Origin of the sequence: Hyphomicrobium nitrativorans NL23, assembly GCF_000503895.1 — a bacterium.
GTDB lineage: Bacteria > Pseudomonadota > Alphaproteobacteria > Rhizobiales > Hyphomicrobiaceae > Hyphomicrobium_C > Hyphomicrobium_C nitrativorans.
This window is the reverse complement of the sequence record NC_022997.1, coordinates 115,344-171,690: the sequence shown is the minus strand read 5'-3', so window position 1 is coordinate 171,690 and position 56,347 is coordinate 115,344. Positions and strand designations below refer to the sequence as shown.

At 65.2% G+C, this 56,347-nt stretch carries 50 protein-coding genes, 2 tRNA genes and 2 pseudogenes (1 of these 54 running past the window's edge); 31 read left to right on the top strand and 23 right to left on the bottom strand.

Annotated features, from left to right (window positions below):
- Window positions 1-501: 501 nt before the first annotated feature.
- The 4 genes from W911_RS00750 to W911_RS00735 all read left to right on the top strand — a co-directional run bounded on the left by W911_RS00750 (window position 502) and on the right by W911_RS00735 (window position 4,152).
- Window positions 502-1,668 carry an aspartate aminotransferase family protein gene (locus tag W911_RS00750; protein WP_041316866.1) on the top strand — a complete coding sequence of 389 codons (1,167 nt, stop codon included), beginning with the start codon at window positions 502-504 and terminating at the stop codon, window positions 1,666-1,668.
- A gap of 37 nt (window positions 1,669-1,705) precedes the next feature.
- Complete coding sequence (gene argF / locus W911_RS00745; protein WP_023785598.1) at window positions 1,706-2,641, top strand: ornithine carbamoyltransferase; 936 nt, start codon at window positions 1,706-1,708, stop codon at window positions 2,639-2,641.
- Between the two features lie 238 nt (window positions 2,642-2,879).
- Window positions 2,880-3,473, top strand: coding sequence for a hypothetical protein (locus W911_RS00740; protein ID WP_023785597.1), 594 nt, complete (start codon window positions 2,880-2,882; stop codon window positions 3,471-3,473).
- Window positions 3,474-3,486: 13 nt separating this feature from the next.
- Window positions 3,487-4,152, top strand: coding sequence for a hypothetical protein (locus W911_RS00735; protein ID WP_023785596.1), 666 nt, complete (start codon window positions 3,487-3,489; stop codon window positions 4,150-4,152).
- Here W911_RS00735 and W911_RS00730 read toward each other — a convergent pair.
- From W911_RS00730 to W911_RS00710, 5 genes are all read right to left on the bottom strand, one after another.
- Window positions 4,115-4,903, bottom strand: a complete 789-nt coding sequence (locus W911_RS00730; RefSeq protein WP_023785595.1) for an enoyl-CoA hydratase — start codon at window positions 4,901-4,903, stop codon at window positions 4,115-4,117. The genes W911_RS00735 and W911_RS00730 overlap by 38 nt on opposite strands.
- Window positions 4,904-5,027: 124 nt before the next feature.
- Window positions 5,028-5,915, bottom strand: a complete 888-nt coding sequence (gene mutM, locus W911_RS00725) for a bifunctional DNA-formamidopyrimidine glycosylase/DNA-(apurinic or apyrimidinic site) lyase (RefSeq protein WP_023785594.1) — start codon at window positions 5,913-5,915, stop codon at window positions 5,028-5,030.
- A 15-nt stretch (window positions 5,916-5,930) separates the two neighbouring features.
- Window positions 5,931-6,662 carry a TerC family protein gene (locus W911_RS00720; protein WP_023785593.1) on the bottom strand — a complete coding sequence of 244 codons (732 nt, stop codon included), beginning with the start codon at window positions 6,660-6,662 and terminating at the stop codon, window positions 5,931-5,933.
- Window positions 6,663-6,856: 194 nt separating this feature from the next.
- Window positions 6,857-7,723 (bottom strand): universal stress protein, encoded by an 867-nt coding sequence (locus W911_RS00715; RefSeq protein ID WP_023785592.1) that lies wholly within the window; start codon window positions 7,721-7,723, stop codon window positions 6,857-6,859.
- Window positions 7,720-10,173 (bottom strand): AAA family ATPase, encoded by a 2,454-nt coding sequence (locus W911_RS00710; protein WP_023785591.1) that lies wholly within the window; start codon window positions 10,171-10,173, stop codon window positions 7,720-7,722. The genes W911_RS00715 and W911_RS00710 overlap by 4 nt, the downstream gene beginning before the upstream one ends.
- 182 nt (window positions 10,174-10,355) lie before the next feature.
- On the opposite strand from W911_RS00710, the gene W911_RS00705 reads away from it, so the two are divergent.
- On the top strand, window positions 10,356-10,877 hold the full coding sequence (locus W911_RS00705) for an MmcB family DNA repair protein (RefSeq protein WP_023785590.1): 522 nt from the start codon (window positions 10,356-10,358) through the stop codon (window positions 10,875-10,877).
- A gap of 30 nt (window positions 10,878-10,907) precedes the next feature.
- Here W911_RS00705 and W911_RS00700 read toward each other — a convergent pair whose 3' ends face one another.
- Complete coding sequence (locus W911_RS00700; protein ID WP_023785589.1) at window positions 10,908-11,474, bottom strand: ActR/PrrA/RegA family redox response regulator transcription factor; 567 nt, start codon at window positions 11,472-11,474, stop codon at window positions 10,908-10,910.
- Between the two features lie 160 nt (window positions 11,475-11,634).
- Window positions 11,635-13,059 carry an ActS/PrrB/RegB family redox-sensitive histidine kinase gene (locus W911_RS00695; protein WP_023785588.1) on the bottom strand — a complete coding sequence of 475 codons (1,425 nt, stop codon included), beginning with the start codon at window positions 13,057-13,059 and terminating at the stop codon, window positions 11,635-11,637.
- Between the two features lie 350 nt (window positions 13,060-13,409).
- Here W911_RS00695 and W911_RS00690 point away from each other — a divergent pair, with 350 nt between their 5' ends.
- A complete protein-coding gene (locus W911_RS00690) occupies window positions 13,410-14,051 on the top strand; it encodes an SCO family protein (protein ID WP_023785587.1) in 642 nt (213 codons plus the stop codon).
- 196 nt (window positions 14,052-14,247) lie between these two features.
- Complete coding sequence (locus tag W911_RS00685) at window positions 14,248-15,639, top strand: polyhydroxyalkanoate depolymerase (protein ID WP_023785586.1); 1,392 nt, start codon at window positions 14,248-14,250, stop codon at window positions 15,637-15,639.
- A gap of 163 nt (window positions 15,640-15,802) precedes the next feature.
- On the opposite strand, the gene W911_RS00680 is transcribed toward W911_RS00685, so the two are convergent.
- Together W911_RS00680 and W911_RS00675 are read right to left on the bottom strand one after the other, a co-directional pair.
- A complete protein-coding gene (locus W911_RS00680) occupies window positions 15,803-16,741 on the bottom strand; it encodes a 50S ribosomal protein L11 methyltransferase (RefSeq protein WP_023785585.1) in 939 nt (312 codons plus the stop codon).
- A gap of 10 nt (window positions 16,742-16,751) precedes the next feature.
- Complete coding sequence (locus tag W911_RS00675) at window positions 16,752-18,413, bottom strand: GMC family oxidoreductase N-terminal domain-containing protein (RefSeq protein ID WP_023785584.1); 1,662 nt, start codon at window positions 18,411-18,413, stop codon at window positions 16,752-16,754.
- Window positions 18,414-18,693: 280 nt separating this feature from the next.
- Here W911_RS00675 and W911_RS00670 point away from each other — a divergent pair.
- The 4 genes from W911_RS00670 (at window position 18,694) to W911_RS00655 (ending at window position 20,949) form a co-directional block, all read left to right on the top strand.
- Window positions 18,694-18,766, top strand: a tRNA-Ser gene (locus tag W911_RS00670).
- A 5-nt stretch (window positions 18,767-18,771) separates the two neighbouring features.
- A tRNA-Asn gene (locus W911_RS00665) sits at window positions 18,772-18,835 on the top strand.
- A gap of 362 nt (window positions 18,836-19,197) precedes the next feature.
- Window positions 19,198-20,364 (top strand): slipin family protein, encoded by a 1,167-nt coding sequence (locus W911_RS00660; protein WP_023785583.1) that lies wholly within the window; start codon window positions 19,198-19,200, stop codon window positions 20,362-20,364.
- Window positions 20,365-20,514: 150 nt separating this feature from the next.
- A complete protein-coding gene (locus W911_RS00655; protein WP_023785582.1) occupies window positions 20,515-20,949 on the top strand; it encodes a GlcG/HbpS family heme-binding protein in 435 nt (144 codons plus the stop codon).
- Between the two features lie 36 nt (window positions 20,950-20,985).
- On the opposite strand, the gene W911_RS00650 is transcribed toward W911_RS00655, so the two are convergent.
- The gene (locus W911_RS00650; protein WP_023785581.1) at window positions 20,986-22,134 is read right to left on the bottom strand and encodes a saccharopine dehydrogenase family protein; all 1,149 of its coding nucleotides are present in this window, start codon (window positions 22,132-22,134) and stop codon (window positions 20,986-20,988) included.
- 338 nt (window positions 22,135-22,472) lie between these two features.
- Here W911_RS00650 and W911_RS18590 point away from each other — a divergent pair.
- Together W911_RS18590 and W911_RS18585 are read left to right on the top strand one after the other, a co-directional pair.
- A pseudogene (locus tag W911_RS18590) lies at window positions 22,473-23,796 on the top strand (diguanylate cyclase domain-containing protein); the annotation flags it as partial.
- Between the two features lie 87 nt (window positions 23,797-23,883).
- Window positions 23,884-24,675 carry a putative bifunctional diguanylate cyclase/phosphodiesterase gene (locus W911_RS18585; protein WP_425277596.1) on the top strand — a complete coding sequence of 264 codons (792 nt, stop codon included), beginning with the start codon at window positions 23,884-23,886 and terminating at the stop codon, window positions 24,673-24,675.
- A 34-nt stretch (window positions 24,676-24,709) separates the two neighbouring features.
- Here W911_RS18585 and W911_RS00640 read toward each other — a convergent pair whose 3' ends face one another.
- The 7 genes from W911_RS00640 to W911_RS18430 form a co-directional block, all read right to left on the bottom strand.
- Window positions 24,710-25,702 (bottom strand): L,D-transpeptidase family protein, encoded by a 993-nt coding sequence (locus W911_RS00640; protein WP_023785580.1) that lies wholly within the window; start codon window positions 25,700-25,702, stop codon window positions 24,710-24,712.
- Between the two features lie 173 nt (window positions 25,703-25,875).
- Window positions 25,876-26,811, bottom strand: coding sequence for a L,D-transpeptidase family protein (locus tag W911_RS00635; protein WP_023785579.1), 936 nt, complete (start codon window positions 26,809-26,811; stop codon window positions 25,876-25,878).
- Between the two features lie 8 nt (window positions 26,812-26,819).
- On the bottom strand, window positions 26,820-27,836 hold the full coding sequence (locus W911_RS00630; protein WP_023785578.1) for a L,D-transpeptidase family protein: 1,017 nt from the start codon (window positions 27,834-27,836) through the stop codon (window positions 26,820-26,822).
- Between the two features lie 156 nt (window positions 27,837-27,992).
- Window positions 27,993-28,976, bottom strand: coding sequence for an acetyl-CoA carboxylase carboxyltransferase subunit alpha (locus W911_RS00625; protein ID WP_023785577.1), 984 nt, complete (start codon window positions 28,974-28,976; stop codon window positions 27,993-27,995).
- 303 nt (window positions 28,977-29,279) lie between these two features.
- Window positions 29,280-30,248: a site-specific tyrosine recombinase XerD gene (locus tag W911_RS00620; protein ID WP_023785576.1), complete on the bottom strand. Its 969-nt coding sequence runs from the start codon at window positions 30,246-30,248 to the stop codon at window positions 29,280-29,282.
- Between the two features lie 11 nt (window positions 30,249-30,259).
- On the bottom strand, window positions 30,260-32,017 hold the full coding sequence (locus tag W911_RS00615) for a hypothetical protein (RefSeq protein WP_023785575.1): 1,758 nt from the start codon (window positions 32,015-32,017) through the stop codon (window positions 30,260-30,262).
- Window positions 32,014-32,160 carry a hypothetical protein gene (locus W911_RS18430; RefSeq protein ID WP_023785574.1) on the bottom strand — a complete coding sequence of 49 codons (147 nt, stop codon included), beginning with the start codon at window positions 32,158-32,160 and terminating at the stop codon, window positions 32,014-32,016. The genes W911_RS00615 and W911_RS18430 overlap by 4 nt, the downstream gene beginning before the upstream one ends.
- A 259-nt stretch (window positions 32,161-32,419) precedes the next feature.
- Here W911_RS18430 and W911_RS00610 point away from each other — a divergent pair, with 259 nt between their 5' ends.
- From W911_RS00610 to W911_RS00600, 3 genes and pseudogenes are all read left to right on the top strand, one after another.
- Window positions 32,420-33,001 carry a shikimate kinase gene (locus W911_RS00610; protein ID WP_041316089.1) on the top strand — a complete coding sequence of 194 codons (582 nt, stop codon included), beginning with the start codon at window positions 32,420-32,422 and terminating at the stop codon, window positions 32,999-33,001.
- A gap of 52 nt (window positions 33,002-33,053) precedes the next feature.
- Window positions 33,054-34,201 (top strand): annotated as a pseudogene (gene aroB, locus W911_RS00605) (3-dehydroquinate synthase).
- Between the two features lie 53 nt (window positions 34,202-34,254).
- Window positions 34,255-35,568, top strand: a complete 1,314-nt coding sequence (locus W911_RS00600; protein ID WP_023785573.1) for an HlyC/CorC family transporter — start codon at window positions 34,255-34,257, stop codon at window positions 35,566-35,568.
- Between the two features lie 90 nt (window positions 35,569-35,658).
- Here the strand turns inward: W911_RS00600 and W911_RS00595 are convergent, their stop codons facing one another.
- The gene (locus W911_RS00595; RefSeq protein ID WP_023785572.1) at window positions 35,659-35,937 is read right to left on the bottom strand and encodes a BolA family protein; all 279 of its coding nucleotides are present in this window, start codon (window positions 35,935-35,937) and stop codon (window positions 35,659-35,661) included.
- A gap of 101 nt (window positions 35,938-36,038) precedes the next feature.
- Here W911_RS00595 and W911_RS00590 point away from each other — a divergent pair, with 101 nt between their 5' ends.
- The 5 genes from W911_RS00590 to W911_RS00570 all read left to right on the top strand — a co-directional run bounded on the left by W911_RS00590 (window position 36,039) and on the right by W911_RS00570 (window position 41,141).
- A complete protein-coding gene (locus tag W911_RS00590; protein WP_023785571.1) occupies window positions 36,039-36,674 on the top strand; it encodes a J domain-containing protein in 636 nt (211 codons plus the stop codon).
- Window positions 36,675-36,806: 132 nt separating this feature from the next.
- Window positions 36,807-37,802 (top strand): cobaltochelatase subunit CobS, encoded by a 996-nt coding sequence (cobS, locus tag W911_RS00585; protein WP_023785570.1) that lies wholly within the window; start codon window positions 36,807-36,809, stop codon window positions 37,800-37,802.
- A 25-nt stretch (window positions 37,803-37,827) separates the two neighbouring features.
- Complete coding sequence (locus W911_RS00580) at window positions 37,828-38,139, top strand: hypothetical protein (RefSeq protein ID WP_144083462.1); 312 nt, start codon at window positions 37,828-37,830, stop codon at window positions 38,137-38,139.
- Between the two features lie 3 nt (window positions 38,140-38,142).
- Window positions 38,143-40,029 (top strand): cobaltochelatase subunit CobT, encoded by a 1,887-nt coding sequence (cobT, locus tag W911_RS00575; protein WP_023785568.1) that lies wholly within the window; start codon window positions 38,143-38,145, stop codon window positions 40,027-40,029.
- A 23-nt stretch (window positions 40,030-40,052) separates the two neighbouring features.
- Window positions 40,053-41,141: an esterase-like activity of phytase family protein gene (locus W911_RS00570; RefSeq protein ID WP_023785567.1), complete on the top strand. Its 1,089-nt coding sequence runs from the start codon at window positions 40,053-40,055 to the stop codon at window positions 41,139-41,141.
- A gap of 39 nt (window positions 41,142-41,180) precedes the next feature.
- Here W911_RS00570 and W911_RS00565 read toward each other — a convergent pair whose 3' ends face one another.
- Window positions 41,181-41,843 (bottom strand): CAP domain-containing protein, encoded by a 663-nt coding sequence (locus W911_RS00565; protein WP_023785566.1) that lies wholly within the window; start codon window positions 41,841-41,843, stop codon window positions 41,181-41,183.
- 393 nt (window positions 41,844-42,236) lie between these two features.
- Between W911_RS00565 and W911_RS00560 the strand changes: the two genes are divergently transcribed.
- Together W911_RS00560 and W911_RS00555 are read left to right on the top strand one after the other, a co-directional pair.
- A complete protein-coding gene (locus tag W911_RS00560; protein WP_023785565.1) occupies window positions 42,237-43,400 on the top strand; it encodes a hypothetical protein in 1,164 nt (387 codons plus the stop codon).
- Between the two features lie 44 nt (window positions 43,401-43,444).
- A complete protein-coding gene (locus W911_RS00555) occupies window positions 43,445-46,897 on the top strand; it encodes a helicase HerA-like domain-containing protein (RefSeq protein ID WP_023785564.1) in 3,453 nt (1,150 codons plus the stop codon).
- 803 nt (window positions 46,898-47,700) lie between these two features.
- Here the strand turns inward: W911_RS00555 and W911_RS00550 are convergent.
- Window positions 47,701-48,714, bottom strand: coding sequence for a beta-ketoacyl-ACP synthase III (locus tag W911_RS00550; protein WP_023785561.1), 1,014 nt, complete (start codon window positions 48,712-48,714; stop codon window positions 47,701-47,703).
- Between the two features lie 48 nt (window positions 48,715-48,762).
- Here W911_RS00550 and mutT point away from each other — a divergent pair, with 48 nt between their 5' ends.
- Window positions 48,763-49,170 carry an 8-oxo-dGTP diphosphatase MutT gene (gene mutT / locus W911_RS00545; RefSeq protein ID WP_023785560.1) on the top strand — a complete coding sequence of 136 codons (408 nt, stop codon included), beginning with the start codon at window positions 48,763-48,765 and terminating at the stop codon, window positions 49,168-49,170.
- A gap of 6 nt (window positions 49,171-49,176) precedes the next feature.
- Window positions 49,177-49,692: a GNAT family N-acetyltransferase gene (locus W911_RS00540; protein WP_023785559.1), complete on the top strand. Its 516-nt coding sequence runs from the start codon at window positions 49,177-49,179 to the stop codon at window positions 49,690-49,692.
- An 8-nt stretch (window positions 49,693-49,700) separates the two neighbouring features.
- Here W911_RS00540 and W911_RS00535 read toward each other — a convergent pair whose 3' ends face one another.
- A complete protein-coding gene (locus W911_RS00535; RefSeq protein ID WP_023785558.1) occupies window positions 49,701-50,588 on the bottom strand; it encodes a methyltransferase domain-containing protein in 888 nt (295 codons plus the stop codon).
- A 101-nt stretch (window positions 50,589-50,689) separates the two neighbouring features.
- On the opposite strand from W911_RS00535, the gene W911_RS00530 reads away from it, so the two are divergent.
- The 5 genes from W911_RS00530 (at window position 50,690) to W911_RS00510 (ending at window position 53,633) form a co-directional block, all read left to right on the top strand.
- A complete protein-coding gene (locus W911_RS00530; RefSeq protein WP_023785557.1) occupies window positions 50,690-51,508 on the top strand; it encodes a ComF family protein in 819 nt (272 codons plus the stop codon).
- Window positions 51,509-51,639: 131 nt separating this feature from the next.
- Window positions 51,640-51,903, top strand: coding sequence for a glutaredoxin 3 (grxC, locus tag W911_RS00525; RefSeq protein WP_023785556.1), 264 nt, complete (start codon window positions 51,640-51,642; stop codon window positions 51,901-51,903).
- A 7-nt stretch (window positions 51,904-51,910) separates the two neighbouring features.
- A complete protein-coding gene (locus W911_RS00520; RefSeq protein WP_023785555.1) occupies window positions 51,911-52,780 on the top strand; it encodes a carbon-nitrogen hydrolase family protein in 870 nt (289 codons plus the stop codon).
- Window positions 52,777-53,232, top strand: coding sequence for a DUF1178 family protein (locus W911_RS00515; protein ID WP_023785554.1), 456 nt, complete (start codon window positions 52,777-52,779; stop codon window positions 53,230-53,232). The genes W911_RS00520 and W911_RS00515 overlap by 4 nt, the downstream gene beginning before the upstream one ends.
- A 116-nt stretch (window positions 53,233-53,348) precedes the next feature.
- On the top strand, window positions 53,349-53,633 hold the full coding sequence (locus W911_RS00510) for a response regulator transcription factor (protein WP_144083461.1): 285 nt from the start codon (window positions 53,349-53,351) through the stop codon (window positions 53,631-53,633).
- 30 nt (window positions 53,634-53,663) lie between these two features.
- Here W911_RS00510 and W911_RS00505 read toward each other — a convergent pair whose 3' ends face one another.
- Window positions 53,664-54,698 (bottom strand): protein-glutamate methylesterase/protein-glutamine glutaminase, encoded by a 1,035-nt coding sequence (locus W911_RS00505; RefSeq protein WP_023785552.1) that lies wholly within the window; start codon window positions 54,696-54,698, stop codon window positions 53,664-53,666.
- A 316-nt stretch (window positions 54,699-55,014) separates the two neighbouring features.
- Between W911_RS00505 and W911_RS00500 the strand changes: the two genes are divergently transcribed.
- Entirely contained in the window at window positions 55,015-55,407 is a 393-nt protein-coding gene (locus tag W911_RS00500; RefSeq protein WP_023785551.1) for a response regulator, read from the top strand.
- 91 nt (window positions 55,408-55,498) lie between these two features.
- Here W911_RS00500 and W911_RS00495 read toward each other — a convergent pair whose 3' ends face one another.
- Window positions 55,499-56,347 carry the 3' portion of a KpsF/GutQ family sugar-phosphate isomerase gene (locus tag W911_RS00495; RefSeq protein WP_023785550.1) on the bottom strand. The gene runs 126 nt beyond the window's last position, so 849 of the gene's 975 nt are visible here — the last part of the coding sequence; its start codon lies beyond the right edge, outside the window — the gene reads right to left on this strand; its stop codon occupies window positions 55,499-55,501.

Here is a 56,347-nt window from a genome sequence, read left to right as displayed (position 1 = left end):
GGCGGGCGGAAAGCCGCTAGGGTACAAGGTCCGAACGCAGGCCAGACGAGGTACGCGGGACATGCTGCAAACTCAGCGACATGTCGTGTCTGGACCCGCTCAAACTACAATAACTTGTTTTTCTTGTACAAGGCGCGCCTAGTTGATCTAGGGGTATTGACAGCGAATGAGTGGCTCGCTCGCCACAGAGTGAGTCGCCGTCCCTTGTAATGCGGGCCTTTCCCGACCTTTCCCCGGAATTAATTGCAGCGAATAACGTCCCGCGCTGGATGGGGCGAGCCTGGCTCATGGCGAGACCGGACGAGCCCCGCCCGCCGGCCTTCGATCCGTTGACACGAGAGCAACAGCGGCGTATCACGCCTGCTTCGCGCAGCCGCCGGAAGGGCGGCTTTCGTCATTTTGGGGAGTGGGATGGGCGCCATGTCCAAACCCCTCAGAGCCTCGTCCAGCCAGGATGCGGGTGCCTCTCGGGGCCCGTCGCGCTCCGCGCCGCCTGCCGTCATGGGGACGTATGCGCGCCAGGACGTCGTGTTCGCCCGGGGCGAGGGCTCCTGGCTCGAAACCGAGGACGGCGCGCGCTATCTCGATTTCGGCTCGGGCGTCGCCGTCAATGCGCTCGGCCATGCGCATCCCCGGCTCGTTGCGGCGCTGACCGAGCAGGCCGGCAAGCTCTGGCACACATCCAACCTCTACCGCGTCGCGGGCCAGGAAGACCTGGCCGCGCGGCTCGTCGCGGCCACGTTCGCCGACCGGGTATTTTTCTGCAATTCGGGCGCGGAAGCCTGCGAAGGCGCGATCAAGGCCGCACGGCGCTATCATTTCGTCTCCGGGCAGCCGGAGCGGTGGCGGATCGTGACCTGCCGCGGCGCTTTCCATGGCCGCACGCTCGCCACCCTCGCGGCGGCGGGCAACGAAAAATATCTCGAAGGCTTCGGCCCCGAAGCGCCGGGCTTCGATCACGTGCCGTTTGCCGATCTCGAAGCTGTTCGCGCCGCGATCGGCCCGGAGACGGCCGCCGTCATGATCGAGCCCGTGCAGGGCGAGGGCGGTGTCCACGTTCCCCCGGCCGACTACCTCAGAGGCCTCCGCGCGCTCTGCGACGAGGCGGGCATCCTGCTGGTGCTCGACGAGGTGCAGACCGGCATGGGCCGCTCGGGCAAGCTCTTCTCGCACGAGTGGGCCGGCATCGCGCCCGATATCATGGCGGTCGCCAAAGGGCTCGGCGGCGGCTTCCCGGTGGGCGCGGTGCTCGCGACCGAAGCGGCAGCGGCTGGCCTCACGCCCGGCACCCACGGCTCCACGTTCGGCGGCAATCCGCTGGCCATGGCCGTCGGCACGACGCTACTCGACATCATGCTCGAACCGGGCTTTCTCGAAGGCGTCGAGCAGAAGGGCCAGCATATGCGCCAGGGCTTGGCGCGGCTTCAGGACCAGTTTCCCGCGCTCGTCACCGAGATCCGCGGCCAAGGGCTGCTCACGGGCATCAAGGTGAACGCTGAGCCGCGCGACGTCGTGACGGCAGCCCTTGCCGAGGGACTTCTCGTCGTCGGCGCGGGCGACAACGTCGTGCGCGTCATCCCGCCCCTCAACGTCGCAGAGCACGAAATCAGCGAGGGTCTCGACCGCCTCGCACGCGCGCTCGCCGCCGTTTCCAAATCGCAAACCTGAAATCTTAACCCCGGAACCTGGAGCCGGCCCAAGCGCCATGGCCAAACCCTCCGCTATTCGACATTTCCTCGATCTCGACGAGATCGACGCCCGCACGCTCCGTCGCATCATCGACGCCGCCCACACGATGAAGGCGGCCGGCAAGCGCGTGCCCGTGAAACTGCGCCCGAAAGGCATCGCGGACGACGTTCTCGTGCTGATCTTCGAGAAACCGTCGACGCGGACGCGTGTGTCGTTCGACATCGCCATGCGTCAGCTCGGCGGCCAGACGATCATGCTGAACCAGAACGACCTTCAGCTCGGGCGCGGAGAGAGCATTTCCGACACCGCGCGCGTGCTGTCGCGCTATGCGGATGCCGTCATGCTGCGTGCCAATTCGCACGACACGCTGCTTGAGCTTGCGAAGAATTCCACGGTGCCGGTGATCAACGGCCTGACCGACAAATCGCATCCCTGCCAGATCATGGCCGACATCCTGACCTTCGAGGAGAGCATCGGGCCCATCAAAGGGCGCAAGGTGGCCTGGGTCGGCGACGGCAACAACGTGGCGGCCTCCTGGATGCATGCTGCGGCCAAGTTCGGCTTCGAGCTGCGCGTGGCCTGCCCCGACGAGTTGCGGCCGAAAGAAGACATCGTGGACTGGGTGCGCCGTGAAAAGGCGAACGTCACCATCATGAAGGACGCGGCGAAAGCCGTGAGTGGCGTCGATTGCATCGTGACCGATACGTGGGTGTCGATGGGCGACACGGACGAAGCCCGCCGCAAGAAGCTTCTGAAGCCCTACATGGTCGACGAGGCTCTGATGGCAAAGGCCGCGAAAGGCGCGATCTTCATGCACTGCCTGCCGGCCTATCGCGGCAACGAGGTGACGGAGAGCGTGCTCGAAGGGCCGCAATCGGTGGTGTTCGATGAGGCGGAGAACCGCCTCCACGCCCAGAAGGCCATTCTCGCCTGGTGCCTGGGCGCCGTCTGAAATGTCATCCCGGCCAAGCGACGGCGGAAGCCGGAGCGCCGAGCCGGGACCTAGCAAAACCTTCTATCGCAAAAATATCGCGTCTTCGACGGCTCTAGCGCTGGGTCCCGGCGCTCCGCTTCGCTTCGGACGGGATGACAGAAGAGAGTTGCTCGCAGCGCGCTTCCCAGCCTTTCGAAAAGTGGTGTAAGAGCATCTGCGTTCGAACACGCTGGATCAGGGCAGGGGGAACACCGCGATGAGCATTCACACCATCATTGGCTGGGGGCTGATCCTCGGCCTTGGGCTCGCCGCCGCCGTTTATTCAGCGCAGGCTGAGGAGCCGGTGGCGCTGCTCGCGACGACCGCATTCGTAAGTCTGCTTCTCGCGGCCGTCGGCGTCACCGAGCGCAGAAGCCTGACCCGCGCGGGCGCAAAGCGGAGCCTGATCGAGGCCACGACCGCCCGCTACATGGGCTTGATCTGGCTCTGGGGCGGTGCGGCGCTGATCCTGATCTATACGCTGGTCATGTACTGGCGGGAGTGGTCGCACTTCTCTGCCGCGTTCGTGGGCGTGGGCCTGCTGTGCCTCGGCTTTTCCTGGATGCTGTCCAAGGACGCAGCGCAAGGCCGTGAAGACGAGACCATGCTCAAGATCGGCCGGTATCTCGGCATCGGCCAACTCGTGGGCATGATCGTCACCATGATCGGCCTCGGCATCGACCCCAACAAGGAGTTCCTCTACACGCGCAAGGCCGATTGGGCCGGAAACGCCATCTTCCTCTTCGGCGCGCTCGGTCTCGCGGTCATCTCGGCACACGCGTTGATTGACGCGCCCAAGAAATCTTCCTAGGCAAGTCTCCGGAATGAGCATCAATCAGCATGGGCGGGCTTTCGCTCCGGGCATTTCGCTTCGGCCGCTTCTTCCGTGGCTGCTGTTGGCGGCCGCGGTGAGCATCACGATGATGGTGCTGGGCGCCGGACGCGGCGATCGCTTTCTGCCGGCGCTGGCGGCAGGCCTCCTGGTGGCGCTGGTCGTCGGCACCGGGCTCGGCATCAACGCGCCGTTGTGGTCGCGTGGAAGCCACCCCCTTGCCGGACAGGAAGGGCCAGCGGTCGTCAAGGAAGCGCTGAGATGCAACGTCTGGCTCGCCGCATTCGTCTACGCATGGGGCGCGTCTGCGTTGTTCGCCATGTACACGCTCTCGGATCTCGTCTGGCGCCACGCGTTTCAATACGCCACGGGCGCTGCGGTCTTCGCAGCGTCGCTCGGGATCTACGGAATTCTGTTGGGCAACGCCCGCAATTGGCCCGTTCCGCCGCTGATCCTCACCATCGCCCACGGCGGCGCGGTCGGTCTCGGCCTTGCCTACATGATCGGGGACGGGAAGCTCGCGACCTTGAGAGGCGACTGGGCCGCCAACGAGGTGTTCCTGTGGGGCGGGATCGCGATCATCGCATTGTGCGTCATGTCCGCGATGACGCAAACCCGCGTCACGCGTTCCGGAACCGGGGACGGCGCTTCTCGGTAAAGGCCGCCATCCCCTCCTTCTGATCGTGGGTGGCGAACATGGCGTGGAACGTGCGCCGCTCGTAGCGGATGCCTTCCGCCAGCGTCGTCTCGTGGGCGCGATTGACGCAATCCTTGGTCATCATCGCAGCGGTGAGCGACATCGACGCGATGGTCTCCGCGGTCTTGAGCGCATCGTCGAGCAATTCCGCCGCCGGCACGATGCGCGCGACCAACCCGGCCCGCTCCGCTTCTTCCGCATCCATCAGCCGTCCCGTGAGGCACAGCTCCATCGCCTTCGATTTTCCGACCGCGCGGATAAGCCTCTGCGTGCCGCCGGCGCCCGGCATGATGCCGAGCTTGATTTCGGGCTGCCCGAACTTGGCAGTGTCGGCGGCGAGGATGAGATCGCAGCTCATGGCAAGCTCGCAACCGCCGCCGAGCGCGAAGCCCGCCACCGCCGCGATCACGGGCTTGCGCGCGCGGGAGATGCGGTCCCAACTCGCGATGAAGTCGCCCTTGTAGGCCTCCATGTAGGTCTTGGCCTGCATCTCCTTGATGTCGGCGCCCGCCGCGAATGCCTTTTCGGATCCGGTGACGACGATGGCGCCGATCCCCTCATCCGCTTCAAAAACGTCGAGCGCTTGGTTCAGCTCGGCAATGAGCTGATCGTTGAGCGCGTTGAGCTGGCCCGGCCGGTTGAGCGTGATCAGCCCCACGCGCCCGCGCGTCTCGACCAGGATCGTCTCGAACGTCGTCTCCGTTCCCGCCATGCCGTGCCGCCTTTCGCTAGACCATGATCGCTTCGGACCTTATCAGTCCGAAGCGTGAATCATCGGTCTCATCAAAGATCTAGAGCGTCCGATCCGATCTCGTCGGATCGGGCGTTCTAGAGGATCAGCGTTGGCAGACCGGACAATGGAAGCTCGACCGGCCGCCCTGGATGCTGCGTTGCACGATGCCCCGGCAGCCGGGCCGGACGCAAGGCTCGCCTTCCCGGCCGTAGACTTCGAACGTGGCCTGGAAGCTGCCGCTTTGCCCGTCGGCATGGCGGTAATCGCGAAGTGTCGATCCCCCGGCTGCGATTGCGTCTTCCAGAACAGCCTTGATGGTGCCGGTGAGCCGCTCCGCGTACCGCGTCGGCTTTCCGCCCGGCGTTGCCAGGACGGATGCTGGCCGCGAGGGCTTGAGCCCGGCCCGGAACAGGGCTTCGGCCACGTAGATGTTGCCGAGCCCGGCGATGATACGCTGGTCGAGAAGAAACGCCTTGAGATCGCGGCGCGCCCCGTGCGCGCGGGCCGCGAGATAGTGCGCGTCCAGGCCTGCCGTCAGCGGCTCCACGCCAAGTCCGCGCATCATCGGATGGGCGTCGAATTCCGCATCGGGGATCAGCAGCATGTAGCCGAAGCGGCGCGGGTCGAAGTACGCAACCTCCGCGCCATCCGCGAGCGCGAAGAGCGCATGCAGATGCCGCTCTTCGGCGGCCGTGCCATAGGCGTAATCGCCCATCAGCCGCGCATCCGTCTCGTCCGCGTTCTTGACGTGGAACCGCCCCGTCATGCCGAGGTGCATGAGAAGGGCTTCGCCTGTCGAAAGCCGTGCGACGAGATATTTGGCCCGCCGGTCGAGAGAGAGCACCCGCGCGCCCGTGAGGCGCTCGGCGAAGCGCTCGGGAAACGGAAACCGCAGGTCAGGACGGCGGACGTCCATGCGCCGGATGACCTGGCCCACGAAGGCGCGTTGGAGGCCTCTCCGAACGGTTTCGACCTCGGGCAGCTCAGGCATGACGCGCCATGATCCTCAGGTTGTGCCGTCGCTGCGGGCCGGATCCGCCGAGCGCCGGATCGCGAGTCCGATGGACACGACGACGATGACGCCCAGCACCTCGAACACCCGCGCGACGCCTTTGGCCGTGAGGCCGAGCGCCTCTCCCACGCTGTGCATCACGCCTGCGAGCAGCGGCTCCGTCGCGATCAACTCGCCCGCGACCCAACCGAGCAACGCCGCCCCGCCCCAGATAAGAATGGGAAAGCGCACGAGCAGCGAGGTGATGAGCGTCGCACCGCCGACGACGAGCGGAACCGAAAGCGCGAGGCCGAACACGATCAGCATCGGATCCCCGTGCGCGGCCGCCGCGATAGCAAGCACATTGTCGAGGCTCATCACGATATCGGCGATGGCGATGATGCGCACGGCTTCCCACAGGCTCGTCCCGCTCTTGACGTTATGATCCTCAGGATCGCTCGCTGTGACGAGCTTGAGCGCGATCCAGACCAGCAGAAATCCGCCAGCGAGTTTCAGAAGCGGCACGTCGAGCAGTTGCTGCACCACGAGCGTGAAGACGACGCGCAGCAGGATCGCCACCCCTGCCCCGAGCAGGATGCCCATCATGCGCTGTTTGGGCGGGAGCATCCGGCACGCCATGGCGATCACGACGGCGTTGTCGCCCGCGAGCACGATGTCGATGCCGATAATCTTGAGGATCTGAAGCGCGTAGGCGGTATCGATCCCGAGTGCATCCAGCCAGGTCATGGTGAGGCCTTTCGTGGCCGGTCGCTCACGAGCGGTCGGTCACCATCTTTGGAGTGAGGGAACACGGCGAAAAGCGTCGGCGGTCGTCCCCGAAAGGAGCTGATAATCTCTGCCTCGCGGGCGGACAAGTCCCCAATAGGGTCGCTGCTCCGCGAGAACGATCCCGAGTTGGGCCGGGCGAGGTGAGAGACCGTTCAGCGCACGAGAAAAAGCGGACCTTCCAGGATCTCCGCCAGCGGTGCCACATCCTCTTCGTCCCGCACGAAATGGCCGCCGAAGCGCGCGATGACGAATCCCGCGCCCTCCCGGCGCAGTGTCTGCGCCACCGATCGCGGGCTTTCGAGGCCCATGTCCACGACGTCGAGCTTCACCGCCGGTGTTGCACCGAGCGCAAGCCGCACCTGTCCTTCCAGCCACGCGTCGTGGCCGTGCGCTTCATCGAGAAGGCAGAGCCGCGCTTCGCTCGCCGTCGCCGCCGCGATACGGCGCGCGGCGCGCATCATGGGCATCGTCCGGTCGAGGTCGTCGATGATGGCGATGACGGGTCCGCTGGTGCGCTGGGCCTTGGGTCCGGCGACGACGACCCCGGTCGTGGCGTGCACCGTCTCGAACACGCTTGTGAGCGACATTCCGTTGCCTCGCCGGATGGGCATACCCATGGTCACCACGTTCCATGGGCCGTTGCGCGCGCAGGCTTCGGCGAGAGCATGCACGGGCTCTGCGCGAACGATGTGCGCTTCCGCTCTCACGTCTGCGGCCTTCGCCTGCGCGAGCACGCGGCGCTGAAGCGACGACGCGTGAGCCTTCATCTGCCGAGCAAGCGCCTCGGCCGTAAGCTTTCGAGATCCTCGGCCTGAAAGCGGGACCTCGCGCGCAAACGGCAGTGCAGCGAAATCGAAAAGCTGATGGTCCGCCACGAACAGGCTCTCGACCTCCGCCTGGAAGGCCTGCGCAAGGCGGAACGCAGCCTCGATTGCGGTCTGTTGCGGGTCGTCGGCGCCCCCCATCCACAGCACGACACGGCCCCGCTGTTCTCCGGCCTCCGCCACATGCGTGATCATGCGCGGCCCTCCCGAGCGCCCGGGGACTTGTCCGCGCCGCGCTCGAATGTGCGTTGGGCGTCCGCGAACGCCCGCAGCTTGGCTTCGATGCGTCCGTTCACGCTCTCGGCGGCAAATTTTCCGTCGGCGCCGCGCACGCCTGCCTCGCAACCCGTTATGAGCGTGAGCGCTTCGTCCACGGTCTTGACGGCGTGAACGGCGAAGCGCCCGTTCCGCACGGCCTCCACGATGTCCTCGCGCAGCATCAGATGCGCGCGATTGGCGTCCGGAACAAGAACGCCCGGCGTGCCCGAAAGAGCGTGAGCCTGACAGGCATCGAAAAAAGCTTCGATCTGGTCGTTGATCCCGTCCACCGGCTGCACGTCGCCCCATGGATCGACCGCGCCTGTCACGGCCATATCCTGCCGCAACGGCTGATCCGCAAGCGCCGAGAGGAGCGCGAGAAGCTTGGAGAGCGCTATGCCGTTTTCGGCAGCACCGCGAAGGGGCGGATCAACGGCGAGCGTCGCAGCGAGTGCGAGGGGAATGTCGCGCGCGAATGTCCCGGCGAGGTAACTCCGCACGATCTCCCCGTGAATCGCGTCGGGCGCTTGCGTGCACACAATGTCCGTGACGCGCCCCCGTCCAATATGGGCGCGCGCGGCAACGCGATGCGCTTGTCCGGAGCGAACGCCGCTTGCCTCGATGGTGCTGAGCGCAATCGTATGTCCAGACTTTTTTCCAGCCGCATTGTCGGGAATGGGGGCGGCTGCGCTCGGTGCGCCCGTCCGCTCGCGAACGCGATCCGCCCGCTGCGTGCGCTCGCTCATCGCACGCGCCACGTCCTCGGCAGTCGTAACGTCGCGTCCGGCGTGCTTGGACCAGAAATCGGCTTCGCGCGCGAGGTCGGAGATCCGCCCGATGTTGAGCGTGACCTTGTCGCGGTGGCCGGCGATGCGGCTTGCATCCTCGATCAACCGCGCGACCCCACCCGCGTCGAACGGCTTGAGCGCGTGCGTCTTCACAATCGACGCGATGAGGCGCGCCAGGCGGTTGTCGTTCACGGCGCTGCGCGGCATTGCCTGCTCGAAGCACGCCCGCACTTTGAAGAGACGCCCGAAGTCCGCATCGGCTGCTTCGAGACGCTCGGCGTCGTGGTGCGTCCCAAGCAGGATCACCTTGACATCGAGCGGGATCGGATCGGTGTCCTGCGACGCCGGACCAAGCCGGATCTCTCCCGTTTTGAGGGCGCGCTTGAGCGCGTTCCGGGTTTCCGGTGTGGCGATCAGGCCCCGCGCATCGAGCACCAGCATACCGCCGTTCGCCATGTGAAGCACACCCGCGAGGATGCGGTGTGTGGCGGTTGCGGGTGTTAAAGTGTCATCTGCGGGCGCTATGCAGCCGATCAGGCTCTCCGGCGTGAAATCGGACGCGTAAACGACGGGCGCCCCTGCATCCTTCGCGTGCGTCACGACCACATGGACGACGTAGCGGCCGAGGCACGCGTCCTGCGTCGCGGACGAGAGCAACGCCTGCGCATTGGCAACGAGATCGCGCTCCAGATCCGCCAGAAATGCCGTTGCTTCCGGGACGTCCGCAAAGTCTTGCGAGACGTCGTCGAGTGCAGCCTCGATGGGATGGCGCGCGGTCTCGACATCGAGCGCGGCAAGCTGGCGCCGCCGTTCCTTATCGACCGCGGGCGCGCTCGTAAGGATCGCTTCGAGCTCCGATTGCAAAGTCACGACGCGGCTTTCCACGTCGCGCCGCATGACCTGGGGAAGCTGGTTGAACACTTCGGGCTTCACCACCTGGCCGTCGTGCATCGGCGCCATGCCGAAGCCGAGCGGTGTGCGTAGCACGGCGATGTTCTGTTCGGCGGCCTTGGCGTGGAGGGCATCGAGCGCGTCGTCGTGCGCGTTGCGATAGTCTTCCTCAATAGCGCGGTGCCGGGCGCGATAGTCTTCCGCCGCGAATGCGGCGGGAAGGGTTGCGCGAAGCTCTCGCACGGCGGCAGCGACACGCTCCGCGAGAAAAGGCGCACGCCCGGCCGGGAACTTGAGCGCGCGCAGTCGATGCGGATCTTCGAAGCTCTGAACATAAGCCCAGTCCGCTGGCGTGGCGGTGCCGCGTTGGGCGTTCGAGAGATAAGCGAGGATGGCTGTCCGCTTTCCCGCTCCCGGCGGCCCGAGTACGAAAATATTGAAATCGCGCCCGCGCATTTTGAGGCCGAAATCGAGATCCGCGAGGGCGCGGTCCTGGCCGAACGGCCCATCGTCCGGTTCGAGGTCGGCGGTGGTTTTGAAGCCGAGCGCGGAGGCGTCGACGCCCCGGCGCAGCGCGTCCGCGGGAATCCCCTGTCCCTGAGACGGCGCGCCCGCGCTCTCGGCGGACGGCACATCGCCCTTTTTCTCGGCCTCGGACGCATCCGCCGCCTCGGCCGGTTTCTCCTTGTTACGCCTCTTGAAGAACATGGATCGCGTGGGCCTCACGAGAACTCGAAGTGGAGAGCACGGCCATCCGGCCCGGAAAGGGCGGATTGCCGCGTGCCTGTCATGTAGAATGGCCTCGACGAACGAGATGAAGGAGAGTGCGGGACTATGATGGACATCAAGGCAATCTGGTGTCAGTCCCGCATGGCAGATCCGTGACCGGCATGAACGACATTGTAGATAACGGGATTTTGGGGGGCTCTATTCCCTCGCCGAGCCTCGGCGGTCCGCAGTCGGACGTTGCGCGAGAGATCTGTCGCGGTGTCGTGCGGCTGTTGGCGGCCCATGGCCTCGCTGCGATTTCGGAAATGCCGCTTCCGAACGGCCGCCGCGCGGACGTAATCGGGATCGCGCCCGACGGCGGAATTTGGATCGTCGAGATCAAATCCTGCCTTGAGGACTTCCGCGCCGATCACAAGTGGCCGGAATACCGGGAGTATTCGGATCGCCTGTTTTTTGCGGTGCTGCCGGTATTCCCGCTCGACGTACTGCCGGGCGAAACCGGCCTGATCGTCGCCGATCGCTATGGCGGGGAAATCCTGCGCCCAGCACCCGATCACCGTCTCGCCGCACCGAGGCGCAAGGCCATGACGCTCCGGATCGCGCGGGCATCCGCGTCTCGGCTTTCGGTCTTGCTAGACCCGACACTCCCGGCCGCCATCGGCCGGGACATCTTCGATGTATAAAAAGAAACGGGCCGCTGCCGGCCCGCTTTGTTACTTCGGTGCGCGCTTGGCGAGAATGCGCTGCAGGGTTCGCCGATGCATGTTGAGCCGCCGCGCCGTCTCGGACACGTTGCGGTTGCACAGTTCGTAGACGCGCTGGATATGTTCCCACCGGACCCGGTCGGCCGACATCGGATTGTCCGGCGGCGCGGCTTTCGTATTGGGCGGGGCAAGCAGCGCGTCCGTCACGTCGTCGGCATCCGCGGGCTTTGCGAGATAATCGACGGCGCCGAGCTTCACGGCCGACACGGCGGTCGCGATGTTACCGTAGCCGGTCAGCACGATAATGCGTGAATCCGGCCGCGTCCGCGTGAGTTCCGCAATGACGTCGAGGCCGTTTCCGTCTTCGAGCCGCATGTCGACGACCGCGAAGGCCGGCGCATGGGCACGGATCAGCTCGATGCCTTCGGCGATCGAGTGAGCGCTGCGAACATCGAAGCCGCGGGTTTCCATGGCGCGGGCAAGCCGCTGCAGGAAGGCACGATCATCGTCCACGATGATCAGTGAGCGATCCTCGGGCAGTTCGTCTTTCTGGAATGATAGGTCTTCGGTCTCCACCGCGCACCTCCCGAGTTTCTTTATATGAGCGGCTTATGCTTCGTCAGGGATAGACTCAAACCTTTTATCACGAGTTTTATCCGGGACATCGCGCAAATCTGCGGAGTCCAGAACATGGTGAATACACCGGGTTCCTCGTTTCTTCTGTTGTCCTAGCACCTTATATCGCATCGGAAATCGGATCGCCCGGACCGGGAGGCTCTCTGAGCTGGGCCCTTGGGTGGATCGGCTCCCGGCTTTCGGGTGCCGCCTCGAAGGCGGCTCTTGGCCAGATGATATGCACCCGGGCGCCATGCTCGGGCGCCGGCCGGTTGTCCAGATGGAGCCGCGCGCCGGAGCGTTCGAGCAGCGTCTTGGCGATGAAGAACCCGAGCCCGAGCCCCGAAACCTTGGGATTGCTACGGTTCCGGCGCACGGCCGCACGCGCTGTCACATAAGGTTCGCCCAGGTTTTCGATAAGTTCCGGTTTGAAGCCGGGCCCGTCGTCGGCGATCAGCACGGAGACGATATCGCCGTCCCACTCCGCGCTGATGTCGACGCGGGTGTTCGAGAAATCCACCGCGTTCTCGATGATGTTGCCGAGACCGTAGATGACGCCGGGCCTGCGGACGCCGAGAGGCACGCGTGCGTCAGGCCCAGCCGCCGAGGCGGCTGGTGCGGCCCGAATGGCCAGGATCGTCCCCGACGCCATGTAGGGCGATGCCGCCTCGTGGATCATTTCCTTCACGTTCAGGCTCGCGTGCAGCGGGTCCTCGTCGCGCGGGTGGCGCGTGAGCTTCTGCAGGATCTCCCGGCACCGCTGAGCCTGGCTCCGCAGAAGCAGAATATCCTCGCGATACGGGCTGTTCTTTTCGATCTGACGGTCGAGTTCGTTGGTGACCAGGGTGATCGTGGAGAGCGGGGTGCCCAACTCGTGCGCCGCGGCCGCGGCTAGGCCGTCCAGCGCATGCAGCTTCTGCTCGCGCGAGAGCACGAGTTCCGTCGCGGCGAGCGCCGTCGACATCTTCTGACCCTCTTGCGTCAATCGCCAGACGTAAAGCGCGAGGAACGGCATGGACGACGCGACGGCGGCGAGAACGCCGAGCTTGTAGACCAGCGGGTGATAAAGCCCGCCCTCGGGCATCCATGGGAGCGGCAACCCGTAGAAGGCGAGAAACGTCGCGCAGACCACCGCCAGCACCCCGAGCCCGATGGTGCGCGTGAACGGCAATGTCGCGGCCGACACCGTGACGGGGGCCACGATCAGCATCGTGAAGGGATTGTCGATGCCGCCCGTCAGATAGAGCAGCGAGGCAAGCTGGATGATGTCGTAGGCCAAGAGCGTCGTGGCGAAGTTGACGGAGAGCCGGTGCCGCGCCGGATAGAGGATCCCGAGGAAGACGTTCACCCACGCCGACACCGCGATCACGATCAGGCAGGGTCCCACGGGCAGGTCGAAGCCGAGCCCGAAGTAGACGATGCTGACCGCGATAATCTGCCCGAACACGCCGAGCCATCTCAGCCGGACGATGGTGAGCAGCCTCAGCCGGCTGTCGCTGCCGGTGAGAATTTTACGTTCGACGTCTTTGAGTAGATTTCCAGGCACGGGTGACGGCTTCCGATTTGGGCGTGTGGTGAGCCCTGAGTATTAGCATACGGGCCCAGCCCGCCCCTATGCCAGCGGACGGCCCGGGCGGGGGAAACCCTGACACGAAGATAGGGGCTTCTGCGGTCCGGTAAACCGCCGAAGTGCGATTTCGCAAGAGCGAAAGGGTGGATGAGCGTGGCCGCGGCCCCAGCGGGGGCGACCATATGGCCTGGGAAATTCCAGTCATCTTTGTATACCTTGCGCACCGCAGCCTCGCTCCGTGTCCTTTAGGCTAGACCCGCGGGGCGGGAGCGTTCAGCGCATCCCGAATGCCGAACGCATCGATAAAAAAACGAGAGTGACGCGCCATGGCGGGAAATACGGGTGAGGCGAAAAGAGCGGGCACGTCGCGGCGCACGCTTTTGCTTGCGCTGTTGATGGGGCTTCTGGCCGGCGTGGTGACGGCGGTCCTGTTGCTTGCCGATTTCGGCCAGACAGGTGACCCGCGTGAGGCATCGACGGGGCGGGCGCTGATCGGCGGCCCGTTCAGCCTCGTCAACGCCGAGGGCGCGCGCGTAACGGAGAAGGATTTCTCCGGCAAGCCGATGCTGGTTTTCTTCGGCTTCACGAACTGTCCCGACGTGTGTCCCTCCGGCCTTCAGATCATTGCCGCAGCCCTCGATCAGCTCGGCGACAAAGCGAAGGCCCTGACGCCCATCTTCATCACCGTCGATCCCGAGCGCGACACGCCGGAAGTGACGGGCCAGTACGTCAAGAGTTTCCACCCCGCCATCGTCGGGCTTTCCGGCCCGGCCGACGACGTCGCAGGCGCAATCAAGGTTTATCGCGTGTACGCGAAGAAGGTCGAGAATCCGGAGACGCCGGATCATTACAACGTCGATCACAGCGCCTTTCTCTACTTGATGGACAAGAACGGCGAGTTCATCAGACATTTCCCCCACACGGTGGACGCCGATACGCTCGCCACCGAACTCGCCAAGGTGTTGTAGGCGCGCACGAGTCAAGCCTCGCGAATCAGTGCATCCTGAGCGGCGGGGGACGCGCGAGAAAATCAACGAACTTCCGTGTCTTGCGGCCAACGCGCCGCACCTGGCCGTTCGCGATCCGGGCTTTGCCACAAGCGGAGCGGGACCATCGGACAACGGTTGCGGTCCAGTGAGCGCACACGAGCGGGGAGCATCGATTGTGCTTTATCACTGGTACGAAATGAGCCACGTCGCTCTGAAGCCGGCGCGGGCTGTCGCGGAATCCGTCCGCTACCTCGTCGAGAGCCCGCTCAATCCATTCGCGCACACGCCCGTGGGGCGGCACGCCTCCGCGGCCTGCGAAGTGTTCGAACGCACGACGCGCCGCTACGACAAGCCGGTGTTCGGGATCTCGCAGACGGAGGTCGGCCGCCGCAGCGTGGCGGTGACCGAGCAATCGGTCTGGGAGCGCCCGTTCTGCCGGCTCGTTCATTTCCGCCGCGACATCCCGGTCGAGGAGCGGGAGGGTGATCCAAAGGTGCTGCTTGTCGCGCCCATGTCGGGGCACTTCGCGACGCTGCTTCGCGGCACCGTCGAAGCGTTGCTGCCGAGCCATGAGGTCTACATCACCGATTGGCAGGATGCCCGCGCGGTCCCGCTTTCGGCCGGCACGTTCGGTCTCGACGACTACATCGATTACGTCCGCGACATGCTGCAGGGTTTCCGCGGCGACGTGCATGTCTTCGCCGTATGCCAGCCGGCAGTGCCCGTGCTGTCCGCGGTGTCTCTCATGGAGGAGGACGACGATCCGGCACTGCCGCTCAGCATGATCCTCGCGGGCGGCCCTATCGATACGCGGATGAGCCCGACAGCCGTGAACCGCGTGGCGGTCGAGCGCGGCACGGAGTGGTTCCGCCGCAACGTCATCACGAATGTGCCCTGGCCGAACCAGGGCGTGGGCCGCCAGGTTTATCCGGGCTTCCTGCAGCTTTCGGGGTTCATGTCGATGAACCTCGACCGTCATGCCAACGCGCACAAGGAGCTGTTCATGCACCTCGTGCACGGCGATGGCGATTCCGCCGAGAAACATCGCACGTTCTATGACGAGTATCTCGCCGTGATGGATCTCGCGGCCGAGTTCTATCTCGACACCATCGAGCGGGTGTTCGTCCAGCACGCGCTGCCCCACGGCTCGATGACCCACCGGGGCCGCCGCGTCGTTCCGGGCGCGATCCGGCGCACGGCGCTGATGACCATCGAGGGCGGCAAGGATGACATCACCGGCCTCGGCCAATGCCGAGCGGCCCACGATCTTTGCACGCGCCTGCCGGCCGCACGCCGGCTGCATCTGGAATGTCCGGAGGTCGGCCACTACGGCATTTTCAACGGCTCGCGCTTCCGCGCCGAGATCGCGCCCGCCGTCGCGCAATTCATCCGCTCGTTCGATCCGCGCGCAGAGATGATCCCGACGCGTCCTGCCGCGTCGCGCGTCGCGGCCCCGTCTGTCGCGGGCAACTACGATCCCGCTTCCGTCGCCTTCACGTTCGCGCCGGCCAACGACGTCGCGCCCGTCGATCCTGATGCAGCGGTAGTCAAACCTGAAAAACTCTAGAGCGTGTTCATTTCAAACGAACTCGACGCTGTCCCTCCCCCCCTTGTGGGGGAGGTTAGGAGGGGGGGATTGAGCACCATCTGGTGTTGGGCTTCCCCCCACCCCTAGCCCCTCCCCACAAGTGGGAGGGGAAAAACGCGAGTCCGTCTGACCTGAACGTGCTTTAGGGGATCCAGCCTTTATCGAGATCCATCGCCTGGCGTGCCTTGGATGCGCCGTCGCGGTCGAAGTGGACCGCCGTCCAGCCCAGATGCGTGCCCTCCTCTTCGGATGACTTCGAACGCAGCGAGATCAGCACGCTTTCGGCTGCGTCGATCGTCATGGGCTTCGTCAGCGGGAAATAGAGCTGCTCCCAATGCGTGCGCGGCGCATCCGGCGCGGTTGAAAGCGTGACGCCCGAGATCAGCTCCGCCTCCCACCAGTAGGCGAAACCATAGACCGTCTGCGCCTGATCGAGCGTCCACGACGCCTCGCCCTTGCGCGCGCCGCGCGTGTCGGAGCCAAGCGTGACCTCGTCCCACACTTTCGCCGCGCCGCTGCCGCCCAGCAACTCGTCCGCCGCGAGGGTCCGCACATAGACGTTGTTGAGGCTCATCTCGCGCGCGACCGAAAGATCGAGCCCAAAGCCGACATCGTCCCACACTGTGAGCTCGCGTTGAATGCGGTCGGTGATGACGGGCGCCACGAACTGCCGGATGCGTGAGGGAATGATCACGCCGCCGTCCTTGAGGTGGCGCCGCTCGGCATCGGCAAGCGTCGCGATGATGTTTTCTTCGAACGCATAGTTGCCGAGCGTTTCCGACACCACGAGATCGACGCGCGGCGGGTCCTCCATCTCGGTCGAATGACACGGCATGAGATGGCAGCCGCGCGCGCGGTTGGCGCGCAGCGTCGCGTCCGCAACGCCCGCCACCTCGGCCGCCTCGTAGAGAATGACGTCGCGCGCGCCGAGCTTCGCGGCCATGAGCCCGATCAGACCCGTTCCCGCGCCGATGTCGGCGACCGTCGTCTCGCCCTTCCGGATCGTGCGGGCGAGCGCGTCGTGGAACGCCTGGTTGCGAACGCGGTCGGCGATCAGCGTGCGATGGTATTCGATGCGCATGGAACCTCGGTCAGGCCGCGGCGGGTGCGGCCGGTGCCGTTGTGTAGCTGAGGCCGCGATCGCGCGCAAAGTGCAGCATGGCGCGCTCGGAAAGCGCCGTGATGGTGAGCAGCGGATTGACGCCGAGCGAGCGCGGGATCACCGCCCCGTCGATCACGTAGAGGCCGTCGTGAACGTCCGTGTCGCCCGCGCCAGCAGCCCCGTTGAAAACGCGGCACTTGTGATCGACGACGCCGTCCGTTCTGTCGCGGCCCATGCCGCAGCCGCCGAGCGGATGCGCGGTCGCGGGCTGGTGGCCCATCACGGTGCCCGCGAGCGGGTTCTTGACGTAGGCTCCCCCACTCTCCGCGACGAGCTTGGAGAGAATTGCGTCGAGCCGCGCATAGACCGGCTCGTCCTTGGCGTTCTCCCAGGCGAGGCTCAACGCATCGTCTTCGAGCGAGAAGCGCCCCGAGGCGCTGTCGTGCGAAACGGCGAAGAAGGTCTGCAGGCTCGCGAACGGACCTTTGTAAACGCCGCTGATCAGGCTTTGCAGCGCACCGAGCAGGCGCCCGTTGGGCACGAACATGACAGGCAGCACGGACGCGAACGCGGACGGCAGCGCACCCTCCTGCACGTTGAGTTGGTTCGAGAGCGTCTCCGGGTCGCGGAATTCGATCTGGCCGGAGACGGACGCGCCGATTTCGAGCCCGTCCACCTTCGCAGGATGGCCGACGCCGACCGCGTTGACGGGCGTCTTTGCGCCATAGCCGAAAGCGATGATGTCGCCGTTCGCCGAAAATCTATGACCGATCTTGTCGGAAAGCGGGAGGCCGGCCGCGCGCGAGCGAAGCAGGATTTCGGTCGAGCCGAGCGTACCCGCGGCCAGAACCACAACGGGCGCTTCGATGGTCGTCTCGTCCGGTTCGCCCGGCTCCGGCGCGCTGGCGCGCAGCATGACCTTCCACACGCCATCGGCGCCCTTGCGAACGGTTTCTGCCTTGAGGCCGGTGAACACGTCGGCGCCGTGATTCACAGCGTCCGGAAGATAGGTAAGCGCGACCGTGTTCTTGGCGCCCACGTTGCAGCCCGCGCAGCAATCGCCGCAGCGTGTGCACGCCGCCTGGGCGATGCCGGCAGGGCTGACGGTATCTTCAAAAGTAACGGCGATGCGCGACGCCACAGGTTCGGCCCCCATGGCCCGTCCCGCGCGCTCCAGCACCTTGAACTTGGTCATCTCCCGCGCACGCGGATCGGCCACCGGCCGCAGCCAGGCTTCCGCGCGCCGGAACCCCTCATCGAGCATTCCGTCCTGCGCGATTTGCCCCGGCCACGCGTGATCGGTGAACACGCGGCGATCCGGAACCAGCGACACGCCGGCGTTGACGAGCGATCCGCCGCCGAGCCCACACGCCACGAGCACGTGCATGTCGCGCCCGAGCCGCACGTCGTAGATCGCCTGCTCGGAGCCGCTGCGGAAGTTCTTACCCGTGACCCGGAACTCGTGGCGAAGATCGGAGAATTTCTGCGGGAAAGAACCCGTCGGGATTTCCCGCCCGCGCTCGATGACGGCGACGCGCTTTCCCGCCCGCGCGAGCCGCGAGGCCGTCACCCCGCCGCCATATCCCGAGCCCACGACGACCACGTCGTAGCGCGGCTTGAGCGCGGCACGCGGAAGGCTCAGCCGAGACATTCGCTTCCCCCATCTGAAACGCCGGACACGCCCCGGAGGCGCGTTGCGTTTGAAGCCCGAGGCGTACCGCGGCAGACCGCCGAACGCAATGCGGCGTGAGGAGGGTGGGAGCTGCCGTTCATAACCATGGTTGAGCATTTTCGGGAGGCACGTGGATTTTCGCCCAAATCGGCTGTTTACTCACCATCTCCTGCCAGACGCCATGTGTCCGGGCTCGTTGAGACCCGGCTGGCGCGCGCCGCTCTGCGGAGAGCGTGTTCCGCGTCTTCGGGAGTAAAATGAGGCCATAGCTCAGTGGCAGAGCGCCCAGCGATGCTGGGAGGTAGGGGGTTCGATTCCCTTTGGCTTCTCCAAAACCGGCTAGCTCAGAGGTAGAGCACGAGACTGTTAATCTCGCTGTTGTGGGTTCGAATCCTACGCCAATCGCTTTGGGAGCGATCTCAAACGTCTGGGGAAGCCGGCCTCTGCATCTGCCGATGTTCCGCCTTCGAAGCTTCGGCCGAGAAGGGGGAGCGGAGGCAAGCGTCGAAGCGCTCCGCGCCTTCGCGGATACCGCTTCGCGGCAGAGCCGGAGCCGTGTGCTCACGCTTTCATCCTGCTTTCGGGGAGGGTGCCGGCTGAGTGCGAGGCGAACGGCCGATCCGCGGAGCTTAAGCGAAGGCCCGCGTACCCGTCGTGGTGCAGCGGCCGGCGACCTTGCCCGCCTGGGCAGGCACCGGAGGTAAAAAGAAATGAGGGGGCCATGCCGGCGTCGGCAACGGCCCGAAGTTGTGGAGTAGTCTCAATGTCGCGACTGTCGTTCTGGACCACCGCCATCGTAAGGGACGACGAGCGGGGTTTTCTCCGTCGTGACGGTCGCTTTGCCAAGCTGCTTCCGCCGGGCCGCTTCACCGAGTTCGATCCGCTCGGCCAGTCTTCGGTTGAAATCGTCAAGGTGGTGCGGACCGAGATCGCGCCCGAGACGGCGCTTTTGTTCGCGAGGGCCGAGCCCGATCTCGCGGACGAGCACTTCGCCATCGTGCGCCCCGGTCCCGGCGAAGTCGCCATCGTTTCGCTCGACGGCGAGCCGAAGCACCTCGTGCTGCCCAACACCACGCGCGCGTTCTGGAAGACGGTCACTGCCGTCGATGTCGAGTTGATCGACACCACGTCGGAGCTGCGCGTCGAGAAACGGTATCTGGACAAGCTCGATGCGACGCGCGCCGGCGGTGCAATTGCGACCGCCGTCGTCGATGCGCACGAAGCGGGCCTCCTCTTCGTCGATGGTGTGCTGACCGAGCGTCTCGGCCCCGGCCGCCATGCGTTCTGGTCCGTGGGCCGCAACGTGCGCATCGCCAAGGTGGATCTGAGGCCGCAGCCGCTGGAAGTGACGGCGCAGGAAATCCTCACCAAGGATCGCGTCGGCATCCGCGTGACGCTGACTGCGTTCACGCGCATCGTCGATCCGGAGAAGGCGGCCCTCGCATCGGGCGACGTCAATGCCACGCTCTATCGTCTCGTTCAGTTCGCAATCCGCGAGGCCGTCGCCGGGCGCACGCTCGACGAGATTCTCGCCGCGCGCCACACCGTCGATGGCGAGGTGCGCGCCTATGTGACGAACCGGGCCGGCCCGCTCGGTGCGGAAATCGGCGAGATCGGCGTGAAGGACATGATCCTGCCGGGCGACGTACGCGAACTTTTGAACAAGGTGGTCGAAGCCGAGCGGTTGGCAAAAGCGAATGTTATCCGCCGCCAGGAGGAAACGGCGGCCACCCGCTCGCTGCTGAACACCGCGAAGCTGATGGAGAACAATCCGCTGCTGTTGCGCTTGAAGGAGCTCGAAGCGCTTGAGAAGCTGGTCGAGAAAGTGGGCCGCATCGATCTCCACGCGGGGAATGGCGCGAACGGCCTCGACGCCCTGCTCTCGAACCTCTACAGGCTCAGTCAGGACGCCGCGCCCGGTCAGAGCTAGCGCACGGCACGCTTCGGCCCGCGCCGGGAACCTTTCCCCCCACGGACCGTTCGAATATGCCGCAATCACGTTGCGCCCCGCCCATTGAAATCCGTTCACGTCCGACCGATATGACGAGCCGCGCGCCTCGCGCCTTGGAGGAAAAAAGACATGCATGTAACGATCGACCAGGCCCAGAAAATCATCAACGCCGCCCGCAAGGAGGCCGAGAAGACCAAAACGAAGATGTGCATTGCGGTCGTGGACAGCGGTGCCAGCCTCAAGGCGTTTCATCGCATGGACGACGCGTGGGTCGGCTCCATCGATATCGCGATCAAGAAGGCGAAGACGGCTGTGTTCTTCGGAATGCCGACAGGCGCCATCGGCCAGCTCTCGCAGCCGGGCGGCCCGCTCTTCGGGATCGAGCATTCGAATGACGGCTTGATCACGTTCCCCGGTGGCCTGCCCATCGTGGATGACGAGGGCGTGCTGGTCGGCGCCATCGGCGTCTCGGGAAGCTCGGTCGAGAACGATCACAAGGTCGCGGCGGCCGGCGTGAAGGTCTGCGGCGTCTCCGACCTTCCGGAGCACCCCTGGCGCACCTGATCCGTTACCGCACGTAAAACACGAGAGCCCTTCCCTTCACGTGAACCTGGAGGGGAGGGCTTTTTCTTGGGCGGCCGAAAGGATGTCGAGGTGTTTGCCTTCGGCCAGAATGGCCGCGAGCGGCACGATGGCTTGGCAGGCAAACGCCCCGGTTCGTGTCTCGGCGCCGGATGCAAGCCGCCTCGCCAGCGCGGCCGAAGTCAGCGCCGGCACATAGGGGCCATGACCGTTCAGGGCTTCGAGCAGCCAGGTCAGCTCCTTGGGCGCGCCGTCGTGCCCGATGCCGCGCAGCGCGACGACCATGCCCCCGCGGTCGGTCCCGAGCCGGCTGAGGCGGCGTTTGACCGCGAGGAGCCCAGGCGCAAGCGGCGCGAGGCTTCGCACCACGCCTGACCGCACGAGCCACGACGCGGCCCACAGGCCCAGGTGGAAAAAGGAGACTTCGAGCCCCGCCTGAAAGCGAACGGTCCGAGCCGTGTGGATCTGTTCCGGCAGAAGCTCCAGATCCGGCACGTCGACGTAGCCGAGCCACCGCCGGCCTGCGCGACCGAAACTTCCGCGCCGCAAACCCTGCCAGCCGTACACCGTCTTCCACGCGCCGCCGTCCAGCACGTGGATTGGCTGTCCCACGCCGCCGAGCACGGATGAAACCGTCGCCACGCCGGGATCGAACGCGTTGCCGGGCGAAATGGCGATATCGATCTCATCGACGCTGGCGAATGTTCCCGCATAGTGCGCAACGACCGCGGACGATAATCCGGGCACGGAGCTGGCGCCGCTCACCGCAAGAACGCCAGCCGCGCGGGCCGCCGCGTCGAGTTCCGAAAACCCGGTCACGAACGCGCGCGCATCCGCAAGATCGATGTAATGGCACCCCGCACCGATCGCAGCCTTGGCCAGATCGTAGGAGCCGGTCTGAAATGGCCCTGACGCGTTGATGACGGTGCGCACGCCAAGCCGGGCGATGTCGTCAGCCGTCGCCCCGCGTGCGTCGAGCGCGACGGCGCGAACCGGCCGGCCTGTCGTAGCGAAAAGCGCCGCCGCGTGCATATCCAGGGGCGCGAGACGCCGCCCCGCGAGAACGAGATCGATGCCGGGGGCGCGCGCGAGCAATTCGGCGAGCCTCGCGCCGAATGCGCCGCCACCCCCCACGATCAGAATTGGGTAACGATCATGGAGGGGCATGCCGGGCAGCTTTCCGAGAGTAACCAAGCGCTAACCATAAACTTTGATGCGCAGAATTGAGTCAAAGGTAACGCTTTTTGGGCAGCCGCGGCGCGGCCTCGCTTCTTTTTGCGTCGAGACGCGTTTCAATACCGCCGGTTTGTCATCGAAGCCGATCCGGTATCGGCGGTTCGTGGACGATGAGCTAGCGGATGTCCCAAAAGTACACGGTGCGCATGCCAACGATTTGAGCACGCCTGCCGCGCACGGATCTTAGGAAGAGATGGGATCAACACGTTGAAAGATCTAATTAAGTTATTGCTGGCCATGCTTCACGGGTAACCGCCCACGAGGATGTTATGCGGAAGGGTTTGAAGCGAGGAGCGTCTGTGAAGCGGTGCGTGCCGCCAAGCCGCAGACCCTTGCGCGCAGCTCTCAAGGTGCTGACCGGAGACATCGCCGCCCGTCACGGCGGGCGCAGGGTCGTCGATATGTCCGAGCTGGAAGCGGCTCTCGCGATGGCGCGCGGGGCGACGGAGGAAGCCCGCACCGCGGACGCCCGCCTTCGCGACGCGCTTGAGATCCTTCCACAGGGTATCGTGTTTCTCGATTCCGAAGGTCGTTACGTCCTGTGGAATGAGCAATACGCCAAAATCTATCATCGCACGGCCGACCTCTTCAAAGTAGGCGTCAAGCTTGCGGACACGCTGCGCGTCGGCGTGACGCGGGGCGATTACCCGGACGCCGAGGGCCGCGAAGAGGAATGGATTGCCGAGCGTCTGCAAAAGCTCACGCGTCCCGCGGAGCGGCACGAACAGTGGCTGACGGATGGACGCTGCATTCTGATCGACGAGCGCGCGACCGCCGATGGCGGCGTCATCGGCCTTCGCATTGACATCACCGAGCTGAAGGAGCGCGAGGCTTCGTTCCGGCTTCTGTTCGAGGCCAACCCGGTTCCGATGTTCGTCGTGGCGCGCAACACCCAAACGATTCTTTCGGTCAATGCCGCTGCGCGCGATCACTATCTTTATCCCGGCGATCAACTGATCGGCAGAAACGTCCATTCGCTGCATCCGGGTGAAGATCGTCAACAGATCGATCGGCTCTATAGCCCGGCTCCGGGCCGTTTGGCGGAGCGCATCTGGCGCCATTTGAAACAGGACGGAACCGAGATCGAGGTTGCACTGTTCTCGCAGGCGATCGTGCATGACCGGACGCCCGCGCTCTTGGTCGCGGCCGTCGACATCACCGAGCGTCGCCGCGCCGAGGCACAGGCTGCGTATCTCTCGCACCACGACCCGCTGACGGGCCTGGCCAATCGCGCACGTCATCTCGAACGGGTCAGCGAGATGCTGGCTGCCGGCCACGGCGGAACGTCCCTGTGCATCGGGCTCGACAACTTCAAATCGGTGAACGAAACGATGGGGCCGATTGCCGGCGATCTGCTGCTGCAGGCTGTCGCGCGGCGCATCCGTAACACGCTGCGGGCAGGATCGACCGCGGCTCGTGTCGGCGGCGACGAATTCGGCGTCATCCTGCCGGGTCGTTGCCGATCCCGAGGAAATCAATCGCGTCGCGTTGCGCCTCGTGTCTGCGATTGGCGCGCCCTACATGATTCAGGGCCAGCACGCCACCATCGGCGCGAGCATCGGCATTGCCGTCGCACCGCAGGACGGCGACGAGGCCACTCAGCTTCTGAAGAACGCGAACCTCGCGCTTTCTCAGGCCAAACTCACGCGCAAGGGATCGTTCTGCTATTTCGAGGAGGAAATGCACGCCCGCGCACAGGGGCGGCGGCGCCTGGAGCAGGATTTGCGGATTGCCATCGAGAGCGATGGCCTCGATGTGCATTATCAGCCGCTGGTCTCGCTTTCGACCGGCCGCATCGTCGCCGCCGAGGCGCTCGTGCGCTGGCATCACGGCGAGCGCGGCGTCGTCCCTCCGCTGGAGTTCATTCCGCTGGCCGAGGAAGCCGGTCTCATCTGGCAACTCGGCCGCAGCGTGTTGCGCCGCGCATGCCGCGATGCGACGGCTTGGCCCGCGGATGTGAGCGTGGCCGTCAATCTCTCGCCGATGCAGTTCCGCTGCGGAAACGTATTCGAACTGGTGAAGGAAACGCTCGACGAGACGGGCCTCGCGCCGGACCGTCTTGAAGTCGAAATCACCGAATCTCTCTTTCTTGAGAGGTCGAACGTCGTTCTCGACGCCTTGGCCGACCTGCGCCAGCTCGGCGTGTGCATTGCCATGGACGATTTCGGCACCGGCTATTCGGCACTCGGCTACCTGACGAGCTTCCCCTTCGACAAGATTAAGATCGACCGCTCCTTCGTGTCCGGCATCGAGACCCACGTCGAGAAGCAGGCGGTGGTGCGCGCGATCGTGGGCCTTGGCGAGACGCTCGGTAAGAAAACCGTCGCCGAAGGGATCGAGACGGCCGACGAGTTGGCGTGCCTGCGCATGATCGGCTGCGAACAGGGCCAAGGGTATCTGTTCAGCAAGGCGCGCCCGCAGGAAGCGCTGCTGCCCTTCATCGGCAAGCGCAAACCGCGTCGCGTCGCCTGAACGAGCTCCATACCGAGCGGGTGCGCCCGCAGCGCTACTGCGTCGCGAGCTGTGCGTCGGCGGGCTTCGCTTCGCCCGTCTTGATGTGATCGTTCGCTTTCACGTCCGCCTCGGCCACGACCGGCTTCGGACACGCCACGCGGATCGATCCTGGACCGCCGGCATCGTTGCGGAACCTGTTGCGGTTTCGGCTGCGGTCGCGCCGGCTCTGCGGAGGCGCCGCAAGCGCCGTCTCCGTGCCCGCATCCTCGATATAGTAATCGCGCTTGCACACGCTGATGCGCGGCGGCCGCCGCGTGCGCTCGAAGGAATCGTAGCCGGCCTTCAGCGTCGTCCAGAACGGATGCCACGCGTGGCCGGCGTGCTCGGCGAGCGCGCGCTCCGTCATGCGGAACGGAAACACGTGAACCGGCACATGCCGCTGCCCTCGCTCGATGGCCGCTCTCGTCAGGTCGTGGATCTCGCGCATGACGGGATCCGTCATGGCGAAGCATCCGACGGATGAGCACCCGCCATGCATCAGAATAAAGGAGCCGTTGCGGTTCTGCGCGCGGTCGAACGCGTTGGGAAAGCCGAGGTTGATGGCGCTACGCCAGCGGCCGAGATGGCGTGTCTGCCGCTGGGTGATCGTGTAGAAGCCCTCCGGCGTCTGCTTGTCGCCCTCCTGGAGCTTGGGGCCGAGCGTGCCTGACCAGTGGCAGATGGGATAGGTCGCGAACAGAACGAATCGACGATCCTTCTCGATCCAGAGTTCGAGTTCGCTCGACGCCTTGAACACGCGCATCAGGATCGGCGAGCCGCTCTTGACGCCGGCCTCTTCGAGGCGCGCTTCAAGGCGGCTCACGTCGGGCGTATCGGGAAGGGCAAGCTGTCCCGCCTCGTGGGCTCTCTGGCGCTCGATGCGATCCGGCGCCACGTCCTTGAGTTCGATGCTGATGGCGTGGGCGGCGTCGCGAACCGCAAAAAGGCCGGCGCAAAGCGCCAGCACAGCCGCAAATCGCCACCATTCCGGCCGAACGCCAGACATGCACGCCACTCCTGCGGAAAAGGCGCCAACGGATCGAAAACGCGGCAGGCGCCCAGCCGATCCCGAATCCTACCCTGTCTTGGGCCCGGTTTCAGCCCGCAGGGTAAATCGAGGTTTCCGAATGTGGAAAACCAGCATCCCGCGTGGCGTCGCGGCATCACGCGGTGGGCGCGTCAGGGCGATGGAAAGACGGAGCGGGCTCCTGGGCACCCCGCTGAGACGAGGCCGCTGCCGTCGTAGCCCTCTTGCCCCGCCTCGAAGGCATATTTCCGGTCGCAGACGCTCACCCGCGGCGGGATGTGACCTGCCTCGAACAGATCGGAACCGGCCTTGAGGTTTGCCCAGAAGGGTGCGAGCGGCGAAGCCTCGTGACGCGCGAGGTTCCGTTCCGTCATGCGGAAGGGGAAGACCTGCACCTGAAAGCGCGGCTGCCCGCCTCTGAGCGCAGCCGTGACGATCCGCCAGATCTCGTCGATTACGGGGTCGGTCATCGCATAGCAGCCGATGGAGCCGCAGCCGCCATGCACCATCAGGAACGAGCCGGTGCGGCCGTGTGACTGATCGAAGGTGTTCGGATACCCAAGGTTGAACGAGCGATGCCAGGCGCTGTTTGGATTGAGCGCCGTCTGATCGACGGTATAGAAGCCCTCGGGCGCCTGCCGGTCGCCCTCGCGCAGCTTCGGCCCGAGTTCTCCGGACCATTTGCAAATCGGATATGTGGCGAAGCGGTGAAACCGGCCGTCGCGCATCATCCAGAGTTCGAGCTCGAACTCGCGCTTGAAGATGCGCATGAAGATCGGATTGCCGAGCGCGAGCCCGTGCGCGGCGAGACGGCCGTGGAGATCGGCGAGATCCGGCGTGCCGGGAAGCGCCATGCCGAAAGCCGCGAACTCCATCCGAACGTGACGCTGGAAGGCGATCCACAGCCGCTCGGCCTCGACGGGGCGAACGAGCGCGAACACCGCGCCCGAAATGACGACGGCGACAAGCGCGAGAACGCCGAGGCGGAAGAGCGCATAAAAACCCCGCAAGACGCGCGACGTGCGCCGTTTGGGCGGCGATGCGGCGTCGGCTGAGGTTGCCGGATCGGACTTGGGTGTCTCGCCCACGAGCCGCGCTATGGGGGAACGAAGCCGAGAGCGGACGCGCCCGGCGGCATCCCGCGAGACTCGCCGAGCGAGCCGGTCGTGGTTGCAAAAATCGACTGAGCGCGTGTCGCGTCAGCGGCAACCTCTCTCGCCACGCGCGTGCGCGGGCCCGGCATCGTCAAGCGCTCGTTGGCAAGCTGCCACTCGGCGGGGCGCGGCGAGAACGGCGCGAGCTGCGGCCGCTTGAAGCGCGGACAGGCCCCAGCCGGATCGAGCTGCACGCCGGGCTCGTAAAGCGCATTCACGACGTAGCGACGCTCGCACACCGCGATTGCCGGCGGCACGCGGTTCACCTCGAAGAAATCGTAGCCTTCCTTCATCGTGCGCCAGAAGCCGTACCAGCGATGCTTCTTGAAGCGGTCGAGCTTCTCCTGCGTCATCCGGAACGGATAGGCGTGCACCTCGAAGCTCTCCTGCCCGCCGCGCAGCGAGTCGCGCGCGAGCGCATAGATTTCTTCCGCGAGAGCATCCGTCATCGCATAGCAGCCGGCCGACTTGCAGTCGCCGTGCACCATGAGCGCCTGCCCCGTGCGGCCGTGTGCACGATCGTAGGCGTTGGGGAAGCCGAGGTTGAAGGCGAGGTAGTATTTCGAGTTCGGGTTTAGCTGGGTCTGCGAGACCGTATAGAAGCCCTCCGGCGCCTGCTTGTCGCCTTCCTTGAGCTTGGGCCCGAGTTCGCCCGACCAATTGCAGATCGGGTAAGTCTTGAAGTGATAGTAGCGGCTGTCGTCGCGCATCTTCCAGACTTCGAGTTCGGATTCCTCCTTGAAGATGCGGACGAAGATCGGCGCGCCGGGCTGCATGCCCTTCTGGCCGATGAGGGCCACCGTCTCGGGCGAAAGCGGGTTCTCGGAATGATGGAGGATCTCGGGCATCGACGAGCACGCAGCAAGGAAAGCGGCGCAAAGCCCAGCCACGAGCTTTGGCGCGAGCCGCCTGAGCCCGCGCGGAAAACCTTCACTGCGATTGAGGACGCTTAAACGCACACGCTTTTTCCCCCTGGCGCATACGAAAGACCATCCGACCGAAACCGTAAAGATTTCATTAACGTTACGGATTCCCGTGAATTTTCAGCGCCGAGCCGCGAGAGTCAAGTCTCTCTGTGGAATACGGCACGCGTACGGCGCGAGAAGCGTTATCCCCTACAACTGCCGGCCGATGGAAAGGAAGCGCTCATGCCGCAGGCGCCGGATCTCGGTGGGCGATTTACCCTCGAATTCCGCCAGCGCCTTGGCGATGGCATCGCTCGCGGTCTGAATGGCCAGCGCCCGGTCGCGATGCGCACCGCCCACAGGCTCGCGCACGATGACATCGATGACACCCAGCGTATCGAGGTCCTGCGCCGTGATTTTCATGTTGGTGGCCGCGTCAATGGCCTTGGCGGAGTCGCGCCACAGAATGGAGGCCGCAGCCTCGGGCGAGGCGACCGTGTAGATCGAATGTTCCAGCATGAGGATCCGGTTGGCGGTGGCAATGGCGACAGCGCCCCCCGAACCGCCCTCGCCGATGACGACGGCGATGATCGGCACGCCGAGTTCCAGGCACTTGTCGGTGGAGCGTGCGATGGCCTCCGCCTGCCCGCGCTCTTCCGCGCCGATGCCGGGATAGGCGCCGGCCGTATCCACGAGCGTGATCACGGGCAGGTTGAACCTGTCCGCCATATCCATGAGACGGACCGCCTTGCGGTATCCCTCGGGCCTGGCCATGCCGAAGTTGTGCCGGATGCGCCCCTCGGTATCCGAGCCCTTCTCGTGGCCGATAACGACGACAGGCTTTCCGCGGAAGCGTCCGAGCCCGCCCATCACGGCCTCGTCCTCGGAGAAATAGCGGTCTCCCGCGAGCGGCGTGAAATCGTCGATCAGGGCGGTGATGTAATCGAGCGTGTGCGGCCGGTCGGGATGGCGGGCGACCTGCGTCTTCTGCCAAGGCGTGAGTTTGGCGTACGTATCGACGAGCGCAGCCTTGGCCTTTTGCTCAAGCTTCTTGATTTCCTCCGATATGGAGACGCCTTCGCCGCTTTCGAGGGTCTTGAGCTCCGTCACCTTGCTTTCGAGTTCCGCGATGGGCTTCTCGAAATCCAGGTAGGTGCGGACGGCAACGGGGCGTTCGGACTGCGTAGGTTCCAATTTGGCCTCATCCTGCCGCTTGGGGAAACGCGGCGTTCGTGGGGGAGTGCAGGGATTTGGGCGCACGTTGGCCTTGCGCTTTCCTGCCTGTCAAGGCCCGTCCCGATCTTCGTAAACGCGGAGGGCGACCCAATTCCCCTCCCCCTTGTGGGGAGGGGTCAGGGGTGGGGGGAAGCCCGACAGCAGGCGGTCTGGTATCCTCCCTCCTAGCCTCCCCCCACGTCATGTCGCAGACATGCCTCCGGCATGATGGGGGAGAAAGGGGCGTTGCAATCCTCCGGCGCGAGCCCGCTCGCGAAACGCTCAAGGCGCCTTCTTCGCGAGCGGATGATGCTCCGTCACCAGCCGCTTGAGACGTTCTTCGAGCACGTGCGTGTAGATTTCCGTGGTCGAGATATCGGCGTGCCCGAGCAGGCTCTGCACCGCGCGCAAGTCCGCACCGCGTTCCAGGAGATGACTGGCGAACGCGTGGCGTAGCACATGCGGAGAGACGCGCTCGGGATCGAGCCCGGCCCGCGCGGCCGTGTCCTTGAGGTCCTGGGCGAAGCGCTGCCGCGTCAGGTGCCCGGCCCCGCCGCGAGAGGGGAACAGATAGCGCGTCGCGATCATCGGCGCGACGCCGTCGTCGGGTGCGGAGCCGAGCGAGAGATAGCGATCGAGCGCGGCGCGCGCCCCCGCGTTGAGCGGCACGAGACGCTCGCGCCCGCCCTTGCCGCGGATGGCGATCAGCCGGGGATCGGCCTTGAGCACGGCGCGCGGCAGCGAGACCAGCTCGGAGACGCGCATGCCCGTGGCATAGAGCATTTCGAGCAAACAGTGGTGACGCAGAGCCCGGACGAGATCGCGCGCCTTGAGCCCGTCGGCAGCGCGCGCCGCAGTTTCGATCAGTCGGTCCACCTCGTCGACGGATAGCGTCTTCGGCAGCGTGCGTCTTTTCGCTGGCTGCTCGACACCCGTCACCGGGCTTTCGGCGACGACGCTTTCGGCTTCCAGAAACTTGTAGAGCTGGCGTACGGCCGAGAGCCGCCGCGCCCGGGAGGCAGGCTTGAGCCCATCCGCAGAGAGCTCATGCAGATAGCGCACAATGTCTGCCCGCGCCGCGCTGACGACGGAAAGGTCCTGTCCGGAAAGAAAACGCAGGTAGTCGTCCAGATCGCGGCGATAGGCATCGAGCGTGTTGGCGGCCGCGCCCTTCTCTGCCGCCATCATTTCGAGAAATGCCGTAATGTGCCGCCGGTCGTCGCCATTAGAGCCGTCGTCGCCGCTGGACATGGCCGCGGGCCTCACTGAGCCACGGCGCGAGGCCACGCCCCGAACAGGCCCTCGAACGCGAGCCGCCGGGCATCCGTTTCGAGACCGGCGCGCCGCAGCGCCCGGATGGCGTCGCCGAGCGCAATCACGTGCGCCTGCTCCGCGCCGCCGGGACCGATGGTGCGCATCACGAGCAGCACCGTGCGGCCGAACTCCATTTTCCGCGAGGCGTCCGTCAGGTCCGTGAGCACGCCGGTGTCGGGAAGGTGTCCGCCCGCCGGTTGCGGTGTTTGGCTGCTCAAGTCCGATAGGCTGGGCGGCACGGTCATATCGAGCGCATCGAGCACCGTCGTGAGGCGGTGCAGCAATGCCGGGCTCAGCCGCCCCTGCCGCGCGAGAGCCTCTACCGCCCCCAGATGACGCCCGCGATCGACGCCCGTCGTGGGCTCCGCGATGTCGGCCAGCGCCATCCAATGGGCGTGGGCGTGGCTCGACGCATCGGGGTTCCACGCGCCGCTGGGGGCCGTCAGCCGCGCCCAGTTGCGCGCGGTCTCGAAGTCGCCGGCGGCAAGGCTCACTTCGATCGCCGTCTCGGAGAACCAGGCAAGATCGGGGTTCGGCCGGAGCTGCTGAACGGGGGCGGACATCACGGCAAGCGCGGGCCAAGTCAGCGCGGCGCGGCGAGCGTGATCGAGAAACGCGCGAACGTGATGCGCTTTGTTTTCCGGCGTGATTTCCTGTTCGACCGCCTGGAAAAGTCCTGCGCGCTCGGCGGCGTCCCCCTTACCGCCTGCGCCCTGCGCGCGATAGAGAGGCGCGAGATCGCGCGGCGGCAGCGCGTTGAAAAGCGCGGCGGCCTCGCCCGCCTGAAGCCGCACGTCGGCCGGGCTTCGCGGATCGTGGGCCAGCGCGGCGAGAAGGGCGGGCGACGCGACTCTAATCAGCGCATCCCGCGGAAAGCTGCCTTTAAGAGACGCGATCCGGAAGTCGAGGGGCGTAAGCTTCTGTCCGGCTGGAAGTTCGGGATCGAGACCCGCCGTTACCCGGTCGAGCAGATCCACCCCCGGCAAGTCTCCCAGATCGAGCCCTCGGATCAGGCGAGCCTGGAGGGCAGCCGCATCCATGTCTCCGCGCTGGGCGGCGCAATAGCCGGTAATGAGCAGAGCATCCGCCTGGATCGGCTTTGGCAGCTCCGCGTGCGCCTGGGCCAGGCCGCGCGCGAGATCGCATCCGTGTTCGACGTTACCGAGACCGATTTCGCTTTTCGCCGCCAGCGTGGTGAGCAGCGGGTCGCGCGTCGCGGCAGGATCGCGCGCGAGCAGCGCTGCGGCCTCGGCGATCATGCCGGATTGGTCGAGCGCCTCGACGCGCAGCGCCGTGAAGCGGGCCTGGCTCGCGCCGTCGGCAGCCGGGGCGTCCGAGATAATGAGGCGGCGCCACAAGGCGTGAAGGGCGGGCGAGCGGGGCGGCAGCGCCAGCACCGAGATGGCCTCCGCCAGTTGCCCCGCGGAAAGCCCGCTCCAGAGCTCGTGCGGAAGGCCGGAGCCGCTTTGCGACATGATGGGATTGAGCTCTTCCCGCTCGACGCCGGCAGCGCCCCGCCATTGTTCTGCGACGCCGGCGGGCGGCGCCGTATCCTTTCCGCCAGCCTCGGCCCCGTCGGCTGGGGTTTCGGAGGACGTTTGGGATTGCCACGGCCACCATTGGGCAAAAGAACTTTGCGGAGTGATCGCGCAGACCGATGCCACGAGCAGCACCAGGAGGCAACGCGTGCGGAATGACACGGTCATGGCGTCCGTACTTTGACTCCGGGCACGACTTTCACCACCTCGCTCTGATCGGGCTCGAACTGCGTGGCGAAGAAGTAAAGGGTGCCGCAAACGACGGCGGCCAGTGTGCCTGTGACAGTGAGAAAGCGAAAAAGGCTCGGCATGAAAAGGCGTTCGCCCCCAGGGTGATTTAGCCGTGGTGTGACCTGTGGTGCGGCCCGTCGCGGTCCGCCGGGATACTCCGCGGACAGCCGGATCGTGAAAAGAAACGCGAAGGGTTTCAACTATGTCCGGCCTAAGGTGGCGCGATTATGACTGATTTGGCTAGAGGCTTCCCCTCCTTTTCCTGCCCGCGCTCGCGTTTGGACGTCCGATTGCGCTATGAGAAGACGCCCCCCGGCGAATCCGGGGCCGGGAGACCCGATGCAGCAGGAAAAGGACATCGTCGAAACGGTGCGGACGGCGCTCGGGACGCGCTCGCTCGTGCTGGTCGGCCTCATGGGCTGCGGGAAGTCGTCCATCGGCCGGCGGCTGGCAACCCGGCTCGGTCTCCCGTTCATCGACGCCGACGAGGAAATCGAGCGGGTGGCGCACAAGTCCATCAGCGAGATCTTCGCCGACCACGGCGAAGCGTTTTTCCGCGACCGGGAGGCAAAGGTAATTGCCCGCCTGCTTTCGGCTGGCCCTCAGGTGCTGGCCACGGGCGGCGGGGCCTTCATGACGGAGGAGACGCGCGCGCAAATCCGCGATGCGGGAATTTCGGTCTGGCTGCGCGCAGAGCTTCCCGTGCTCATGCGCCGCGTCGGCAAGCGTGACACGCGCCCGCTGCTCAAGGATACGGACCCCGAGGCGGTAATGCGCCGTCTGATGGACGCCCGCTATCCCGTTTATGCGGAAGCCGACATCACCGTCGAGAGCCGCGATGTGCCCCACGAAGCCATTGTGAGCGAGATCGTGAACGCTCTGACGCAGCACCCGGCATTGGCGCAAACGCCCCCGATCTGATACGTCTAACGCGTCATTTTCGACACCAACGCACGAAACGAGACGCCGCCCGATGCCGACCCTTGCCCATTCCATGGCCGCAACGACCCGCGCCGCCCGCACGGTCTCCGTGCCGCTCGGCGGACGGTCCTATGACGTGCTGATCGGGCCCGATCTTTTGTCGGAAGCGGGCCGCCTGATTGCGGGGCGCCTCGGCAAAGGCAAATGCGGGATCGTGACGGACGAAAACGTGGCGCGCCACCACCTCGCGACGCTGGAAGCGAGCCTGAAGGCCGAGGGCCGTCACAAGGGCTCCATCGTGCTTCCGCCCGGCGAGCCGACGAAGAGCTTCCGGGCGCTGGGCCCGCTCTCCGAGCAACTGCTCGAAATGGGACTTGAGCGCGGCGACCTCGTCGTGGCCTTCGGCGGGGTGTGATTGGTGATCTCGCGGGCTTCGCCGCCGGCATCCTGCGCCGCGGCGTGCGCTTCGTGCAGATCCCGACGTCGCTCCTCGCGCAGGTGGACAGCTCCGTGGGCGGCAAGACGGGCATCAACACGCCCCAGGGCAAGAACCTGATCGGCATCTTCCACCAGCCCTCGCTCGTGATCGCCGACACGGATGTTCTGAAAACGTTGCCGCCGCGCGAAATGCGCGCGGGCTACGCCGAGATCGCAAAGTACGGCCTTCTCGGCGACGCGGGTTTCTTCACGTGGTTGGAAGCGGCCTACGAGGATCTCTTCGCCTACGAGCAGGAGACGCTGGTCACGGCCATCGAGACGAGCGTCAAGGCCAAGGCCGCCATCGTCGCGCGCGACGAGCACGAGACCGGCGACCGCGCGCTTCTCAACCTCGGCCACACCTTCGGTCATGCTCTCGAAGCCTGGACGGGTTACTCGGACCGCCTGCTGCACGGAGAGGGCGTTTCCATCGGCATGTGCCTCGCGTTCCGCTTCTCGGAGAGCCTGGGTCATTGCCCGGCAGGCACGGCCGAGCGCGTTTCCCGTCATCTCGCGGCGGCGGGCCTCCCGACGAAGCTCTCGGACATCCCGGGCGGCAAGGCCGACGCGGACAACCTCGTGGCGCTGATGGGTCAGGACAAGAAGGTGCGCGATGGCACACTGACGTTCATTCTCGCGCGCAGCATCGGTGACGCGTTCATCGCGCACGATGTGCCGCCCGAAAAGGTGCGCGACTTCCTGGCCCGCGAGATTGCGGGGTGAGGGCGGCGAGCGCATCGAGACATTCCCACTGAAGCTGAAGCCAGCCGGTTGAGATGATGCTGATCTTTGCGGCCGTCCTGTTCCTGTTGCTCCTATCGGCACTTCTGTCGGCATCGGAAGCCGTATTCACCGGCGCGTGCCGCGCGCGTCTGCACGCCCTCGATTCCGAGAACGGCGAACGTGCGCGCGCCGTCGACAGGCTGCTCGAAAAGCCGGAGCGTATCGTCGGTACGGTTCTCTTCGCCAACACACTGGTGAGGATTTTGGCTGCCGCTCTAATGACGGCGCTGTTCGTTCGGCTGTATGGTCCGGCGGGCATTTTCTACGCAGCCGTCGCGATGACGTTGGCGATCGTGATCTTCACGGACGTTCTGCCCAAGACCTACGCACTGGCCTATCCCGAGCGCACGGCCCGGCTGGTTGCGCCGTTCATGCGCGTGACGGTTGCCGCGCTCGGTCCGGTCACGAATGCGATTGCGTTTCTCGTGCGCCAGGCGCTGAAGCTTACGCCGAACAGGCTGGACGACGAGGCCAACATTCTCGCGGCCCACCGCGAGATCCGCGGCGCCATCGAACTCCAGACCCTGGAAGGTGCCGTCGCACGCACGGACGCACACATGCTGGGCGGCGTGCTGGACCTCGGCGAGCTCGAAGTTTCCGACATCATGGTCCACCGCACCAAGATGCAGACCTTCGACGTGGCGGATGCGCCGCGCGACATCATCGCCGAGGTGCTGCATTCTCAATATACGCGCGTCCCCATCTGGAAGGACGAGCCGGAAAACATCGTCGGCGTGCTGAACACAAAGGATCTGCTCGGCGCATTGGCGCAGGTCGGCTGGGACGTCGAAAAGATCGATATTACGGGCATCGCCGCGACGCCCTGGTTCGTGCCGGACACGACCTCGCTGAAGGACCAGCTCAATCAGTTCCTGAAGAAAAAGGCGCAGATGGCGCTCGTGGTCGACGAGTATGGCGATGTGCAGGGATTGGTGACGCTTGAGGACATCCTCGAAGAGATCGTGGGCCAGATCACGGACGAGCACGACGCGACAGAGGTCCACATTCGTCCGCAGGCCGACGGCACCGTCAATGTGGACGGCACCGTGCCGATCCGCGACTTGAACCGTCACATGGATTGGGATCTGCCCGACGACGAGGCGACAACCATCGCCGGCCTCGTCGTGCACGAGGCGCAGTTGATTCCAGAGCCAGGCCAGGTGTTCACGTTCCACGGCTACCGGATGGAGATCCTGCGCCGCGCCCGCAACAAGATCACGGCCGTGCGCATCCAGCGGCTCGCGGAGGGCGGACGGCAAACGCTTTCGCGTGCTGCTGCGCGCCCGGCGGTGCGAACGAATATTTAAGGTCCGGGTTTAAGAGTATTGCGGCAGTGCGGGCGTCACCGCGCCATAATCGCGAGCGACTGTCTGACGCGAACGATCCGCCGCGCGTTTTTAGCCGACACTTTCGCCGGGCGCGTACGTCGACAGCGCGAGCGCATGAATGCGCCCGCCTGCGATTTCGTCGGCAACGGCGTCGTTCACCATGCGATGGCGGCCCACGCGCGACACGCCCGCGAACTTGGGGGAGACGATGAGAATGCGAAAATGGCTCTCGCCGGTACCCGGAGAGGATCGGTGGCCTGCGTGCAACTCGCTCTCGTTGACGACGTCGAGCCGCGTGGGTTCGAGCGCCACCATGAGCTTTTCGCGCAACCGTGCCTCAGCCGACATGAAGTAACCTCCGTGAAAATTTTGGGCTCGCAATCGCCCTGCGGCGTACTGCCCGAGGGTTCGTCTTGTCTGCCCGTGACCGCCAGACCATAATCCACACCATGAAGCTCAATTCGAAATACTTCGATTCGATCAGGGTCGCGTCCAAGCGCGCCACCGACGAGAAATCGCGGCAGAAGCATCCGCCCTGCGAGTGGAAGGGGTGCGGACGCCCGGCGCCCCATCGCGCGCCCAAGGGACGGGGCCGCGACGGCGAGTATTTCGCGTTCTGCGTGGACCATGTGCGCGCATATAATGCCTCCTACAACTATTTCGACGGCATGAGCGACAACGAGGTCACGGATTTCCAGAAGGATGCGATGACCGGCCACCGCCCGACGTGGAAGGTGGGCGCCAACTCCTGGGCTCATGGCACGAACGACCGCGTGTCGGGCGCCGCGCCCGGCGGGGTCGGCGGCTTTCGCGAGCACGATCCGCATGGGCTGTTCGCCGAGCGCGCGCGTCAATCCCGCGCGGAGCCGGTGGAGAATCGCCGCCAGTTGAAGCCGCTGGAGAAGAAATCCCTCGACGCCCTGCATTTGCCGGGCACCGCCACCAAGGAAGAAATCAAAGCCCGGTTCAAGGAGTTGGTTAAGCGCCACCATCCCGATCTCAACGGCGGCGACGCGCGATCCGAGGACACGTTGCGCGAGATAATCCAAGCCTATAACTATCTGAAGAAGGCGGGCCTTGTCTGAGCCGCGTTACGAGCGTGGTCCCTGGCGTCACCCTCCCCCGATCATCGCCGCCCCTCGCGAGGGCAGCGATTGCCACGAAGTCCGGCCCTGGGATCTGAACCCGGCCGCCAGTTTTTCCGGATAAAAGGTCTCATGCGCGCTGAAACGACGTCGACTACGAGCAACGGGCTGCCCGATATGCAGCTTTCGGTTCGCCAGGTTTTCGGGATCGATTCTGATATCGAGGTGCCGGCCTATTCCAAGGCGAACGAGCATGTGCCCGATCTCGATCCGGATTACCAGTTCAACCGCGAGGTCACGCTCGCCATCCTCGCGGGCTTTAAATACAACCGCCGCGTGATGGTGCAGGGCTACCACGGCACCGGCAAGTCGACTCACATCGAGCAGGTCGCGGCCCGCCTCAACTGGCCGTGCATTCGCGTCAACCTCGATAGCCACGTGTCGCGCATCGATCTCGTCGGCAAGGACGCGATCGTCCTGAAAGACGGCAAGCAGGTGACGGAGTTCCGCGAAGGCATCCTGCCCTACGCGTTGCAGACCAACACCGCGCTCGTGTTCGACGAGTACGACGCCGGCCGGCCCGACGTGATGTTCGTGATCCAGCGCGTGCTCGAAGTCTCGGGCAAGCTGACGCTGCTCGATCAGTCGAAGGTGATCCGCCCGCACAAGGCGTTCCGTCTCTTCGCAACGACAAACACCATCGGTCTCGGTGACACATCCGGCCTTTATCACGGCACGCAGCAGATCAACCAGGGTCAGATGGACCGCTGGTCCATCGTCGCGACGCTGAACTACCTGCCCCACGACGACGAGGCGCGGATCGTGCTCTCGAAGGTCAAGAGCTGGAACAAGACGGAAGCCAAGCGCAAGGCCGTTTCCAGCATGGTGCGCGTGGCCGATCTGACGCGTCAGGCGTTCATCAACGGCGATCTGTCGACGGTGATGAGCCCGCGCACGGTGATGACGTGGGCAGAGAACGCCGAGATCTTCGGAGATGTCGGCTTCGCCTTCCGGCTGACGTTCCTCAACAAGTGCGACGAGTTGGAGCGGCCGCTGGTCGCCGAGTTCTATCAGCGTGCGTTCGGCGAGGAACTGCCCGAGAGCGCGGCCAACGTCGCACTCGCCTGATATGGAGCACACGAGCGCAGGCGTCATGGACGAGTTCCGCGAGGACCGCGACGCTCTCGCCGCGGCCGGATACACCGGCTTTCGCGGTGCGGTGGCGTTCGCGGTGATCATGACGGTGATCGGTGCGTTGTTCGGCTCCGTTGTGTTCGCCTTGATCGTGGGCGCGCTCGTCCCTGAGCTTTCCGAGACGGTGCAGGTTGGCGTGGGCACGGTGTTGGGCGCGCTTATCGGCGTGTCGCTTGCTGTGCTCAAGGTCCGGCGCGGTAATCTCGAAGCGCTCGAACATCTCGAAGACAAGGAATGGCGGCGCTATATGCGGCGCCATCATGGCAAATAGCGCATGTCGCAGAATTCCAAACGCCGGGAAGCGCCGTCCGAACCTTTGAAGAGGGCTCTGGGCCTCACCGTCCGCGCCATCGCCGCCGACCGCGAGATGGAAGTCGTCTACGGGTCGTCCCAGCCCGCTCTCGAAGGCCATGTCATGCGCCTGGCGGAGCCGTCACGGCTCCCAAGCGCGGAAGAGATTGCGGTGCTGCGCGGATGGGCCGACAGCCTCGCACTGACGGCCGCGTGTCACGACAAAGCCGTTCACCGCCGTATCGCGCCGTCGGCTGGTGCCGCGCGCGATGTATTCGAGGCCATGGAGCGCGCGCGCGTGGAAGCCGTGGGCGCGAACCGCATGCACGGCATGGCCGAGAACCTCGACGCTAAATGCGCCGACGAATATGCCGACGGCCGCTTCGATCACATCACCGATCGCAACGACGCGCCCATCGGCCTCGCGCTGTCGCTGCTCGTGCGCGAACGCCTGACGGGACGCACCCCGCCTGAAGGCGCGCGCGCGTTAGTCGATCTTTGGCGTCCGCATATCGAGCCGCGCGCGGACGACGTGTTCAGCCGCATGAAGGGTTTGGCCGAGGATCAGGAGGGCTTCGGCCGCTTGGTTCGCGATCTCCTGAAAGCGCTCGAATTGGCGGACGACATCTCGGATGCCGAGAGCGACGAGAGCGAGGAGGCAGCCGAGGCCGAGCCGCAGGGCGGAGAAGCGGAATCCGAGAGCGAAGAGGATGACGGCGGCGAGGGCGGCGAGGAACAGCGCGAGCAGCAGGAGACCGAGGGCGACGCCGGCGACGACATGGAAGATGCCGAGCGGCCGGAAAGCAACGAGCTCGATTCCGAAACCGACGAGCCCGACGCGCTGGAATCGGCCGAGCCCTGGCGGCCCAACCAGTCCGTTCTCGATGATCCCGAATCCTTTGGCTACAAGGTCTTCACCCGCGCGCACGACGAAGAGGTCGCCGCCGAGACGATCTCCACACCCGAAGAGCTGGATCGTCTGCGTACGTTCCTCGACAAGGAGCTGAAAGCGCTGGCAAGCACCGTTGCGCGCCTCGCCAACCGTTTGCAGCGGCGCCTCTTGGCGCAACAGAACCGCGCCTGGGATTTCGATCTTGAGGAAGGCACGCTCGATGCCGCGCGCCTGTCGCGCATCGTCACCGATCCCATGCAGCCGCTCTCGTTCAAGCGCGAGCGCGATACCGATTTCCGCGATACGGTGGTGACGCTGCTGCTCGATAACTCCGGCTCCATGCGCGGCCGCCCGATCATGGTGGCGGCCTGCTGCGCGGACATTCTCGCGCGCACGCTGGAGCGGTGCGGCGTCAAGGTCGAGATCCTGGGCTTCACGACGCGCGCCTGGAAGGGCGGCCAATCGCGCGAGGATTGGCTCGCGGCCGGCAAGCCCGCAACGCCCGGCCGGCTCAACGACCTGCGCCACATCATTTACAAGACGGCCGACGCCCCCTGGCGCCGTGCACGCCGTGCGCTTGCGCTTATGATGCGCGAAGGCCTGCTGAAGGAGAACATCGACGGCGAGGCGCTGACCTGGGCGCACGCCCGCCTCATGGCGCGGCCCGAGCAACGCCGCATTCTGATGATGATTTCGGACGGTGCGCCGGTCGACGATTCGACGCTGTCCGTCAACTCCGGGAGCTATCTGGAGCAGCATCTGCGCAAGGTCATCGACGAGATCGAGAACCGCTCGCCGGTCGAGCTGATCGCCATCGGCATCGGCCACGACGTGACGCGCTATTATCAGCGCGCCGTAACGATTTCCGATCCGACCGAGCTGGCCGGTGCAATGACCGATAAGCTCGTCGAGCTGTTCGAGGAAACGCCGAAGGCGCCCGCCGCTCCGACGGGTGTAAAGCGCCGACGCATGCTTTAAGCGGAGCGAAAGGACCAAGCCTCGTGCGCACATCCTGGGTCGCTGCGGTTGCTGTCGGCCTGCTCGTCGTCATCGGGGCGGGGCCCGCGACGGCTTTCCTCAAGAAAGATACGTCCAAGCTCACGCCGCACGACATCGAGGTGCGCGCCACACCCATCGCGAACTTTGCGCGCGGCGAGACGGACGCGATCCTGAAGGGCAGGCTCGCATGGCGCGGCGGTCTCGTTCTTACGTCGTTTTCGGAGTATTTCGGCGGCTGGTCGGGGCTGCGGCTCGATGCGGAGGGAAAGCGCTTCGTCGCGATTTCCGATGCAGGCCTTTGGATGACCGGCGCACTCGCCTACGACGAGCAGGAACGCCCCAAGGCATTGCGCGAAACGCGCATCGGCCCCTTGCTCGCGCTCGACGGCAAGCCGCTGCGCCGGATGCGCGATCGCGATGCCGAAGCGCTCGCGCTTGCAAGCGGCACGATTTCAAAAGGCACCGCCTACATTGCTTTCGAGCAGAACGACCGCATCGGAATTTTCGACGTTAGCGAAAAAGGCTTTGGCCCCCCGCGCGCCTATATTCAAATGCCGGATGAAAAGCGGCGGATGCGCCTCGACGGCATCGAAGCGCTGACCGTCCTCAAGGGCGGACCGAGAAAAGGCGCGCTCGTCGCCTTCACGGAGAACCCTCTGCGCGGCGACAAGGTTCAGCGCGGTTGGATCTGGATCAAGGGTGTGCCCAAGGGCTTCACCATGGAGGGCATCGGTGATTTCAGCATCACCGATGCGGCGAGCCTGGAGGACGGAAGCGTACTCCTGCTCGAACGCCGGTTCCGATGGCTCGAAGGCTTGCGCATCAGGTTGCGCCATATCGCGGCGGGCAGCATCCGCCCTGGCGCGGCCGTCACCGGCGAACTGTTGCTCGAAGCCGACCTCAGCCATGAGATCGACAACCTCGAAGGGCTGGCGGTGAGCCGGGGCTCGTCCGGGGAAACGGTGATCACGATGATCTCCGACGACAACTTCAACCGTTTCCTGCAACGCACGGTGCTGCTCCAGTTCACGCTGAAAGAGCGGGAGACGGCTGACGCGGAAAGTGCGCTGTCGGAAGCGGAGAAGAACTGAAGATCGCGCAGGGGGTGAGGTTGCGCGAACCGCGCGCGCTTACATCGGCGCGCCGATCACGAGCGTCCAGAACGACTTGAATTCGGTCTTGGGGTCCTGCACCAGCGCCAGGCCCATCTCGCGGGCATCCCCGATGAGAAGGTTCTTGTTGTGCCCTTCGCTCTCTTTCCAGCCGACGAGCACTTCGTCGAAGGAGACCTGCCCCGTGCCGACGTTCTCGGCCGCGAGCTTCGGCTTGTAGCCTGTCCGCTTGACGCGATCCCACGGGTTGGAGCCGTCGGAGCCGTAATGCGAGATGCGGTCCCATTTGGCGAGGTCGCGGCTGTGCGCCTTGGCGGCTTCGGTCAGTGCGGCGTTGAGGCGGAGCGGCTTCAAGCCCTTCTCGGCGCGGTACTGGTTGACGAGGTCGCGCGCCCGCTCGGGATTGAGCGCGGTTGCGGAATAGTTCCGGTCGGCAAGCGCGCCGCGCGGGGCTTTCTCGTAGGAGCCCGTGGGCGCCATGTCGGGATTGAGGGCGGCCACCTGCGTGCCGCTTCCGGTCAGCGAGGAGCGCGTGCTGGGGCTGCCGCCGAGAGAGCCGGTGGACGTCGACGAAGCCGTGTCGGATTGGGCGAAGCCGGACGAGAGCCCAGCGGTGTTCATGCTGCAGGCCCCGAGGCCCAGCGAAGCGGCGGCAACGGCAAGCAGGACGACGCGCAACATTTCCTTAACTCCCGCAAATGGACGCGCGGTGACAGAGAGCGACCATCGCAATAAGCGGTTAACTCGCCGTTAACACTAAGGCCGGGTTGCCGGAAAGATTAAGAGTTGCGCCATCAACGGACTGGCTTTCGCCTCCGTCCATCCCCCGATGCCCTCTCGGTATTTTGCCAATGAAGGTGACGCCATTTGGGCGAGGAGGCGGCAAAAGCCGGATCGGCGGGCAAGTTGCGTTCGCAAGAGCGGCATCGCGGCTACAACCTTGCAAAAAAGCACAGAAGCCGGGAGCGAATCCCTTGGAACGCAAGGCCGTCTCTCCCAGACTGTCCGGAATCAGGCCGGTGATTCGCGCGTACGGCTCTCAACAATCGAGGTGCAGGGAAGGAGGCGTGCGAAATGTCGGCGCTTGGCAGCGGTGCCACCCTTGCCGGGCCGCGGCGCACGGGTGCGTCGGCGACCGGACACCTGGTCCTTGTCCGCATTTCCGCGGCCGGCGGCGCGACGCGCGCTGAGGTGGCGGCCGATCTCGCACCGCTTTTTACTCATAAGCTGTCGCCGGCCGATTGGCGCCGCCTCGCCGAGCGTGAAATCGGCCATCTCCTCGCGAACGGACTTGCGGTCGAGGAGAAGCGACGCCTTGCGGCGACCGGCGACGGCGCGCGCGCCGCAGCCCATTACCTCGGGCAAAAGACCGTCGATCCCAAGCCCTGGGCGGAACTGCGCGATATCGGCCTCATCGCCAAGGGCCTCGGCCTCGAAAAGGAAACCTCGGCGCGCGTGAAGCCGCTGGCGCGGGTCGAAGGCCTGCGTACGCTCATCGTGCAGAAGGCCTTCGGGCTGTCGGTGAAGAAAAACGCCGCGCCGACGAAGCTCAGGGCGCAACTCGCGGTCGTGGCGCTGGAACGGGCGTTCGGAAACCGCATCAAGGCGGGTATCGGCAAGGGGTCGGCGCTCTCCGCGAAGGCTGGCCGTTTGCTGGCAGGCCAGCTCTCGCAGAACCCGCGCGCGTTCGCGACCGATGCCAAGCTGATTGCGGAGCTCGCGGCTGAACGCGCGGGCGCAAAGGATTCGACGCTTGCTGCATTGCGCGTAGGTGTGCTGCGCGGCCTCGGGGCCCGGGCTTTGGACGCCGGATCGGACATCATCCCGACACCCGATGCGCCGCCGCAGATGCCGCTGCGCGTGCCCGCGCCGGACGCAGCACCGCCAACCGCGGCCAACGATTCGGCACCTGTCGCCGTCGATCCGCCCAAGGCGCTGCGGCCGGATCTTCCTCAGTTTGCCTTCGCCGTGAAGAAGGCTGCGGCCTCTCGCGCGGAGGGCTGGTCCGGCAGCCGCAAGGCGTATATTTCCCACGTATGGGAGGCGATTCGCGCAAGCGAACCGGCGTGGGCCCTCTCCGAGATCGAATTCAAATGCATGCTGGCTGAAGCGCACCGTGCGGGAGCGCTGGTGCTGGCGAACGCCGATCTCAAGGACAAGCGGAACGCGGACAACATCGAGCGTTCGGCCGTCCCTTACAAAAACACCGTGTGGCACTTCGTGCGGGTCGAGGAATAGATCGCCCGTTCACGGAGACCACTTGCGTTGGAGACCGTTGATTGATGCAGCAGGACGTTGTCGAGGCCGGTTCCGCGGACAAGCTGTCCCAAGCCTTTGAGCACTCCATCACCTGGGAGGATGACATCTGGCGGGCCGACCCCGTCGATGTGCCGGCGGTGCATGCAAAAGCGCGCCGCAAGTTCTCCGACCTGCTCGCTGAAATTACGAACGGCCGGCCGGGCGCGGCCGGGCCGTCGCGCATTCTGCTGTTCCACGGCCAGTCCGGCGCGGGCAAGACGCACCTTCTGCGCGCGCTGCGCACGGCGGCGCATCGCGAGGGCCGCGCCTATTTCGGCTATGCGCAGATGACGCCCGACGTCTCCAACTATGCCGACTACTACTTGCGCCGTCTCGTGCACTCGCTTGAGAAGGCCTACGATCCCGACGGTCCGGCCGATGGCGAGAGCGGCCTCGCCCGTCTCACGGAGCGTCTCGTGGGCGATTCCGAAGTATTGTCGAAGGCGCATCTTGCCGACCTTCGCGACGGTTCTCTTTCCGACGAGCAATTGGCGTCTCTCGTGCTGCGCTTGGCCGACGAGGTCGTCGCGAGCCCGAAGTTCCGCGAGCTTGAGCTCGACATCAACATCGTCCGCGCGATGTTGTATCTGGAGCGCCACGATCCGCGCATCGATCAGCGCGTGCGCCAATATCTGTTCGGCCGCCAGTTGACGCCGCTCGCGCATCAGGCCGTCGCTGCTCTCGATCCGAACACGGGCGAAGATCGCGCGTTCGAAATCATCTCCGCTCTCGGCACGTTGATGTGGACGGTGGAACGCGCCTCTCTCGTGTTCTCCATCGATCAGGTCGAGGATCTGCGTTTCTTCGACGACGCGGAGGAGCGTTTCCAGCGTGCTGCGCGCGACCTGATTCAGATCGCGAACCGGCTGCCGAACGCCATCATCATCATTTCCTGTCTGGAGGATTTCTACGGGCAGGTGCGCGGCGTGCTCGCGCAATCCTACATCGACCGCATCGAGAAGGCCGGCCCAGTGCCGCTTCTCGAATCCCGCACGCAAGATGAAGCGCGTCTGATCATTGCAAAACGCCTGGAGTACATCGCTGAGGAAGCGGGCGGGCTCGCCTTCCCCGATCCCGCGCAGTATTTCGGCCCCGATTTCTTCGAGGAGTTCGGCGGTCTCTCGACGCGCCGCCTGCTCGAACATGCGCAGAGCCGCCTTCGCGACAAGACGGCGCCCGCCGAGGCCGACGACGACGAAGCGCCCGACATGGGCTCCTGGACGTCGACGCTCGCCTCCGCGCTCGGCGGCATCTTCGGCAGTCCGGACAGCGCCGACACGGCGGGGCCGCTCACGCCGTCCGTCGATTATCGCGACGCATGGCAGCGTTTTCAGAATGCGTCGGAAGCAGAGATCCCGTCCGATGAGAACGAGTTGCTCGACGTCTTCACGTCGGCGCTTTCGCTCGCCCGCGACGAATGGGGCAGCGCGATCAAGCTCAGTGTCGGCCGCCTCGAAGTGTCCGACGAGGTCCCCGCGTTCGACGTGCGCGTGAGCCACAAGTCGGGTCACATGAGCGATCTGCGCGTGTTTCTCTGCAACCGCCCCACCCAGGGCGGCGGTTTAAAGCGTCAGCTCGACAAGGTGCTGCCGATGACGGCCGGCAAAAACTGCGTGATGCTGCGCGCGAGCGACTATCCGTCGAACAAGAAGAACCAGACGGCGCAGGCGTTCCGCAAATTCCGCGAAGGTGGCGGCCGCCTGTTCACGATCCCGATTCCCGAGTGGGAGCGCATGATGATGGTGCGCGAGTTCCACGCGCATTACAGGAACGATCCCGGCTTCCAGACATGGTTCGAGGACGCCAAGCTCCTTTCGAACATCATTTCGATCATCAGCGTGCTGCGGCTCGATCTGCTGGGGCGAGCCCTGCCGCGCGCCGCGTCCCGCGCGGAGCCGGAAGCCGCAGCCGTCGCCGACGCGCCCGCGCCATTCTCGCCTCCCGTCGATATCGCGCCGGCTCAGGGCGAACTCGCGCCGGGCGCCCCGGATCAGACGCTGCCGGATCACTCTCAGTCTGCGCTGCCGCCGCCCTGGTCGCTTGGCGCGAACGCAACGGATCAGCGGCCCGCCAACGACGACGAACTGCCGCTCTCCGTTATCCTCGACGAAAGCGGCACCAGCGGATCGAGCATCGTCGCGGGCCGTGAGGTCGGCGTGCTGAACAAGCCGATCAGCCTCAACAAGAACGTCTTGAAGCGCCACAGCGCGGTGCTCGGCGGCTCAGGCTCCGGTAAGACGACGCTCGCGCTTTGCATCATCGAGCAGCTTTTGCTGCAAGGCATTCCGGCGATCCTCATCGACCGCAAGGGCGATCTCTGCAGCTACGCCAATCCGGATGTCTGGCGCGCGAACGAGGACGAGTACACCGAGCGGCGCGGCGAACGCGAACGCCTCGCGGATGCGATCGACGTTGCCGTCTATACGCCGGGTCGCTCGTCCGGCCGCCCGATCTCGATCACGCTGCTGCCGAACGGCATTAACGAATTGCCCGAGCACGAGCAGCAACTGCTGGCGAACCTTTCCGCGGCCGCGCTCGGCGACATGCTGCATCTGAAGAACTCGGCGACGCATCAGAAGCAGTCGGGCACGCTGTCGGTGGCGCTGCGCATTCTCGGCTCGCGTCACAGCCGCGAGGTGACGCTCGGCGACCTCATCGACCTCCTGGAGGACGAGGATCCGGAGCTGACCGATCTCACGCAGCGTATGGACCCCTCGGGCCGGATTCGGCGCGACCTCGTGGCCCAGCTCGACAGCCTGCGCCACCGCAACTCGGCGCTGTTCGAAGGCGGCGGCGAAAGCCTGCAGATGGAGCGGTTGCTCGGGCTCGGCCCGCACGCCCGCGACGGCCGCACGCGTCTCTCGATCATCTACACGGGCTTCCTGGGCGACAACGAGAACATCCTGTTCTGGGTCTCGCAGTTCCTCTCCGAAGCGCTGCGCTTCTGTCAACGCAACCCGAACGACGAGCTGCAGGCGGTCGTCATGTTCGACGAAGCCGATCTCTACATCCCCGCAAACGCGAAGCCTGCAACCGCAGAGCCGCTGCAGAGCCTCCTGAAGCGCGCCCGCTCGGCAGGCCTTGGCATCATGCTGGCTACGCAGTCGCCGGGCGACCTCGACTACAAGTCCCGCGATCAGATCACGAGTTGGTTCATCGGCCGCGTGCGCGAGGACACGGCGCTCAGGAAGCTCAAGGCGGCGTTCCAGTCCGAGAGCGGTCTCGATCCGGCTGCCGTGCTCCCGGGCCAGACGGTGGGCGAATTCCACCTCGTGCAGGAAGCCCATGTCCGCTCCATGAAGGCGACGCGCTCGCTGATCGAGGCGGAGCAGGTGCCCTTCGACCGCATCGAGCAGTTGGCGAACGAGACCAAGGGGCAGGACGAGCGCCAGCTTCGTCTGTTCGATGGCCTGCGTTCGCTCGCCCGCCGCCTGTAGTGGGCGCGCCTGCCACGGCCTCGCGATAACGACACCTCCGCTCGGCCTAAAATCGTGCGCGGACGCCGGAGCGCGTTATCCCCGGAATCCTCTCGTCTTCGACGAAAGGTCTGTGGCCGGATGGCAACAAACCGCTCGTCTCCTGCGGTCGTAGGCCTCGCGGAATGCGAGATATCCACAGGGCGGGTAAGCTTAAAATTCATCCGTCGGGGGATCGAATGATTTGAAAGAAATAGGAAAAATTCGGCGTTCAGGAAACCCTGCTGCGGCGCAACGAGATCAACTCGCTTTCGCGAGATGATAATGTGGCGAAATTGGGAATAGCAGCTGAGAGAATATATTTTTTATTGTATTATCCTCATGTTTCGTGGGTGAGGGGTCTCCGCGAGACAAACGGAGGATCTGCGAAGGTGGGCGGCTTCGCGGAGTTTGCGTATAAGTGCGGGGTTTGTCGTGTTATGCTTGGTAAATCGTTTTTGATGCTCGTGGTGGCCACGCTGCTTGGCCCGGCTGTCGGTGTTGGCCTGTTCGTGCTGCTCAATACGATGTGACGTCGGCGGCCCGTTCTGGTGACCGTAGAACGTCGTTTCGTGTTGGCTTGCGGCGTTCCGGCCGCCTCTTTTGCATGAGCCTTTGGTCGCCCTACGCGCGATAAAGGCGTGCGCGACGATGCGCACCCCATCCCCCCGGTTTTTCGCTAGAGCGTTTTCCGATCCGATGGAATCGGATCAGAAAACGCTATATCTCTTTGATGAGACCGACGATTCACGCTTCGGACTGATAGGGTCCGAAGCGATCATGGTCTAGACCTCGAACACCACCGCGCCGCCGGTCAGCCCCGCGCCAGCCGCGCAGAAGAGAAGCCGCTCCCCAGGGTTGAATGCACGCCCCTCGCTCGCGATGGAGAGCGTCAGCGGGATCGTCGCCGCGGAGCTGTTCGCATAGAGCGCGACGGTCGACAGCATCTTGTCGTCCGCGACGCCGAGCTGGCGCTGCACCGCGCCGATGATGCGCGCGTTGGCCTGGTGAGGCACGAAATAGTCGATGTCGCCAATAGAGAGGTCCGCGCGGGCAAGCGCCTTCTGCGCCGCATCCGTCATCATCCGCACCGCGCGCGTGAACACCGCGCGCCCGTCCCGCACGTGCATGAGCATCGCGTCCGCCGGAAGTCCATCCGCGAACGGCCTTCGGCTTCCGCCCGCAGGCACTTGAATGAGATCGTAGGCCGCGCCATCGGAGGCAAGATGAACGCCCCGCACGCCCGCTGCCGCGCGCTCGGAGGGAACGAGCAGCGCCGCGCCCGCGCCGTCGCCGAACAGCACCGCGCTGACCGGGTCGTCGAGATTGAGACGGCGCGAGAGGATGTTCGCGGCAATCACCAGCGCCGGCTGCCCGGTCTGCCGCACGAAGCTGTCCGCAAACGTCAGCGCATAGAGAAAGCCGCCGCACGCGCCCGCCATGTCGATGGCGCCCGCGCCCGCAGCGCCGAGACGGTGGGCAACGAGCGGCGCCGTTGGAGGCAACACATGATCCGGCGTCGAGGTCGCGAGCACGACGAGCCCGATAGATGCGCGATCGAACGCGTCCCCCGCGCGCGTCAACGCCATCTCGCCCGCGTTGACGGCGAGATCAGACACCGCCTCGTCCGCACGCGCGAAACGGCGCTCGCGAATTCCCGTGCGTCTCTCCGTCCAGCCGGCTTCTAGGCCGAGCCGCGCCTCGATTTCCGCGTTTGTCACACGCCGTTCGGGCGCATAGTGTCCGAGCGCAAGCAGAGCCGATCCGATGTCCCGAATATTCGGGTCTCCAGTATTCATGCCCCCTCTATAGAGGGCGGCCCCACCGCACAAGGTCCAAAACATCCGATGACGAAGCCCATCCTCCTGGTGGCCGCCGCCGCGCTGGTCGATACCGACAATCGCGTGTTGCTGTCCAAACGCCCCGAGGGCAAGCAACTCGCCGGTCTCTGGGAGTTTCCTGGCGGCAAGGTGGACCCCGGAGAGACGCCGGAAGAGGCGTTGATCCGCGAACTCGACGAGGAACTGGGCATCGAAGTCTGCGACACGTGCCTCGCGCCGTTTACCTTCGCGAGCCATGCTTATCGTGAGTTCCATCTTTTGATGCCGCTCTTCCTGTGCCGGAACTGGGAAGGCGACGTGATCCCGCGTGAGGGCCAGGAAATCGCCTGGGTGCGCGCCAAGCGCCTCGCGGATTATCCGATGCCGCCCGCCGACGCGCCGCTCGTTCCCTGGCTGCGCGATCTCCTCGGATAGAAGGGCATGCGGGTCGAACTCGAACGTGGTCTCTGGCGTCCCGCGGCGGAAGCGGACCTTGCCGCCATCGTCGCCATCGCCGACGTCGTGCACGTCAATTACCCCGAAGAGGACGCCGTAATTGCGGAGCGGCTTCGGCTCTACCCGGCAGGTTGCGCGCTATTGGAGTTGGACGGCAAGCCGGCGGGCTATGCGCTCACGCATCCGTGGCGTTATGCCGAGCCGCCGTCGCTCAACATGCGATTGCAGGCCATTCCTGAGCGCGCGACCACCTACTACATCCACGATCTGGCCCTGTTGCCAGAAACACGAGGCTCGGGCGCGGGCAGTGCGATGGCGGATGCAATTCTCGCGCACGCGCGCGACAGTGGATACGCGAACGCGTCATTGGTTGCGGTCAACAGCTCGGTGCCGTTCTGGAGCCGTTTTGGCTTCGAGGTCGTATCCGAACTCGCGCTCGCGGCGAAGCTCCTCACTTACGACGCCGACGCGCGCTTCATGGTGCGGACGCTGCCTTCCTGATAGCAACGTTAAAGCTTCCGCTCGCGCACGCCGAGCGCATCCGCAAGCCGTGCCTTGGCGGAGCCGGGCTTCAGAGGCTGCTGCTGGCTTTCGTGCGGGGCCCACGCGGTTAGCGTCAGGATCTCGAACGTGGCGGGCACGCGCCCGCCTTCGATCCCGAACCGCTCGGTATAGATTTCGGACGCGCGCAGCATGAGGCCGCGCGTCACCGGCGTTCGCCGCCGCTCGACGAGCATGTTCGACGCGCCCATTCCCTTGAGATCGCGCATCAGCGCAAGCGGCGTTTCGTAGGTGACGGTCACGATGTCGGAATCGGCGACCGGCAGCGCAAAGCCCGCGCGCTGAAGCAGCCCGCCCAGGTCCCGAACGTCCGCAAACGGTGCAACGCGCGGCGAGGCTCCGCCCAGCAGTTCCGCTTCGGCCGCGAGCCACGCTTCGCGCAGCTCTGTCAACGTGCGGCCTCCGAGCAGGGCCGCGAGCAGAAGGCCGTCGGGTTTGAGCGCACGGCGGATCTGCACGAGCGTTCCGGGAAGATCGTCGACGAACTGCAACGCGAGCCCCGAGACGACGAGATCGAGCGACGCATCCCCGAACGGCAGCATGTCGAGCCGGGCGACCACGTGATGTCCCGGTGCCGCGCTGAGCAGGCCAGCCGAAGGATCGGCGGAAATCAGGATTTCGACGGAAGGGAGGCGTCCGATCTCGCGCCCGAGCACGCCATGATGCGCGCCGAGATCGACCGCGACGGGGAAACGGCGCTGCACGATGGCAAGTCTCTCGGCGAGATCCTCCGCGACCCGTTTGAGCAGGAAATCGTGAGCGCTGGCGGACGCAACGGCACGTTCGCGTCGCGACGTCAGAAGCGCGATGTCGAAAAGGGGCGGGGCGGCGGACATGGGAAACGGGAAGTCCTTCGGTGCGGTGCGCGGGCCGTGGTATCACATCTATAGCAGATGCGGACCGCGCGACGAGGCGCCGGTCTGGGGAGTGTGCGCTCATGTCCGAGCACGGCCTGGACGAAGACGCGGATCTGAGAGGCGCGTTGCAGCCTCAAGCGGGCCTCTTCCGCCGCGCGCTCGCCCGCCTTTCGGACATCGTCATGCCGCCGGTCTGCCTCGTCTGCCGCACGCCGATCGGCGGGCACGATGCGCTCTGCGCCGCTTGCTGGCGCGAGGTGGATTTTATCCGCCCGCCCGTCTGCGACCGCCTGGGCCTGCCCATGCCATTCGACATCACGCCGTTCGGCGCCGATGGTCCGATGATCTCGGCCGCCGCGGCAGCCGATCCTCCGCCTTACGGCCGCGCCCGCGCCGTCGCCGCCTATACGGGCGGGATGCGCGCCCTGATCCACGGGCTCAAGTTTCACGACCGCCATGACGTCCGGCGTTTGCTCGGCCGCTGGCTGGTGGAAGCGGGCGGGGAAGTGATCGAGGATGCCGATCTGATCGTGCCGGTTCCGCTGGCGCGCCGGCGGCTTTTGCTGCGTCGTTTCAATCAGGCCGCGACGCTGAGCCAGGAGATCGCCCGCTTGACCGGGCTCCGCTACGAGCCCATGGCGCTTGCTCGCACGAGAGCCACGGCGAGCCAGGTGGGACTGTCGCGCGCCGCCCGCCGCCGCAACGTTTCCGGGGCTTTCGCGGTCCCTCGCCGCTACGCGGCTCGTGTCGCGGGCGCCAACATCCTGCTGGTCGACGATGTCATCACGACGGGCTCGACGGTCGGCGCATGTGCGCGGACGCTTCTGCGGGCGGGCGCCGCGCGGGTTGACGTCTTGGCGTTGGCGCTCGTGACCGATCATGCGACCGTTCCCTCCTGAGGGGCCGCCTAAGCTGGAAAAATGCTCCAAATCGGTGTGTTATGGGGCAGAGCGTCGCTTTGCGGAACGCGTGCGAGCGGCTAACCTGAAGCACGGAGATCCGGTCGGGACGTCGAGGAATTAGCGAAGACATGGCGAAAGTCACCATCTACACGACGTCACTTTGCCCCTACTGCCACATGGCAAAGGAGCTGTTGCGCGAAAAGAGCGTGACGTTCGAGGAAATAGACGTGACGGGTAGGGCGGAGCTGCGCGCTGAGATGCGCGACAAAGCCGGAGGCCGCAACACCGTCCCTCAGATCTGGATTGGAGACCGCCACGTCGGTGGCTGCGACGACCTGATGTGCCTCGATCGCAGCGGCAAGCTCGATCCTCTCTTGAGCGCGAGCGCGTAGGCGCCCCATGTCGCGCGGTCCCTCGAATTCGTTTCGTGCCGGTCTCGTGCAGATGTGCGCGGGCCGAGACGTCGCCCACAACATAAGCGATGCAACTGCGCTCATTCGCGAGGCGGTAAGCGGCGGCGCCGATTACGTGCAGACGCCCGAGACCACGAACCTGATGGAGCTCGACCGCGCGCGCCTCTTCGCCGCCGCCGAGCCCGAGCACGCGAACGCCGCGCTTCAGCGGTTCTCGGACCTCGCTCGCGAGCTGTCGATCTGGCTGCATCTGGGCTCGCTTGTCGTGAAGGTGAGCGAAGAAAAGCTCGCCAATCGCGCCTACGTCATCTCGCCAGCGGGAGACGTTACGGCGCGCTACGATAAAATTCATATGTTCGACGTCGATCTGCCCAACGGCGAGAAGTACCGCGAAAGCGCGAACTATGAGCCGGGCAGCCAAGCCGTTGTCGCCGGTCTGCCCTGGGGCGGGCTTGGTCTCTCCATCTGCTACGATCTGCGCTTCCCAAACCTCTATAGGACTCTCGCCCACGCGGGCGCGGTGATGCTTGCCGTCCCGGCAGCCTTCACGCGCCTCACCGGCGAAGCGCACTGGGTAACGCTGCTGCGCGCGCGCGCCATCGAGGCGCAGTGTTTCGTGATGGCGGCCGCTCAAGGCGGGTTGCATGAGCACGGTCGCGAAACCTTCGGCCACAGCCTCATCGTTGCGCCGTGGGGCGAGGTTCTCGCCGAGGGCGGCGTTCACCCCTCGGTCATATTTGCGGACATAGATTTGAGCCGGATCGCGGATGTTCGGTCCCGCGTGCCGTCGTTGCGGCATGACAGGACATTCGACGTCATCCATGCCGGCAACGTTGCCGCGGAGTCCGCGTCATGATCAAGTTCACCCTGCAGTGCCGCGACGGCCACGAGTTCGAGGGTTGGTTTCGGAACGGCGCCGCGTATGAGGCGCAAGTCGCTGCCGCGCAGATTGCTTGCCCTCACTGCGGCAGCCACAGCATCGACAAGGCGATCATGGCGCCGGCCGTTGCACGCCGTGGCGCGGACGTTGCGGCATCTCCGAACACGAGCACCGCGCACCAGAGCGATGATCCCGCCAACGCGCCGCTTCACGCCCTTCACCGGCGACTGCGCGAACTCCGCGACGAGATTCATTCCAAAGCGGAATACGTCGGCGGCAAGTTCGCGGAGGAGGCGCGGCGTATCCACTTCGAGGAAAGCCCGCCGCGTGGCATTTACGGCGAAGCCTCCTCCGATGAAGCGCGCGAGCTTGCGGAGGATGGCATCCCATTTTTGCCCGTCCCGCGCCTGCCGGAAGACTTGAACTGAGGCTTCCCGATCACACGCGCGATTTGCGAAAGTTTCGCGAAAGGCTGCAGCCTTAGCCCTCGTGTGTCGGGCAGTTTGCTTCTGCCGGCGCTGGCAGATGCAAGGGGGCGCGGCAGGTGACGGTACTTGAGACGACAACTCGAAAAGCGCCGCCGAAGCGCCGCGAGATGCTCACGCGGCGCGAGCGTGACTGCCTCATCCTCACAGGTCACGGGCACTCCGAAAAGGAGGTTGCTCTTGCACTCGACATCAGCCCGAACACGGTCCGCGTCCATATCGAGAACATCAAGCGCAAGCTGGGCGCGTCCAACAAGAGCCACGCACTCATACTCGCGCTGCTGACCGGCGAAGCGGAACTCAAGGATTTCGACGAGAAGGTCGCGGCGGACGCGCCGCACTGACGCCCTCCCCGCGCATAGAGGCGCGAAGCGTCAACAGCCAAGCGCCGAGCGGATACGCCCGCCGATCTGATCGAGCGGCAGCACCTCGTCGGAGCCGCCCGCCTCCACAAGCGAGCGGGGCATTCCGTAAACCACGCAGCTGGCTTGATCCTGCGAGATGTTGTAGGCGCCGAGCTTGTGCAACTTGGCGAACTCGGCTGCGCCGTCGGCCCCCATTCCCGTCAGCATGACGCCGAGCACGTTCTTCCCGAACGCGGATCGCGCGCTTTCCGCCAGCACGTCCACCGAAGGTTTGTAGAGACTTTCGCCCTGGTCCGGCCGCACCTTGATCTCGGAGCCCGTCACGCGCGTCTGCATTCCGCCGGGCGCGATGTAGATTGTGCCCTTTGTCAACGTCATACCGTCTTCGGCCTCGACCACCTTCGGCTTGCAGGTGTCGTTGAGGCGCTGGGCAAGAGCCTTCGTGAAATTCGGCGGCATATGCTGTGCCACGACGATGGGCACGGGGAGCGCTTCGGGAAGCTGCGAAATGACGCTCTGCAGCGCCTGCGGTCCGCCGGTGCTGGAGCCGACGATGCAGATCTTTGCGCTGACGCGTCCGCCGCACGCCGTCCGTGGCGGAAGCGGTGTGCGGACCGCCGCTGCCGGCTTCGCTCCGGTGGCAGGTGTCCGGATGCGATGCTTACGCGCCTCGACGGCAGCCGAAAGCTTCTCGTGAATACGTTCGAGACCGCGAGATTTGGGGATGAAATCGATCGCCCCAAGGTCGAGCGCTTCGAGCGTGATGGAGGCGCCCTGTTCCGTACGCGCGGAAAGCATGATGACGGAAGCGCTGCTCCGGCTCACGATTTCCTTGAGCGCATCGATGCCGTTCATCACCGGCATGTCGATGTCGAGCGTAACGACATCGGGAGAGAGCGCGAGCGTCTTCTCGATCGCATCGCGGCCATCGATGGCGGTGCCGACAACCTTGAAGCGCGGATCGGCCTCGATTTTCGGTGGCAGCACGCTTCTCATGAAGGGCGAGTCGTCGACGACGAGCACACGGATGAGCGGGGGGGACATTGGATGTGACTCCTCGCCGGAAAAGCACGAGCCTGTCCGCCAGGGCTCGGGCGCGCCTGTTACGGCGCCGTTCTTGATCTTTGAGATACATCGTTAACAGCGAGAAGTTTCCATTCGGTTACGCACGCACCCGGTGCGCGCCGAGGTCACAAGCCGCTCGGCCGAAGCGAAACATTCGCGCCGAAAGGCCCTGTTAAGACTATCGCAAGCAATCTCGCCCCATACTTCGAGGGCATCGACAGAGCGACTGGCGGGCCCTTAACGCTCGCACGATGTGTGGTGCGTGCACACGGTATGGGTTTAAGGGGATAGGGTTATGAGCGCGAATGACATGCCTGTACTCGTCGTCGACGATTACAGCACCATGGTTCGGATCATTAAGAAGCTTCTGAAGCAGATCGGCTTCGAGAACGTGGACGATGCCGCCAGCGGCGAGGCTGCGCTTCAAAAGATCAAGGCCAAGGAATACGGCCTCATCATTTCGGACTGGAACATGGAGCCGATGACCGGCTACGAGCTTCTCAAGGCTGTGCGGGCCGACCCCGCCATGAGCAAGACACCGTTCATTCTGGTCACCGCGGAATCCAAGCAGGACAACATCAACGCCGCCAAGAGCGCGGGCGTGAGCGGCTACATCATCAAGCCGTTCAATGAGAAAGTCCTCAAAGAGAAGATCGACGCGGCGTTGGCTGCGCCCGTCGCGGCCTGATCCGGCCGACGCATTCGGAAATTGAGAAACCCCGGGTCGAAAGGCCCGGGGTTCTTCGTTTCATCGGATCGCAAGCCGAGATACGGACAGCTCACATATAGCCGCGCTGCATCAGATCCTTTGTGTGCAGCACGTCGACAACCGTCTCGTCGTCCACCACGACGATGTTGGCGATCCGCCGCTCCTTCATGAGCGAGACGGCGGTGCTCATGAGATCGTCGACGCTGACGGTGAGCGGGCGCGTTGTCATGATGGCCTGCGCCGTCTTGGAAAACATGTCGGGCGAGAACGCGCGCCTGAGATCGCCTTCTGTAATGAGGCCCACGAGGCGGTTGGTCTCGGGTTCCGTCACCACGACACAGCCGCGTTGACCCTCAGCGAGGCGAATGACGACATGTCCCATCAACTCGTTGGGATGAACGATCGGCACCGCGTCCTTGAATTCGTCGGTGTAACGGCGCACCGAAGAGAGCAGAAGTCCGAGGCGCCCGCCAGGGTGCAGCTTTCCGAAGTCCGCATCCAGGAACGAGCGCTGCTCCATCAGCAGCACGGCAAGGACATGTCCCGCTGCAAGCGTGATGATGGCGGACGATGTCGGTGCGAGGTTATTGGGGCAGACCTCTTTGACCTTCGGCAGCCTGAGGCAGATGTCCGCCTGCTTGGCGAGCCGGCTGTTCTCGTTGGACGTCATGCAGATGAGCTTGGCGCCATTCGCTGCACAGAACTCGGCGACCGGAAACAGCTCCTTGGTCATGCCGGAGTTCGAAATTGCCAGAACCACGTCCTGCCCCGTGATCATGCCGAGGTCGCCGTGCGAGGCCTCTGCCGCGTGCAGGAAGAACGACGGAGTCCCGGTGGATGCGAACGTGGCTGCGAGCTTGGTGCCGATGTGACCGGATTTGCCGACGCCCGTCACGACGAGCCGGCCCGCACAGCCCTG

Excerpts from the sequence above, each read along its gene's own strand:
- W911_RS00595 (WP_023785572.1), bottom strand. The coding sequence starts at position 35,937 with ATGTCGGCTGAGGCACGGTTGCGCGAAAAGCTCATGGTGGCGCTCGAA.
- W911_RS00615 (WP_023785575.1), bottom strand. The coding sequence starts at position 32,017 with ATGACCGTGTCATTCCGCACGCGTTGCCTCCTGGTGCTGCTCGTGGCA.
- W911_RS00730 (WP_023785595.1), bottom strand. The coding sequence starts at position 4,903 with ATGGCGGGAACGGAGACGACGTTCGAGACGATCCTGGTCGAGACGCGC.
- W911_RS00610 (WP_041316089.1), top strand. The coding sequence starts at position 32,420 with ATGCAGCAGGAAAAGGACATCGTCGAAACGGTGCGGACGGCGCTCGGG.
- W911_RS00580 (WP_144083462.1), top strand. The coding sequence starts at position 37,828 with ATGGACGAGTTCCGCGAGGACCGCGACGCTCTCGCCGCGGCCGGATAC.
- W911_RS00515 (WP_023785554.1), top strand. The coding sequence starts at position 52,777 with ATGATCAAGTTCACCCTGCAGTGCCGCGACGGCCACGAGTTCGAGGGT.
- W911_RS00640 (WP_023785580.1), bottom strand. The coding sequence starts at position 25,702 with ATGTCTGGCGTTCGGCCGGAATGGTGGCGATTTGCGGCTGTGCTGGCG.
- W911_RS00660 (WP_023785583.1), top strand. The coding sequence starts at position 19,198 with ATGTCGCGACTGTCGTTCTGGACCACCGCCATCGTAAGGGACGACGAG.
- W911_RS00655 (WP_023785582.1), top strand. The coding sequence starts at position 20,515 with ATGCATGTAACGATCGACCAGGCCCAGAAAATCATCAACGCCGCCCGC.
- W911_RS00555 (WP_023785564.1), top strand. The coding sequence starts at position 43,445 with ATGCAGCAGGACGTTGTCGAGGCCGGTTCCGCGGACAAGCTGTCCCAA.
- W911_RS00540 (WP_023785559.1), top strand. The coding sequence starts at position 49,177 with ATGCGGGTCGAACTCGAACGTGGTCTCTGGCGTCCCGCGGCGGAAGCG.
- W911_RS00600 (WP_023785573.1), top strand. The coding sequence starts at position 34,255 with ATGATGCTGATCTTTGCGGCCGTCCTGTTCCTGTTGCTCCTATCGGCA.
- W911_RS00735 (WP_023785596.1), top strand. The coding sequence starts at position 3,487 with ATGAGCATCAATCAGCATGGGCGGGCTTTCGCTCCGGGCATTTCGCTT.
- W911_RS00535 (WP_023785558.1), bottom strand. The coding sequence starts at position 50,588 with ATGTCCGCCGCCCCGCCCCTTTTCGACATCGCGCTTCTGACGTCGCGA.
- W911_RS00705 (WP_023785590.1), top strand. The coding sequence starts at position 10,356 with ATGAACGACATTGTAGATAACGGGATTTTGGGGGGCTCTATTCCCTCG.
- W911_RS00715 (WP_023785592.1), bottom strand. The coding sequence starts at position 7,723 with ATGATCACGCATGTGGCGGAGGCCGGAGAACAGCGGGGCCGTGTCGTG.
- W911_RS18430 (WP_023785574.1), bottom strand. The coding sequence starts at position 32,160 with ATGCCGAGCCTTTTTCGCTTTCTCACTGTCACAGGCACACTGGCCGCC.
- W911_RS00720 (WP_023785593.1), bottom strand. The coding sequence starts at position 6,662 with ATGACCTGGCTGGATGCACTCGGGATCGATACCGCCTACGCGCTTCAG.
- mutM (WP_023785594.1), bottom strand. The coding sequence starts at position 5,915 with ATGCCTGAGCTGCCCGAGGTCGAAACCGTTCGGAGAGGCCTCCAACGC.
- W911_RS00520 (WP_023785555.1), top strand. The coding sequence starts at position 51,911 with ATGTCGCGCGGTCCCTCGAATTCGTTTCGTGCCGGTCTCGTGCAGATG.
- W911_RS00690 (WP_023785587.1), top strand. The coding sequence starts at position 13,410 with ATGGCGGGAAATACGGGTGAGGCGAAAAGAGCGGGCACGTCGCGGCGC.
- W911_RS00500 (WP_023785551.1), top strand. The coding sequence starts at position 55,015 with ATGAGCGCGAATGACATGCCTGTACTCGTCGTCGACGATTACAGCACC.
- W911_RS00505 (WP_023785552.1), bottom strand. The coding sequence starts at position 54,698 with ATGTCCCCCCCGCTCATCCGTGTGCTCGTCGTCGACGACTCGCCCTTC.
- W911_RS00620 (WP_023785576.1), bottom strand. The coding sequence starts at position 30,248 with ATGTCCAGCGGCGACGACGGCTCTAATGGCGACGACCGGCGGCACATT.
- W911_RS00680 (WP_023785585.1), bottom strand. The coding sequence starts at position 16,741 with ATGCGCATCGAATACCATCGCACGCTGATCGCCGACCGCGTTCGCAAC.
- mutT (WP_023785560.1), top strand. The coding sequence starts at position 48,763 with ATGACGAAGCCCATCCTCCTGGTGGCCGCCGCCGCGCTGGTCGATACC.
- W911_RS00750 (WP_041316866.1), top strand. The coding sequence starts at position 502 with ATGGGGACGTATGCGCGCCAGGACGTCGTGTTCGCCCGGGGCGAGGGC.
- W911_RS00740 (WP_023785597.1), top strand. The coding sequence starts at position 2,880 with ATGAGCATTCACACCATCATTGGCTGGGGGCTGATCCTCGGCCTTGGG.
- W911_RS18585 (WP_425277596.1), top strand. The coding sequence starts at position 23,884 with ATGCACGCCCGCGCACAGGGGCGGCGGCGCCTGGAGCAGGATTTGCGG.
- W911_RS00590 (WP_023785571.1), top strand. The coding sequence starts at position 36,039 with ATGAAGCTCAATTCGAAATACTTCGATTCGATCAGGGTCGCGTCCAAG.
- W911_RS00550 (WP_023785561.1), bottom strand. The coding sequence starts at position 48,714 with ATGAATACTGGAGACCCGAATATTCGGGACATCGGATCGGCTCTGCTT.
- grxC (WP_023785556.1), top strand. The coding sequence starts at position 51,640 with ATGGCGAAAGTCACCATCTACACGACGTCACTTTGCCCCTACTGCCAC.
- W911_RS00650 (WP_023785581.1), bottom strand. The coding sequence starts at position 22,134 with ATGCCCCTCCATGATCGTTACCCAATTCTGATCGTGGGGGGTGGCGGC.
- W911_RS00565 (WP_023785566.1), bottom strand. The coding sequence starts at position 41,843 with ATGTTGCGCGTCGTCCTGCTTGCCGTTGCCGCCGCTTCGCTGGGCCTC.
- W911_RS00675 (WP_023785584.1), bottom strand. The coding sequence starts at position 18,413 with ATGTCTCGGCTGAGCCTTCCGCGTGCCGCGCTCAAGCCGCGCTACGAC.
- cobT (WP_023785568.1), top strand. The coding sequence starts at position 38,143 with ATGTCGCAGAATTCCAAACGCCGGGAAGCGCCGTCCGAACCTTTGAAG.
- W911_RS00710 (WP_023785591.1), bottom strand. The coding sequence starts at position 10,173 with ATGTTCTTCAAGAGGCGTAACAAGGAGAAACCGGCCGAGGCGGCGGAT.
- cobS (WP_023785570.1), top strand. The coding sequence starts at position 36,807 with ATGCGCGCTGAAACGACGTCGACTACGAGCAACGGGCTGCCCGATATG.
- W911_RS00560 (WP_023785565.1), top strand. The coding sequence starts at position 42,237 with ATGTCGGCGCTTGGCAGCGGTGCCACCCTTGCCGGGCCGCGGCGCACG.
- argF (WP_023785598.1), top strand. The coding sequence starts at position 1,706 with ATGGCCAAACCCTCCGCTATTCGACATTTCCTCGATCTCGACGAGATC.
- W911_RS00530 (WP_023785557.1), top strand. The coding sequence starts at position 50,690 with ATGTCCGAGCACGGCCTGGACGAAGACGCGGATCTGAGAGGCGCGTTG.